52 protein-coding genes and 1 riboswitch (1 of these 53 running past the window's edge) are annotated in these 56,369 nt (G+C 71.1%); of the genes, 16 read left to right on the forward strand and 36 right to left on the reverse strand.

Translation table 11 applies throughout. The features are described from left to right. Positions 1–35 precede the first annotated feature (35 nt). Genes BV453_RS05620 through BV453_RS05630 form a run of 3 tightly spaced genes read left to right on the forward strand, consistent with a single transcriptional unit; the run spans position 36 to position 3,217 of the window. Complete coding sequence (locus BV453_RS05620; protein WP_025105359.1) at positions 36–1,349, forward strand: sugar ABC transporter substrate-binding protein; 1,314 nt, start codon at positions 36–38, stop codon at positions 1,347–1,349. Positions 1,350–1,352: 3 nt separating this feature from the next. Continuing rightward, positions 1,353–2,300, forward strand: coding sequence for a carbohydrate ABC transporter permease (locus BV453_RS05625; protein WP_249521077.1), 948 nt, complete (start codon positions 1,353–1,355; stop codon positions 2,298–2,300). Then, positions 2,297–3,217, forward strand: a complete 921-nt coding sequence (locus tag BV453_RS05630) for a carbohydrate ABC transporter permease (protein WP_025105357.1) — start codon at positions 2,297–2,299, stop codon at positions 3,215–3,217. Before BV453_RS05625 ends, BV453_RS05630 begins: the two co-directional genes overlap by 4 nt. 66 nt (positions 3,218–3,283) lie before the next feature. Here the strand turns inward: BV453_RS05630 and BV453_RS05635 are convergent, their stop codons facing one another. From BV453_RS05635 to rlmN, 5 genes are all read right to left on the reverse strand, one after another. Beyond that, entirely contained in the window at positions 3,284–4,297 is a 1,014-nt protein-coding gene (locus tag BV453_RS05635; protein WP_025104844.1) for an aldo/keto reductase family protein, read from the reverse strand. Positions 4,298–4,350: 53 nt separating this feature from the next. After that, the gene (locus BV453_RS05640) at positions 4,351–4,848 is read right to left on the reverse strand and encodes a hypothetical protein (protein WP_126894158.1); all 498 of its coding nucleotides are present in this window, start codon (positions 4,846–4,848) and stop codon (positions 4,351–4,353) included. 9 nt (positions 4,849–4,857) lie between these two features. Then, entirely contained in the window at positions 4,858–6,351 is a 1,494-nt protein-coding gene (locus BV453_RS05645) for a PLP-dependent aminotransferase family protein (protein WP_249521078.1), read from the reverse strand. Between the two features lie 321 nt (positions 6,352–6,672). After that, on the reverse strand, positions 6,673–8,163 hold the full coding sequence (locus BV453_RS05650; protein ID WP_249521079.1) for a DUF4407 domain-containing protein: 1,491 nt from the start codon (positions 8,161–8,163) through the stop codon (positions 6,673–6,675). Positions 8,164–8,285: 122 nt separating this feature from the next. Beyond that, positions 8,286–9,575 (reverse strand): 23S rRNA (adenine(2503)-C(2))-methyltransferase RlmN, encoded by a 1,290-nt coding sequence (gene rlmN / locus BV453_RS05655; RefSeq protein WP_249521080.1) that lies wholly within the window; start codon positions 9,573–9,575, stop codon positions 8,286–8,288. A 132-nt stretch (positions 9,576–9,707) separates the two neighbouring features. On the opposite strand from rlmN, the gene BV453_RS05660 reads away from it, so the two are divergent. The 3 genes from BV453_RS05660 to BV453_RS05670 are packed head-to-tail and all read left to right on the forward strand — an operon-like array spanning position 9,708 to position 11,831. Next, positions 9,708–10,346, forward strand: a complete 639-nt coding sequence (locus tag BV453_RS05660) for a bifunctional 4-hydroxy-2-oxoglutarate aldolase/2-dehydro-3-deoxy-phosphogluconate aldolase (RefSeq protein ID WP_249521081.1) — start codon at positions 9,708–9,710, stop codon at positions 10,344–10,346. Between the two features lie 37 nt (positions 10,347–10,383). After that, positions 10,384–11,085: an ankyrin repeat domain-containing protein gene (locus tag BV453_RS05665; RefSeq protein WP_249521082.1), complete on the forward strand. Its 702-nt coding sequence runs from the start codon at positions 10,384–10,386 to the stop codon at positions 11,083–11,085. Beyond that, on the forward strand, positions 11,082–11,831 hold the full coding sequence (locus tag BV453_RS05670) for a sulfite exporter TauE/SafE family protein (RefSeq protein ID WP_060923668.1): 750 nt from the start codon (positions 11,082–11,084) through the stop codon (positions 11,829–11,831). Before BV453_RS05665 ends, BV453_RS05670 begins: the two co-directional genes overlap by 4 nt. Before the next feature lie 114 nt (positions 11,832–11,945). Here BV453_RS05670 and BV453_RS05675 read toward each other — a convergent pair whose 3' ends face one another. Together BV453_RS05675 and BV453_RS05680 are read right to left on the reverse strand one after the other, a co-directional pair. Further along, entirely contained in the window at positions 11,946–12,779 is an 834-nt protein-coding gene (locus BV453_RS05675) for an NAD(P)-dependent oxidoreductase (RefSeq protein WP_249521083.1), read from the reverse strand. A 79-nt stretch (positions 12,780–12,858) separates the two neighbouring features. Continuing rightward, on the reverse strand, positions 12,859–13,617 hold the full coding sequence (locus BV453_RS05680; RefSeq protein WP_062637106.1) for an SDR family NAD(P)-dependent oxidoreductase: 759 nt from the start codon (positions 13,615–13,617) through the stop codon (positions 12,859–12,861). Between the two features lie 133 nt (positions 13,618–13,750). Here BV453_RS05680 and BV453_RS05685 point away from each other — a divergent pair, with 133 nt between their 5' ends. Continuing rightward, the gene (locus BV453_RS05685) at positions 13,751–14,476 is read left to right on the forward strand and encodes an aminoglycoside 3'-phosphotransferase (protein WP_249521084.1); all 726 of its coding nucleotides are present in this window, start codon (positions 13,751–13,753) and stop codon (positions 14,474–14,476) included. Positions 14,477–14,483: 7 nt separating this feature from the next. Here BV453_RS05685 and BV453_RS05690 read toward each other — a convergent pair whose 3' ends face one another. The 5 genes from BV453_RS05690 to BV453_RS05710 form a co-directional block, all read right to left on the reverse strand. Continuing rightward, positions 14,484–15,956, reverse strand: coding sequence for an amino acid permease (locus BV453_RS05690; RefSeq protein WP_249521085.1), 1,473 nt, complete (start codon positions 15,954–15,956; stop codon positions 14,484–14,486). Between the two features lie 9 nt (positions 15,957–15,965). Next, complete coding sequence (locus BV453_RS05695) at positions 15,966–17,336, reverse strand: glutamate decarboxylase (protein WP_249521086.1); 1,371 nt, start codon at positions 17,334–17,336, stop codon at positions 15,966–15,968. Positions 17,337–17,436: 100 nt separating this feature from the next. After that, entirely contained in the window at positions 17,437–18,228 is a 792-nt protein-coding gene (locus tag BV453_RS05700) for an energy-coupling factor transporter transmembrane protein EcfT (protein ID WP_025104858.1), read from the reverse strand. Next, positions 18,225–19,682, reverse strand: a complete 1,458-nt coding sequence (locus tag BV453_RS05705) for an ABC transporter ATP-binding protein (RefSeq protein ID WP_249521087.1) — start codon at positions 19,680–19,682, stop codon at positions 18,225–18,227. The genes BV453_RS05700 and BV453_RS05705 overlap by 4 nt, the downstream gene beginning before the upstream one ends. Continuing rightward, entirely contained in the window at positions 19,682–20,323 is a 642-nt protein-coding gene (locus BV453_RS05710; protein ID WP_025104860.1) for an ECF transporter S component, read from the reverse strand. Before BV453_RS05710 ends, BV453_RS05705 begins: the two co-directional genes overlap by 1 nt. Next, positions 20,316–20,425: riboswitch (TPP riboswitch) on the reverse strand. (Overlaps the previous gene by 8 nt.) 77 nt (positions 20,426–20,502) lie before the next feature. On the opposite strand from BV453_RS05710, the gene BV453_RS05715 reads away from it, so the two are divergent. Then, a complete protein-coding gene (locus tag BV453_RS05715) occupies positions 20,503–21,993 on the forward strand; it encodes a D-alanyl-D-alanine carboxypeptidase (RefSeq protein WP_249521088.1) in 1,491 nt (496 codons plus the stop codon). Between the two features lie 50 nt (positions 21,994–22,043). Here the strand turns inward: BV453_RS05715 and BV453_RS05720 are convergent, their stop codons facing one another. The 3 genes from BV453_RS05720 to BV453_RS05730 form a co-directional block, all read right to left on the reverse strand. Next, a complete protein-coding gene (locus BV453_RS05720; RefSeq protein ID WP_249521089.1) occupies positions 22,044–24,320 on the reverse strand; it encodes an ABC transporter ATP-binding protein in 2,277 nt (758 codons plus the stop codon). After that, positions 24,317–26,044 (reverse strand): ABC transporter ATP-binding protein, encoded by a 1,728-nt coding sequence (locus BV453_RS05725; protein WP_025104863.1) that lies wholly within the window; start codon positions 26,042–26,044, stop codon positions 24,317–24,319. Before BV453_RS05725 ends, BV453_RS05720 begins: the two co-directional genes overlap by 4 nt. A gap of 208 nt (positions 26,045–26,252) precedes the next feature. Further along, positions 26,253–27,314 (reverse strand): enoyl-CoA hydratase/isomerase family protein, encoded by a 1,062-nt coding sequence (locus BV453_RS05730; protein WP_249521090.1) that lies wholly within the window; start codon positions 27,312–27,314, stop codon positions 26,253–26,255. Positions 27,315–27,424: 110 nt separating this feature from the next. On the opposite strand from BV453_RS05730, the gene BV453_RS05735 reads away from it, so the two are divergent. After that, entirely contained in the window at positions 27,425–29,368 is a 1,944-nt protein-coding gene (locus BV453_RS05735) for an ATP-binding cassette domain-containing protein (protein WP_249521091.1), read from the forward strand. A gap of 55 nt (positions 29,369–29,423) precedes the next feature. On the opposite strand, the gene BV453_RS05740 is transcribed toward BV453_RS05735, so the two are convergent. The 11 genes from BV453_RS05740 to BV453_RS05790 all read right to left on the reverse strand — a co-directional run bounded on the left by BV453_RS05740 (position 29,424) and on the right by BV453_RS05790 (position 38,283). Further along, positions 29,424–29,873: a hypothetical protein gene (locus tag BV453_RS05740; RefSeq protein WP_025104866.1), complete on the reverse strand. Its 450-nt coding sequence runs from the start codon at positions 29,871–29,873 to the stop codon at positions 29,424–29,426. Between the two features lie 300 nt (positions 29,874–30,173). Continuing rightward, positions 30,174–31,496, reverse strand: coding sequence for a glutamate-1-semialdehyde 2,1-aminomutase (locus BV453_RS05745; protein WP_249521092.1), 1,323 nt, complete (start codon positions 31,494–31,496; stop codon positions 30,174–30,176). 90 nt (positions 31,497–31,586) lie between these two features. Further along, a complete protein-coding gene (gene hemB, locus BV453_RS05750; RefSeq protein ID WP_126894230.1) occupies positions 31,587–32,564 on the reverse strand; it encodes a porphobilinogen synthase in 978 nt (325 codons plus the stop codon). Further along, positions 32,561–33,358 carry a uroporphyrinogen-III synthase gene (locus BV453_RS05755; RefSeq protein WP_025104869.1) on the reverse strand — a complete coding sequence of 266 codons (798 nt, stop codon included), beginning with the start codon at positions 33,356–33,358 and terminating at the stop codon, positions 32,561–32,563. Before BV453_RS05755 ends, hemB begins: the two co-directional genes overlap by 4 nt. After that, the gene (gene hemC, locus BV453_RS05760) at positions 33,355–34,356 is read right to left on the reverse strand and encodes a hydroxymethylbilane synthase (RefSeq protein WP_249521093.1); all 1,002 of its coding nucleotides are present in this window, start codon (positions 34,354–34,356) and stop codon (positions 33,355–33,357) included. The genes BV453_RS05755 and hemC overlap by 4 nt, the downstream gene beginning before the upstream one ends. Positions 34,357–34,361: 5 nt before the next feature. After that, complete coding sequence (hemQ, locus tag BV453_RS05765) at positions 34,362–35,039, reverse strand: hydrogen peroxide-dependent heme synthase (RefSeq protein WP_174235391.1); 678 nt, start codon at positions 35,037–35,039, stop codon at positions 34,362–34,364. Between the two features lie 80 nt (positions 35,040–35,119). Next, a complete protein-coding gene (locus BV453_RS05770) occupies positions 35,120–35,392 on the reverse strand; it encodes a hypothetical protein (protein ID WP_025104872.1) in 273 nt (90 codons plus the stop codon). After that, a complete protein-coding gene (locus BV453_RS05775) occupies positions 35,379–35,786 on the reverse strand; it encodes a phage holin family protein (protein WP_025104873.1) in 408 nt (135 codons plus the stop codon). The genes BV453_RS05770 and BV453_RS05775 overlap by 14 nt, the downstream gene beginning before the upstream one ends. Position 35,787: 1 nt before the next feature. Further along, positions 35,788–36,201, reverse strand: coding sequence for a hypothetical protein (locus tag BV453_RS05780; RefSeq protein WP_249521094.1), 414 nt, complete (start codon positions 36,199–36,201; stop codon positions 35,788–35,790). Positions 36,202–36,370: 169 nt separating this feature from the next. Next, complete coding sequence (locus tag BV453_RS05785) at positions 36,371–37,879, reverse strand: NAD(P)/FAD-dependent oxidoreductase (protein ID WP_249521095.1); 1,509 nt, start codon at positions 37,877–37,879, stop codon at positions 36,371–36,373. Between the two features lie 92 nt (positions 37,880–37,971). Then, positions 37,972–38,283, reverse strand: coding sequence for a metalloregulator ArsR/SmtB family transcription factor (locus BV453_RS05790; protein WP_029989796.1), 312 nt, complete (start codon positions 38,281–38,283; stop codon positions 37,972–37,974). A gap of 66 nt (positions 38,284–38,349) precedes the next feature. Between BV453_RS05790 and BV453_RS05795 the strand changes: the two genes are divergently transcribed. Then, entirely contained in the window at positions 38,350–39,243 is an 894-nt protein-coding gene (locus BV453_RS05795) for an NAD(P)H-binding protein (protein ID WP_249521096.1), read from the forward strand. A 51-nt stretch (positions 39,244–39,294) separates the two neighbouring features. On the opposite strand, the gene hemE is transcribed toward BV453_RS05795, so the two are convergent. Continuing rightward, on the reverse strand, positions 39,295–40,317 hold the full coding sequence (gene hemE, locus BV453_RS05800) for a uroporphyrinogen decarboxylase (RefSeq protein WP_249521097.1): 1,023 nt from the start codon (positions 40,315–40,317) through the stop codon (positions 39,295–39,297). A 72-nt stretch (positions 40,318–40,389) separates the two neighbouring features. On the opposite strand from hemE, the gene BV453_RS05805 reads away from it, so the two are divergent. Genes BV453_RS05805 through BV453_RS05815 form a run of 3 tightly spaced genes read left to right on the forward strand, consistent with a single transcriptional unit; the run spans position 40,390 to position 42,747 of the window. Next, entirely contained in the window at positions 40,390–41,706 is a 1,317-nt protein-coding gene (locus tag BV453_RS05805; protein ID WP_249521098.1) for a glutamyl-tRNA reductase, read from the forward strand. 25 nt (positions 41,707–41,731) lie between these two features. Beyond that, positions 41,732–42,322, forward strand: coding sequence for an HhH-GPD-type base excision DNA repair protein (locus BV453_RS05810; protein WP_249521099.1), 591 nt, complete (start codon positions 41,732–41,734; stop codon positions 42,320–42,322). Next, a complete protein-coding gene (locus BV453_RS05815) occupies positions 42,322–42,747 on the forward strand; it encodes a DUF1801 domain-containing protein (RefSeq protein ID WP_249521100.1) in 426 nt (141 codons plus the stop codon). The genes BV453_RS05810 and BV453_RS05815 overlap by 1 nt, the downstream gene beginning before the upstream one ends. A gap of 90 nt (positions 42,748–42,837) precedes the next feature. Here BV453_RS05815 and BV453_RS05820 read toward each other — a convergent pair whose 3' ends face one another. The 3 genes from BV453_RS05820 to BV453_RS05830 all read right to left on the reverse strand — a co-directional run bounded on the left by BV453_RS05820 (position 42,838) and on the right by BV453_RS05830 (position 46,926). After that, positions 42,838–44,517 carry an ABC-F family ATP-binding cassette domain-containing protein gene (locus BV453_RS05820; protein WP_249521101.1) on the reverse strand — a complete coding sequence of 560 codons (1,680 nt, stop codon included), beginning with the start codon at positions 44,515–44,517 and terminating at the stop codon, positions 42,838–42,840. 278 nt (positions 44,518–44,795) lie between these two features. Then, a complete protein-coding gene (locus BV453_RS05825) occupies positions 44,796–45,494 on the reverse strand; it encodes a hypothetical protein (RefSeq protein WP_249521102.1) in 699 nt (232 codons plus the stop codon). A 46-nt stretch (positions 45,495–45,540) separates the two neighbouring features. After that, entirely contained in the window at positions 45,541–46,926 is a 1,386-nt protein-coding gene (locus tag BV453_RS05830) for a glycine--tRNA ligase (RefSeq protein ID WP_025104883.1), read from the reverse strand. Between the two features lie 116 nt (positions 46,927–47,042). Here BV453_RS05830 and BV453_RS05835 point away from each other — a divergent pair, with 116 nt between their 5' ends. Then, positions 47,043–48,512, forward strand: a complete 1,470-nt coding sequence (locus BV453_RS05835; protein WP_025104884.1) for a peptide MFS transporter — start codon at positions 47,043–47,045, stop codon at positions 48,510–48,512. Between the two features lie 12 nt (positions 48,513–48,524). On the opposite strand, the gene BV453_RS05840 is transcribed toward BV453_RS05835, so the two are convergent. Next, complete coding sequence (locus tag BV453_RS05840) at positions 48,525–49,214, reverse strand: GNAT family N-acetyltransferase (protein ID WP_025104885.1); 690 nt, start codon at positions 49,212–49,214, stop codon at positions 48,525–48,527. 48 nt (positions 49,215–49,262) lie between these two features. Beyond that, positions 49,263–49,883 (reverse strand): hypothetical protein, encoded by a 621-nt coding sequence (locus BV453_RS05845; protein WP_249521103.1) that lies wholly within the window; start codon positions 49,881–49,883, stop codon positions 49,263–49,265. Between the two features lie 56 nt (positions 49,884–49,939). On the opposite strand from BV453_RS05845, the gene BV453_RS05850 reads away from it, so the two are divergent. Further along, positions 49,940–51,379: an MFS transporter gene (locus BV453_RS05850; RefSeq protein WP_249521104.1), complete on the forward strand. Its 1,440-nt coding sequence runs from the start codon at positions 49,940–49,942 to the stop codon at positions 51,377–51,379. Between the two features lie 90 nt (positions 51,380–51,469). On the opposite strand, the gene BV453_RS05855 is transcribed toward BV453_RS05850, so the two are convergent. The 4 genes from BV453_RS05855 to BV453_RS05870 all read right to left on the reverse strand — a co-directional run bounded on the left by BV453_RS05855 (position 51,470) and on the right by BV453_RS05870 (position 55,744). Then, positions 51,470–51,868, reverse strand: a complete 399-nt coding sequence (locus BV453_RS05855) for a hypothetical protein (protein ID WP_249521105.1) — start codon at positions 51,866–51,868, stop codon at positions 51,470–51,472. Between the two features lie 222 nt (positions 51,869–52,090). After that, positions 52,091–53,056, reverse strand: coding sequence for a serine hydrolase (locus BV453_RS05860; protein ID WP_025104889.1), 966 nt, complete (start codon positions 53,054–53,056; stop codon positions 52,091–52,093). A 111-nt stretch (positions 53,057–53,167) separates the two neighbouring features. Further along, entirely contained in the window at positions 53,168–55,153 is a 1,986-nt protein-coding gene (locus tag BV453_RS05865; protein ID WP_025104890.1) for a M13 family metallopeptidase, read from the reverse strand. 45 nt (positions 55,154–55,198) lie between these two features. Continuing rightward, positions 55,199–55,744, reverse strand: coding sequence for a DUF1992 domain-containing protein (locus tag BV453_RS05870; protein ID WP_249521106.1), 546 nt, complete (start codon positions 55,742–55,744; stop codon positions 55,199–55,201). 94 nt (positions 55,745–55,838) lie between these two features. Between BV453_RS05870 and BV453_RS05875 the strand changes: the two genes are divergently transcribed. Continuing rightward, positions 55,839–56,369 carry the 5' portion of an MATE family efflux transporter gene (locus BV453_RS05875; protein WP_249521107.1) on the forward strand. The gene runs 792 nt beyond the window's last position, so 531 of the gene's 1,323 nt are visible here — the first part of the coding sequence; it begins with the start codon at positions 55,839–55,841; its stop codon lies beyond the right edge, outside the window.

A 56,369-nucleotide genomic window follows, 5' to 3' on the forward strand; every position in this document is an offset into this window, starting at 1 on the left:
CCCGAACACCACCCACCCCCACCGAGAGGCACATCGTGAAGAACAAGATCTTGACGACCGCAGCCGGAGTCGGCACCGTCGCCGTCCTCGCACTCACCGGCTGCTCCGGAGGCTCCGGCTCGTCCGGCGGCGACGGCAGCGTCACCCTCCAGATGGTCGAGAGCCTGACGAACCCGGCGCGCACGGAGCTCCTCCGCGGACTGCTCGACGAGTTCGAGAAGGACAACCCCGACATCACCGTCACCCTCGTCTCCCCGCCCACCGAGCAGGCCGACCAGAAGATCCAGCAGATGCTGCAGTCCGGCAAGGGCGTCGATGTGCTCGAGGTGCGCGACATCACCGTCGGGCCGTTCGCGAACAACGGCTGGCTCTACGACCTCGGTCCCGATCTGAAGAAGTGGGACGGCTGGGACGCCCTGACCGAGAACGCGCAGTCGGCCTCGGTCGCGGAAGACGGCAAGAGCTACTTCGTCCCCTACGGCTTCTACGGCCTGTCGCTGTTCTACCGCACCGACCTCGTCGAGCAGGCCGGCTTCGACGGCCCGCCGCACAGCTGGAAGGACCTGCTGGAGCAGGCGTCGGCGATCCAGGACCCGTCGAACAACATCTACGGGTACGCGTTCCGTGGCGGTCAGAACGCGAACAGCAACGTCGTCGCCGCGATCGAGGCCTACACGATCGACGGCCTCGACACGGAGGACGCGTTCCTCATGGAGGACGGCTCGACGATCTTCGCCGCCCCCGAAGCGCAGGAGGCCGTCGACGACTACTTCGACCTGTTCAAGGAAGCCTCGCCGCCGTCCGCCGTCTCGTGGGGCTACCCCGAGATGGTCGCCGGGTTCACCAACGGCACCACGGCCTTCCTCCTGCAGGACCCGGAGGTCATCGCGACGGTGCAGGACTCCTCGCTGACCGAGGACCAGTGGGATACCGCGCCGCTGCTCGTCGGCCCGTCCGGCAAGGCCGCACAGCCCCTCGCCGTCGCCGGCTGGGGTGTCGCGGAGAACAGCGAGCACAAGGAGGCCGCGGTGAAGCTCGTCGAGTTCCTGTCGTCCGCCGAGCCCGCCACCGAGTTCGCGCAGGCGAACAGCCTCGTCCCGATCATCGCGGCCGCCGCGGACGACGAGTTCTACTCCACCGGCCCCTGGACCAGCTACGTCACCATGACCGAGGACCCGGAGACCTACGTCAACGTGCGTCAGCCGCGCGGGGTGAGCTGGTGGACCGAGTGGATCCAGAAGTCCGACCAGGACGTGCAGAGCGTGCTGCTGGGCAACATGTCCACGAAGGACCTCCTCGCCTCGTGGGACGCGTTCTGGACCGAGAAGTACGCCGCGGAGAAGGGTTGATCCGTGGCCCGCACCATCCGTGAAGGGGGCTCCGTCGGCACCGCCGGCGGGGCCTCCCCGGCATCGCGTCGACGCCCGTTCCGGGGGCGCACCGCGCTCACGCTGCTGGCCTTCCTCGCGCCGGCGATCGTCTTCGTCTGCTGGTTCACCTACTGGCCGATGCTGCAGGGCGCCCGCATGGCCTTCCACGACTGGAACCTGTGGGATCTCACGTCGACGCCGTTCGTGGGCTTCGACAACTTCCTCGCCGTCTTCCGCGACCCGGCGTTTCCGACCGTGGCCTGGAACTCCGTGCTCTGGGTGGTCGGCTCGCTCGTGCCGCAGCTTGTGATCGGGTTCCTCATCGCGCTCGCCCTGCGCAAGCGGTTCCGCTTCCGCGGCCTCTACCAGGCGCTGGTGTTCTTCCCGTGGGCGGTGTCCGGCTTCCTCATCGGCATGCTGTTCCGCTGGATGTTCAACGCCGAATTCGGCGTCGTCAACGACCTGCTCATGAAGGCCGGTCTGATCGACGCCCCGCTGCCGTGGCTGGCCGACCCGAAGCTCGCGATGTTCGCCGTGATCGTCGCGAACATCTGGTACGGCGTGACCTTCTTCGCGATCATGATCCTTGCCGCTCTCCAGTCGGTGCCGGACGAGATGCTGGAGGCGGCGAGCCTCGACGGCGCCGGCAAAGTGCGGCAGCTGTTCTCCATCATCATCCCGTACATCTCGATGACGCTGCTGCTGACGATCCTGCTGCGCGTGATCTGGATCTTCAACTTCCCCGACATCATCTACGCGATGACGAACGGCGGCCCGGCCAACCAGACCCACATCATCACGACGTGGATGATCAGCTACACGCAGCAGGGCAACTACGGCATCGCGAGCGCCATCGGGCTCATCGTCGTGGCGTTCCTCATGGTGTTTTGCGCGTTCTACCTGATGGCGATGCGGAGAGTGCAGCGATGACCATCACCTCATCCGTCCGGACCGGCTCCTCGGTCACCGAGACCCGTCGCATCACGGTGCCCGACCCGAAGGCCGCCCCGCGCCCCAAGCCCCGCGTCACGGTGGGCGGCGTGGTGCGTCTCGTCGGCCTGGGCCTGTGGCTGCTCATCACGCTGTTCCCGCTGTACTGGATCACGCTCACCGCGTTCAAGTCGCCGGGGACCATCAACCGCTTCCCGATCGAGTACTGGCCGAGCGAGCCCTCGCTGGACAACTTCACGAGCCTGTTCGAGAAGAGCTCGTTCGGGACGTTCCTGGCGAACTCGGCCATCGTGGCGGTGTCGGCCGGCGCGGTGGCGACGCTCATCGCCCTGCTCAGCGCCTACGTGCTGGCACGGTTCGAGTTCCGCGGCAAAGGCACGGTGCTCATCGCGTTCCTGTTGACGCAGATGATCCCGGCGTTCATCGCCCTCGGACCGCTGTACTCGATGATGACCGACCTGGGACTCGTCGACACCAAGCCCGGTCTCATCCTCGTCTACATCGCGATCTGCATCCCGTTCTCCACGGTCATGCTGCGGGGCTTCTTCGAGAACGTCCCCGACGCGCTGGAGGAGGCGGCGATGATCGACGGCTGCTCGCGGCTGGGCGCGCTGTTCCGGGTGCTCGTGCCCGTGATGACGCCCGGCATCATCGCCGCGTTCATCTTCAACTTCGTGAACTGCTGGAACGAGCTGTTCCTGTCGGTCGTGCTGATGAACACCGATGCGAACCGCACCGTGCCCTCGGCGCTCAACGGCTTCATCTCCACGTTCAACATCGACTGGGGCTCCATGAGCGCCGCGGCCGTGCTGACGATCCTCCCGACGATGGTGATGTTCGCCCTCGCCAGCCGCTGGATCGTCCAGGGCCTCACGGCCGGGGCTGTCAAGGAGTAACCCGCCCGAATCGCGCAAATGGTCCCATTCCTTGACGGAATGGGACCATTTGCGCGATTCGAAGGCCTAGACGAGCCGGGACTTCGGCGACACGGAGTACGTGTGCTCGGCGTCGCGGTTGACCGTGTCACCGAGGGCCTCGTCGATCGCGGTCATGGTGTCGGCGTCGAGCGTCACGCCGGAGGCCTTGACCGTGTCGGCGAGCTGCTCCGGACGGGAGGCGCCGACGAGGGCCGCCGCGACGTTCGGGTTCTGCAGCACCCACGCGATCGCGAGCTGCGGCATCGACAGCCCCGCCTGCTCCGCGATCGGCTTGAGGCGCTGCACCGCGGTGAGGATCTCGTCCTGCAGGAAGCTCTTGATGAAGCCCGCGCCCGAATTCTGATCCGTCGCCCGCGACCCCTCCGGCACCGGCTGGCCAGGGAGGTACTTCCCGCTCAGCACGCCCTGCGCCATCGGCGACCAGACGATCTGCGAGATGCCGAGCTCCTCCGACGCGGGGACCACCTTGCCCTCGATGACCCGCCACAGCATGGAGTACTGGGGCTGGTTGGAGATGAGCTGGATGCCGAGCTGCTTCGCCAGCGCGTGTCCTTCGCGGAGCTGCTCCGCGGTCCACTCCGAGACGCCGATGTAGAGCGCCTTGCCCTGACGGACCACGTCGGCGAAGGCCTGGAACGTCTCCTCCAGCGGGGTCTCGTAGTCGAAGCGGTGTGCCTGGTAGAGATCGACGTAGTCGGTGCCGAGGCGCTGCAGCGAGCCGTTGATCGACTCCATGATGTGCTTCCGGCTCAGGCCGGTGTCGTTCGGACCCTTGGGGCCGGTCGGGAAGTAGACCTTCGTGAAGATCTCGAGGCTCTCGCGACGCTGGCCTTCGAGAGCCTTGCCGAGCACGACCTCGGCGGCCGTGTTGGCGTAGGTGTCCGCGGTGTCGAACGTGGTGATGCCGGCGTCCAGGGCGGCGTGCACGGTCTTGACCGCGGCGTCGTCCTCGACCTGCGAGGCGTGCGTGACCCAGTTGCCGTACGTGATCTCCGAGACCTTGAGACCGCTGTTGCCGAGATAGCGATAGTTGACCATGGACCAACGCTAGTCCCGCCAAGGGGAGCAGCGGGCCGGATCGGCCGCGATCGTCAGACGGTGGCGGGCGCCGGTCCGCGGCGGCGGGACGTGAGCGCGGCCCCGACCAGCACCCCGACCGCGGCGAGCGCGCTGACCGCGTACAGGGGCAGCGCCCACGGGGAGGCATCGGCGCCGCTGATGCCGAAGGTGTCGGCGAGCCCCATGCCCGGGCCGAACGACGCGACGAAGTAGGCCGGAGCCCCGCCCATGAGCAGCGCGAGGAACGTCATGCCGGCCACCACCGCCGGAGCCCGCGTGAGGAGGCAGACGACGGCCGTCCCGACTCCCAGGCACACGCCCGCGCCGAGGATCCCGAGGACGGTCGGAGCCATGAGGCTCTCCCCGGCGTTCGACATCGCGGCCCGGACCTCGTCGAGCGAGAGGTCGCCCGGAGCCGCGGCGAGCGGATTCAGCACGAGGATCTGCACCGCGGCGAGGGCGGCGTACGCGGTGACGGCGAGCACGCCCGCGACGCAGATCCAGAGGGTGGGACGCGGCACCGGTGTCATGCGGTCACCCTAGGCAGGGCTGCTGAGAGTCTCCCGGTACTCGCGCCAGGCGTCGCCCAAGCGGCGCACCCCCTCGGTGAGCACGTCGTCCGGCGCGGTGAACGGCAGGCGCACGTGGTCGTCCGGCGCGGCGGCCGAGACCGCGAAGGCCCCGGTGCCCGCGATCGAGACGCCATGCGCCGCGGCGACCCGCGCGAGAGCCGATGCGGAGCCCCGAGGCAGCGCCGCCCACAGCGCGAGTCCGCCCCGAGGGGCGTCGGAGGTCCAGTCGGGGAGGTGCGCGGCCATCAGTTCGTGCAGCAGGAGGAGCCGCTGCTGGTGCACGCGGCTGTTGGCGCGGCGGAGCTCCGTCGCGTGCGCGATGAGGTCGAGTGCGAGGAGCTGGCCGGGCACGCTCGTGGACTGGTCGGCGAGCTGCCGGGCGCCGCGGAGCCGCCGGACCAGCACCGGGTCGGCCCGCAGCCACCCGATCCGCAGCCCGGCCCAGGCCCACTTCGACACGGATTCGACGACGAGCACCGGGGCGTCCGGCCGCTCCGAGGCGAGCGTGGGCGGCACGACCCCGTCGAACGAGATACCGGCGACGACGCGATCCTCGATCACGGGGACCCCGTACTGCGCGGCGAGCTCGGCCACGCGGTGGCGCGCCGCCGCGGGAAGTCGCGTCCCCGTCGGGTTCTGGTGGTGCGGGTTGAGCGCGACGAGCACGGGACGCAGCCGGGCCATCGCCTGCTCCAGCGCGTCGACGTCGAGGCCGTCCGCGCCCATCGGCACGCCGTGCACGGTGCCGCCGCGCAGCCCCACGGAGTCGGTCACGCCCGGCCAGGTGATCTCCTCCGCGAGCACGACGTCGCCGGGCTCCACGAGCGCGTTGACGACGAGGCTGATGGCCTGCTGCGCGCCGTGGGTCACGAGGATCTGCTCGGGCGTGGTCGGCGTCCCCTCGGCGCGGTACATGTCGGCGATGAGTTCGCGGAGCGCCGGGAGCCCCGCGGGGTCGGTCTCCGGGAGCAGGGCGAGGTCGAGCCGCGGCTGGTGGTCGCGGATGAGCTGCACACCGAGGTCCGGGATCTGCGGCACCGTGCGGAGCAGGTCGATCGCGTTGGGGAGAGCCGAGAACAGGGCCTCGCCGCGGCCGGGACGGCGGTCCGCCGCGGGGGTCGTCCTCGCCCCCGCGACCGTGGTCCCGCTCCCCTGCCGGCGCTCGACGAGGCCCTGCTCGGCGAGGGACGCATAGGCCGACACGACCGTGCCCCGCGAGACCGCGACCGCCGCGGAGAGGGCGCGTTCGGCAGGCAGGCGGTCGGCGGGACGCAGCTCACCCCCGCCGATCAGGGCGGCGATCGCCGCGGCGAGGCGGGTGGAGAGGGTGCCGTCGCCGTGGGCCCAGCGGCCGAGGCGGGCGGCGAGAGCGCCCGCGGCGACCTCACCGCCCTGCACGAGGGGGCCGGGGGCCGATCCGTGGGCCACCGGCGTCGCATTGGCCCTGTCGAGGGTGTCCATGAGAGCCGATTCTGGACCAATGACAGCTTCGACGACCAGCTTCGGCATCGATCTCGGTCCAATTCAGCAGGATTGGACCATCGGCGAGCTTCTCGCATGGCTCCAGGACGACAGCCGCACGCACGACCCATCCCTCCGTGAGCCGCTCGCCCGCATCGAAGCCGCCGTGACCGGCACCCCGTGGCCGAGGTCCCCGTCCGCGGTGGCCTTGATCCGTTCTCTCGCGGCGGCGTCTCGGGCCGGAGGCCTCTCCCGTGTTCGAATCGCCCACTTTGCTCCGAATCCGGCCGGGATGGAGCACAGTGCGCGATTCGAAACGAGTCAGGTGGCCTGAGCCCCGGCGCCGGAGGCGGGAGTGGTGACGATGTCGGCGCGGTCGCGGAAGCCCTCCGCCGTGACCCTGTCCAGCGCGACCTGCTTGCGGATGGCCAGCGCCTTCTCATAGAGGCTCGGGTCGCCGTAGCTCGTGAGCACCTTCACCAGTACCGGCAGCAGCTCGATCATGAAGAACAGCGCCGCGATGAGGATGTGCGCCCAGAGGATCGCGGGCTCCTTCTCGCTCAGGCGGTTGAGGCCGCTGATCTGGCTCAGCAGCCCCACCGCCCCGGCGTTGCCCTGCGCCACGGAGTCCGCGCGGGCGTTGTAGGCCGCGAGCGCCTGCTCGTACGTGTCACGCGCGGCGGGGAGTTCATCCTTCGCCTGCTGACGGTTCTGTGACTCCGAGGCCGTGGTGTTCTCCTTGGCGGCGCTTCCGGCAGCGGCGAGCTCCTCGTTCGCGGTGCGGAGCTGGGCCGCGAGCGCGTCGTAGGTCTGCTGGGCCTCGGCGAGCTGGGCCTGGGCGGCCTGAGAGCTCGCGCCCTCGCCGTTCACGCCGGTGCAGCCGGGGACGGTGCCCGCACCCTCGCCCGTGAGCTCGCACTGGTACAGCGTCCGCGCCTGGTCGATCACGGCCTGCTGCTCCGTGAGCTTGGCCGTCAGGTCGTCGACCGTGGACTGGGCGGCGGATTCGGTCGCCGACGACGATTCGGTCCCCGCGACGATGCCCGTCGCCGCCTGGTTCTCGAGCGCCGCGACACGCTCGGACGCCGCATCCAGCGCCTTCTTCTCCGGACCGGTCTCGAGCGCCTCCTGGTCGGCCTGCGCCTGGACGATGTTGGTCGCGGCGACCTCCCGCGAGATGTCGTTGTGGAAGATCTGCAGAACGAGTGGCTCCGCGACGACGAAACCGATGATCGCGGCCATGATGACGCGGGGGATCGCGAGACCGATGAGCTTCCAGACGTTGCGGGTCGACGTCATGGTCGAGGTCAGGAAGCGGTCGAGGTTGAAGATGATGAGCGCCCACACGATCGCGAGCGGGATGGCGAGCCAGACCGCCGCGCGCACGCCCGTCGTGAGGGCGAAGAGCATGGAGATCGCGCTCACGAGGGCGGTGCCGGCGAGCACGAAGAACATCTGCACGAAACGCGGGGTCTCGCCGGGGACACGGTCGAGGATCTCGCCCTCGGCCCCGCCGAGGATCGCGAGAGCACGGAGGCGCTCGGCGGCGGTGCGACGACGACGCGGCTTCCGGACGCGCGGCGGACGCGCCTTCCGCGCGGGGACGGGCTCCGCGTCGACCGGGGCGTCGGGCGCCGTCACCGGCTCGGGCGTCGGGCCGTCGGACGCGACGTCGGACTGCGCGGACGTGTCGCCGGTCGGCTCGTACTCGCGCAGGAAGTCGAGGTCATCCGTCTCGGCGTTCGGGTCGCCGTCGAGGATGATCCGACCCTGCGAGTCGAAGCGACCCGGGCGGTGGGCGGAATAGGGCATCCCGATAATCTACGAAACTCCGCCTGTGCATACCGTGGAAGATCCCTTGGACGGGCCTTCGAGTCGCGCGAATGGCGGCATCCGGGCCGGGTTTGGAGCCAGGTGAGCGATTCGAACCGGGGTCAGGCCATCGCCGCGGCGGCAGCCTCGTCCTCGGTCGTCGCGACGAGCTGTCCGCAGGCGCCGTCGATCTCCTTGCCGCGGGTGTCGCGGAGGGTCGTCGGGATGCCGGCGTCGTTCAGCCGTCGCACGAACTCGTCCGTGACGTCCTTCTCCGACGAGGTCCAGATCGAGCCCGGCGTCGGGTTCAGCGGGATCGGGTTCACGTGCACCCATCCGCGACCGCGCTGGTTCAGCTTCTCCGCCAACAGGTCGGCCCGCCAGGCGTGGTCGTTCATGTCCTTGATGAGGGCGTACTCGATGGACACGCGGCGCCCGGTCTTGGCGTAGTAGTCGTAGGCCGCGTCGAGCGCCTCGTCGACCTTCCACCGCGAGTTCACGGGGATGAGCTCGTCGCGCAGGTGGTCGTCGGGGGCGTGCAGCGATAGGGCGAACGTGACGGGGATGTTCTCGTCGGCGAGCTTCCTGATCGCGGGCACGAGCCCCACCGTCGACACCGTGATTCCGCGGGCGCTCATGCCGAGACCGTCGGGCTGCGGGGTGACCATGGTGCGCACCGCATCCATGACGCGCTTGTAGTTGGCCAGCGGCTCCCCCATGCCCATGAAGACGATGTTCGAGACGCGCTCCATGCTGTGATCGTCGCGCTTCTTGCCGCCCAGCTCGCCGTTCGCGATGGCCCGGTTGGCCCGGACGATCTGCTCGATGATCTCAGCGGTGGACATGTTGCGCGTCAGCCCCGCCTGACCCGTGGCACAGAACGGGCAGTTCATGCCGCAGCCGGCCTGGCTCGACACGCACAGCGTGATGCGGCCGGGGTAGCGCATGAGGACCGACTCGACGAGCGCGCCGTCGTGCAGGCGCCAGAGGAACTTGATGGTGTCGCCGCGGTCGGTCTCCAGCCGCCGCACCTCGGTCATGAGGGGCGGGAGCATGCCGGCGACGAGCTCGTCGCGGATACCGGCGGGGAGGTCCGTCATCTCCGCGGGGTCGGACGTGTAGTGGCGGAAGTAGTGCGTGGCGAGCTGCTTGGCGCGGAACCCGGGGAGTCCGAGCTCCTTCACCTTCTCGATGCGCTCGGCCGGGGTGAGGTCGGCGAGGTGGACCGGCGGCTTGCCGCGCTTCGGGCTCGCGAACTGCAGCAGGGGGCGCCCCTCGGCGTCCTTCTTCTGGGTCCAGCCCTCGGTCGCGGGGCGCACCTGCGGGGCGCGGGTCTCGCGGATCGCCCCCGAACGGGACGACGCGGGCGCAGTCGCGGGGCGCGTCTCGGGTGTGCGGGGGTTCTCGGCCATCCCTCCAGGGTACCGGGATGCGGGTGGGAGGCGGCTGGGCGCGATCCCTGTCGCGCGGGCGCTTCACGGCTACTTGTAATGACAAGTTGCGGTGCGGAAGAATGGGCGCATCCCCCTCGATCAAGGAGCAGCATGTCCGACCGTCTCGCCCGCGCCCGCACCACCGGCATCCTCGCTGTCCTCCGCGCCCCGTCGCCGGAGCTGGCTCTGGAGGCGTCCGAGGCGATCATCCGCGGCGGAGTCTCCGGTATCGAGGTGACCTTCTCGACCCCCGACGCGCCGGCCGTGATCCGCGAGCTCATCGCCCGCCACGGAGACGCCGCGTACATCGGCGCCGGCACCGTCACGACGGCGGAGCAGGCGACCCAGGCCGCCGACGCGGGTGCCGCGTTCCTCGTCAGCCCGGGCACCCTCCCCGACCTTACGCGCGCCATGCTCGACACCGGCCGCGTCGTGATGACCGGCGCGATGACCCCGACGGAGGTCATGGGCGCCCTCGAACTCGGGGTCGACGTCGTGAAGATCTTCCCCGCCTCCCTCGGCGGCCCCTCCTACCTCGGTGCGCTGCGCGGGCCCTTCCCCGACGCCCCGCTGATGCCCACGGGCGGCGTGAAGCCCGACAACCTCGCCGACTGGTTCGCGGCCGGCGCGGTCGCCGTGGGGGCCGGTGGCGACCTTGCGAACGGCACCGCGATCACGAACGGGGACTGGGCGGACATCGAGGAGCGGGCCGCGCGCTTCGCCGCCGCCCTCGCTGCCACGCGGAGCTGAGCCGCCGACCTCCGGGATCATTTGGTATACCGGATGCATGCGGATGCGACGGAGTGCGGCGGTCGGCGTGCTCGCGGGGGCACTGCTTCTCGCCCCAGCCTGCACCGCTGCACCCTCGTCGCCCCACACGGCACTGATCCCGGAGGTTCCCACGACCGACGCCACGTCCGACCTGCTCGCCGCGGCCGCCGCGGGGGACGCTGACGCCGTCCGCCGCGCGCTCGACGCGGGCGCCGACATCGAGGCCCGTGGCGACGGCGGCATGACCCCCCTGATCACGGCCACCAAGGCGAACCACGTCGACGCGGCACGGCTCCTGATCGAGGCCGGCGCCGACGTGAACGCGAAGGACGACATCCAGGACTCCGCCTACCTCTACGCCGGCGCCCGCGGGCATGACGGGATCCTGCGGATGACCCTGGCGCACGGAGCGGACCTCCGCAGCACGAACCGCTTCGGCGGCACCGCGCTGATCCCCGCGTCCGAGCGCGGCCTGCTGCCGACGGTGGAGATCCTGCTGGAGGCGGGGGTCGATCCGGATCACATCAACAACCTCGGCTGGACCGCCCTGCACGAGGCGATCGTGCTCGGCGACGGCTCCGCCCGCTACGTCGAGGTGGTGCGCGCTCTCCTCGACGGCGGGGCCGACGCGACCATCCGCGACGGCGACGGGGTGCTGCCGGTCGACCTCGCGACCGACCGCGGGTATGACGCCATCGCCGCCGAGCTCCGGCGGTGACAGCGCTCGATCCCTGGGCCTGGGCCGCGCTCGGCGTGGCCGCGGTCGTCATCGGGATCTCGAAGACCGCTCTTCCGGGCGGCAGCATCCTCGCGATCGCCCTGTTCGCCGCGGTCCTCCCCGCACGCACCTCCACGGCCGCGACGCTCCTGCTGCTGATGGTGGGCGACGTGTTCGCACTGCTGGCCTACCGACGGCACGCGCATTGGCCCACGCTGCTGCGCCTCGCACCGGCGGTGGTGGCCGGACTCCTCCTCGGCTTCGCCTTCCTCGCCCTGACCGGAGACGGGGTCGTCCGCCGCGCCATCGGCGTGATCCTGCTGCTCATGATCGCCGTGACGCTGTGGCGGCGATGGCGGCAGGCGCGGGCGGAGCAGGAGGCGGCGGCGCGGGGCGGCGCGCTGCTGGCCGGCGTCTACGGCACGCTCGGCGGCTTCACGACCATGGTGGCCAACGCGGGCGGGCCGGTCATGTCGATGTACTTCCTCGCCACGCGCACGCCCGTCCAGGTGTTCCTGGGCACCTCCGCCTGGTTCTTCGCGATCATCAACGTGATCAAGGTGCCGTTCCTCGCCGGCATCGGACTGTTCACCGGGCCCGTGCTGCTCACCGATGCGATCCTCGCGCCGCTCGTGGTGCTCGGCGCGCTGCTCGGGCTGCGGGTGGCGCGGCGCCTGGACCAGCGGCTCTTCGACCGCATCGTGATCGTGCTGACGATCCTCGGCGCCGTGTACCTGCTGCTCTAGCCCTTCGACAGCCTCAGGCCCTTCGACAGGCTCAGGGCCCTTCGACAGGCTCAGGGACCCACCCTTCGACAGGCTCAGGGACCCACCGTGGGTCGCTGAGCCTGTCGAAGCGCATCAGTCGAGGAAGATGTCCGGGAACAGCGCGCTGTCCGGAGTCCCCGGCACCGCGGCGTAGCCCGAGAAGTCGGTGACGCCGTTCGCCTCGAGCACGTCCTCCACGATCAGCGACTGTCCCGTGTAGGTGCGCGCCGGCTGGGTGAGCACGGCGTAGGCGGCGTCGGCGTAGATGTCGGCGGTCCTGCTCGCGGCCATCACCTTGTCGCCACCGAGGAGGTTCTGCACCGCGGCCGTCGCGATCGTCGTGCGCGGCCACAGCGTGTTGGCGGCGATGCCGTCGGCCGCGAACTCCGCCGCGAGTCCGAGCGTGACCATCGTCATCCCGTACTTCGCCAGCGTGTACCCGGTGTGCGCACCCAGCCACTTCGGGGTGGGGTTCAGGGGCGGCGAGAGCGAGAGGATGTGCGGGTTCTCGGCGTCCTTGAGGATGGGCACCGCGGCCCGGGAGAGCATGAAGGTGCCGCGGACGTTCACGTCCTGCATCAGGTCGTACTTCTTCGCGGAGAGGTCGAGCGACCGGGACAGGTCGATGACACTGGCGTTGTTGAGGACGATGTCGATCCCGCCGAACTCGCCCTGGGTCTTCATGACGGCCTCGGTGATGTGGTCGTCGTCCCGCACGTCGCCCACGATCGGCAGGGCCTGGCCGCCGGCGGCGCGGATCTGCTCGGCCGCGCTGTGCACGGTGCCCTCGAGCTTCGGGTGCGGGGAGTCGGTCTTGGCGAGCATCGCGATGTTCGCGCCGTCCGCGGCCGCGCGCAGGGCGATCGCGAGGCCGATCCCGCGGCTGCCGCCCGACATGAGGATGGTCTTTTCGGCGAGTGTGCTCATGGTTCTCGTTTCGAATCGCTTGATTGGCTGGATTTCCGGGTCGAATCGGGTCATTCAGGCGATTCGAAGCCGGGAGGGGTCACCGCGGGGCCATGCGGATGGCGCCGTCGAGGCGGATGGTCTCGCCGTTGAGGTAGCCGTTCTCGACGATCTGCTGCACGAGGGCGGCGTACTCGTCGGGGCGTCCGAGGCGAGCGGGGAACGGCACCTGCTGTCCGAGCGAGTCCTGCGCCTCCTGCGGCAGGCCCATGAGCATCGGGGTCTCCATGATGCCCGGGGCGATCGTGCACACGCGGATGGCGTGACGGGCGAGCTCGCGGGCGATCGGCAGGGTCATGGCGTGCACGCCGCCCTTGGACGCCGAGTACGCCGGCTGCCCGATCTGTCCGTCGAACGCGGCGACGCTCGCGGTGTTGACGATGACCCCCCGCTCCTCGTCGTGCAGCTCGTTCGCGGCGATGACGGCGGCGGCCTGGGAGATCACGTTGAATGTGCCGACGAGGTTGATGCGGACGATCCGCTCGAAGTCGGCGAGGACGGCGGGCGTGCCGTCCCGGTCGAGCACCTTGGCGGGCGGGGCGATGCCAGCGCAGTTCACGACCACCCGCAGCGGCGCGGCGGCCTGTGCCGCGGCGACGGCGGCCTTGACCTCGTCGACGCTCGTCACATCCGCGGGCACGAAGAGACCGCCGAGCTCTGCGGCGATCTCCTCCCCCTTCGACGAGGCGAGGTCGATGATCGTGACGTGCGCGCCTGCGGCCGTGAGCCGACGGGCGGTGGCCAGCCCGAGTCCGGAGGCGCCGCCGGTGACGAGGGCACCCTGTCCGCTGATCTGCATCTGATGTTCTCCTTCGAACGTCGTCGTGCGACATGCATGGAACGCAGTCCCAGCCTATGCGGTTCTTGGTGTCACCGCAGGCCCGCCGCGTCGACCCGAGCCTACGACACCGAGGTTCCGGCAGGATGGAGAGGTGAGCATCCCCGCCGCCTCCGTCGAGGTCCCCGCCCCGGTCCGCGAACTCGCCGCCGGGGCCGCGCTGACCCCCGCGTGGCGCAACGCGATCGGCGGCCTGACCTTCCGCACCGACGACGGCCGCTACATCAAATGGGGTCCCCACGATCCCGAGGCGAGCATGCGCGACGAGGCCGAGCGGATGCGCTGGGCCCGCACCTGGACCACCGTGCCCGAGGTGCTCTCCCAGGGCCAGGACGAGGCGCACGAATGGCTCGTGACGGCGGCCCTGCCCGGCAGCAGCGCCGTGGATCCGCGGTGGGCCGCCTCTCCCGAGTCCGCCGTGCGCGCGGTCGGGCTCGGCCTGCGCCTCCTGCACGATGCGCTCCCCGTCGCGGAGTGCCCGTGGACCTGGAGCCCTGAGGAGCGCATCGCGAACGCCGCCGCCCGTGGCACGCTGGTGCCGACGGACCTGCTCAAGCCGCCGTCGATCGACCGGCTCGTGGTCTGCCACGGCGACGCGTGCCTCCCCAACACCCTGTTCGACGACGACGGCCGTCCGGTGGCCCACGTCGACCTCGCCGCGCTCGGCGTCGCCGACCGGTGGGCCGACATCGCCGTGGCCGCCATGAGCACGCTGTGGAACTTCGGTCCCGGGTGGGAGGACACGCTCATCGCGGCCTACGGCGTCGACCCCGATCCCCCGAGACTGGAGTACTACCGACGGCTCTGGAACGAGACCTGAGCCGCGCTCACGCCTCGGGATGCGCGTCGCTGAGGAGACTCCCGTCGGGCGGCCGCCGATCCCACGACGGTTTGCGCAGCGCGTAGAACAGCAGCGGCGGCACGCCGAGCACGACGATCACCAGTCCGACGATCCACGGGTACGCGGCGGCCGGGAACGCGGTGAAGCCGTCGGGCGGGATGAAGGCGAGCACGAACGCGGCGAGGCAGGCGACGAAACCGACCCCGGCGACGAACGGGAGGGCCTTCACGCGATAGGCCCGGTGGACGTCGGGCGCCTTCCGCCGCAGCACCATCGCCGAGGCGAACATGAGCATGTACATGATGAGGTACAGCGCGGCGGCCATGTCGATGAGGGCGACGAAGGCCGCGCTGACGTTCGGCACGATGATGAAGATCGCCGCGAGGATCGTGACGATGGTGCCCTGGAGCATGAGGATGCCCGACTGGACCCCGGCCTTGTTGCGCTTCTGCAGCAGCGGCGGGAGCAGACCCGTCTCCGCCGCCGCCAGCACGCCCTTGGACGGACCGGCGACCCACGTCACGACTGAGGCGAGGGCCCCGGCGGCGATGAGCGCGGACACGACGGCCGTCGCCCAGCCCATGTCCCAGTGGTCGAAGTACTCCCCGAACGCGAGCATGATGCCGTTCGTCAGCCCGAGCTCCTTCTTGGGCACCGCGACCGCGATCGCGATGGTGGGCAGGATGAAGACGAGCAGGATGAGGCCGGCGGCGAGGAACACCGAGCGCGGGTAGCCCTTGCCGGGATCCTTCATCTGGTTCACGTGGACGGCGTTCACCTCCATACCGGCGTAGGCGAGCACGTTCGACACGATCAGCACGATGGAGGCCAGCCCCGTGAACGGCGGGATCATCGCCGAGGCATCCAGCGGCACCTGGCTCTTCTCTCCGCTGAACACCCACACCGCACCGAACACGATGAGCAGCACCGCCGGGAACAGCGTGCCGATGATGCCGCCCCAGGAGCCGAGCTTCGCGAACAGGTCGCCGCCGCGGAGGGTGACCAGGGTGGAGCCCCAGTAGAAGACGATGATGACGACCGCGGTGAAGAACCCGGAGCTGGACAGCGAGGGGTCGAGGAAGACGAAGGCGAGGGCGCCGGCCACGAATGCGAGCTGCGTCGGGAACCAGACCACGTTCTGGATCCACTGCAGCCACACCGCGGTGAATCCCCAGCGGTTGCCGAGGGCCTCGCGCACCCAGACGTACACGCCGCCCTTCCACCCCGTCGCGAGCTCGGCCGCGACGAGAGCCGTGGGGATGAGGAAGAGGATCGCCGGGATGATGTAGAGCGTGACGCTGCCGAGGCCGTAGATCGCCATCGCCGGCAGCGATCGCAGGCTCGCCACGACCACGAGGGTGAGCAGGGCGAGCTGCCCGACGCCGAGGACGGCGACGGCGGGACGGGAGATGCGCGGCGTGGAGGCGGCGCCGGCGGCACCGGACTGCGGGGCGGACATGTCGGCCCCCTAGTGGTGGAACGCCGAGTCGGGGTGGTCGGACGGCATGGGAGCCGTGAGCGCGTCGAGGTGGGCCACCTCGGCGGTGATGGCGTCGAGCAGTTCGGCGGCCAGGTCCATGCTGAGCCCGTTGCGCACGACGATCCGCTGCACGGTGAGGTCTTCGAGGTCCGCGGGCATGGGATAGGCGGGCACGAGCCAGCCGCGCATCCGGAGGCGGTCCTGGAGGTGGTAGAGCGTCCACTTGTCGGTGTGCCCGTCCTTCAGGCGCCAGGCGAAGACGGGGATGTCGCTGCCGTCGTTCCACAGCTCGAACGCATCGAGCTTCGCGATGCCCGCGGAGAGGAACCTCGCCACGTCCTGCGAGGCCTGCTGCACGGCCCGGTAGCCCTCGAACCCGAGGCGGAGGAACAGGTAGTACTGCAGCAGCACCTGAGCGCCAGGGCGGGAGAAGTTCAGGGCGAAGGTCGGCATCTCCCCGCCGAGATAGCTCACCTTGAACACCAGGTCCTCCGGCAGCCATTGCGCGTCGCGCCAGACCACCCACCCGAGACCCGGGTAGACGAGACCGTACTTGTGTCCCGAGGTGCTGATGGAATGCACGCGCTCCAGCCGGAAGTCCCAGACCAGGTCGGGCTGGAGGAACGGGGCGATCATCGCGCCCGAGGCGCCGTCCACGTGGATCGGGATGTCGAGACCCGTCTTCTCCTGGATCGCGTCGAGCGCCGCGGCGATCTCGGCCACCGGCTCGTACATGCCGGTGTAGGTGACGCCCATGATGGCGACCACCCCGATCGTGTTCTCGTCCACGTACTTCTCGAGGTCATGGCCGTCGAGCGTCTTGTGCGCCTCGCTGATGGGCACGTAGCGCGGTTCGACGTCGAAGTAGTTGCAGAACTTCTCCCAGCACACCTGCACCGCGCTCGACATCACGAGGTTCGGCGTGGAGGCGTCCTTGCCGGCGGCACGGCGGGCCTGCTGCCAGCGACGCTTGAACGCGAGACCGCCGAGCATGCACGCCTCGGAGGACCCGATGGTCGACGTGCCGATGCTGCGAGCGGCGTCCGGCGCCTTCCACAGGTTCGCGAGCATGTGCCAGCAGTTGTCCTCGATGGCGGCGGTCTGCGGATACTCGTCCTTGTCGATCATGTTCTTGTCGAAGGAGGCCATGTAGACCTGCTTCGCCTCGTCATCCATCCAGGTGCTGACGAAGGTGGCGAGGTTGAGGCGCGCGTTGCCGTCGAGGATGGTCTCGTCCTCGACGATCTGCTTCGCCGTCGCGGGAAGCGACTCGGAATCCGGGATGACGTGTCGCGGTGCGACGGTGGCCTCACCCGGCCGCGTGAAGAGCGGCTGGTCGTCGGCGGAGGAGATGCTCATGGGACGTCCCTTTCGGTCGGTGTCGATTGGCACTGTCTCCAGCGGACGCTAGACCGGCCGTCGAGTCACCTCCAGGGGCCCTCGTCCGAAAGGGGTGAGGTCAGGACGGCCCGAGGATGAAGTTCCACGCGCCGGTGGCGACCGCCGCGGCGATCGCGATCCCGGAGATCGCGGCCCCGACGGCCAGGAGGGCCCACTCGGGGGCACCGAAGCGGGACTCGCGCGCCCAGGTGCGGCGGCCGGGGGCACCGAAGCCCCGTGCCTCCATCGCGGTGGCGAGCTTCGCCCCGCGGCGGATGGACAGCACGAGCAAGGCGAAGGCCATCCCGAGGAAGCGCCGGATGCGGCCGCGGTCGGCCACGCCGCGGGCTCGACGCGCCAGTTCCAGAGCCCGCCAGTCGTCGAGGAACAGCCCGACCATGCGCAGTCCGGCGAGCGCGCCGAGCACGAATCGGGCGGGCAGGCGCAGGATCTGCCCGAGGCCGTCGGCGAGATCGGTCGGATCGACCGTGATGAAGAGCACCACCGAGGGCAGGGCGATCGCGAGCACCCGGAGCATCGTGGCGACGGCGAGCGCGAGCGACCCCTCGCTGATGCGCAGCACGAACCAGTCGACGTAGACCGTGCCGCTCGTCTCGCCGTAGAGGGCGATGGTGAGCCCTGTGAGCGGCGCCGCGAGCCAGACCGGCCAGGTGCGGACCCAGAACTCGCGCCACCCGATGCCGGCGAACAGGAACAGCACCGCTTCGAGCACCAGGGCGACCGCCGCCGACACGGGATCCAGTGTGAGGATCAAGGGCACGGCGATGAGGGCGCTCACGCCGAGCTTCGCGACCGGGTTGATCCGGGCCACGACGCCGGCGCGCGCGCGGGTGTCGGCGAGATCCGTCATGCCGGCGCCCCCAGGGCGAAGCGGGTGGCGTGCAGGGCGCGCGCCACGTCGAGGTCGTGCGTGACGGTGACGATCGCGGAGCCCTCGTCCCGGAGGGTGGCGAGCATCGCGACGAGCTCGGCCCAGGTGCGGGCGTCCTGTCCGAACGTCGGCTCGTCGAGGATCAGCACCCGGGGTCGCGTGGCGATCGCGGCCGCGACGGTGAGACGGCGCTTCTCCCCACCCGAGAGCGTGTACGGGTTCGCGGCTCCCAGCGCGGACAGGCGCAGGCGGGCGAGCAGCTCGTCGACGCGGGCCTCGACCTCCTCGTCCTCCGGGACGCCCAGCGCGCGCGGGCCGATGGCGAGCTCGTCGCGCACGGTGGTGGCGAGAAGCTGGTGCTCCGGCTCCTGGAAGACCATGCCGATCCGGGTGAGGAGGTCGCGGGACGCCCAGCGGATCGGCGCGGGATCGGCACCCTGCGCGAGCATCGGCGCCGCGATCACGGCCCCCTCCGCGGGCGGGAGCAGGCCCGCGAGGGTCAGGCCCAGCGTGGACTTGCCCGCGCCGTTCGGACCGGTGATCGCGAGGGCCTCTCCCGCCCGCACGTCGAGGTCGATGCCGCGGGCCACCGGACGCCCCTTCACCCGCGCCACGGCGAGTGCTCGGGCCGACAGCAGCACCTCGCCGGGCACCGTCCTCGGTGCCGGGGGCTCGACGGAAGGACGCCCGGGCACCCAGACGCCGTCCGCCGCCAGGCGCTCTCCCTGCGCACCGAGCACCGCGGCGGGAGGGCCGTCCGCGACCACCCCGCCGGCACCGAGCACGATGACCCGGGTGAGGAGCGGCAACCACACCTCGAGTCGATGCTCCACGACCACGAGGGTGGCGGGGTGCGCGGCGAGCATCCGCTCCACCGCCTCCCTGACCTCGCGCACCCCGTCCGGATCGAGGTTCGCCGTCGGCTCGTCGAGGAGGACGAGGCCGGGGCGCATCGCGAGCATGCCGGCGAGGGCGAGACGTTGCTTCTGGCCGCCCGACAGCGCCTTGGTCGGATGATCGAGCGGCACGTCGAGGCCGACGGCAGCGAGCGCCGCCTCGACACGCGGCCAGATCTCCGCACGCGGCACGCCGAGGTTCTCGCACCCGAACGCGACGTCGTCGCCTGCGCGGGCGAGGATCACCTGGGAATCGGGGTCCTGGAGGACCAGTCCGGCGCGCCCGCGAGTCGCCACCGCCGGAGCGTCGTCGACGAGGAGCTCCCCCGCGCTCTCGCCCTCCTCCTCGCCGCCGAGCACGCCCGCGAGGCCATGCAGCAGGGTCGACTTGCCCGCCCCGGACGCGCCGAGCACGAGAACCCGCTCGCCGGGCTCGATGCGGAACGAGACGTCGCGCAGCGCCCATGCCCGGCGGCTCGCATGCCGCCAGCCCCAGCCGCGCGCCTCGACGACCGCGGGAGCGACCTGCGCCGCCATCAGACGCGCACGCGCGCCTCGCGCCCGGAGCCGAAGCGGTCCAGCGCCCCCGTCGCCGCGATACCGCGGGCGAGCACCCACGACAGGGCACCGGCGATGACGGCGCCGGAGATCACCGTGCTCACGAGATAGATCACGGTGAACGCGGGACCGGAGCCGGCGTACCAGAGGATGAGGTTGTTGATGCCTCCCGCGAGCGCAGCGCCGGCACCGGCGAGGATCGCGACGGGCAGCGACCAGCGACGGTAGAAGAACAGCAGGAAGACGAGCTCGGCGCCGAGACCCTGCACGAGGCCCGCCTCGAGCGTGAGGAAGCCACCCCACTGGTTGCCGATGAGCGCCGAGACGACGGCGGCCAGCAGTTCGACGTAGATCGCCGCACCGGCCTTGCGGATGATGAGGCCGCCGAGCACTCCGGCGAACAGCCACGGTCCGTCCAGGAGCCCCTGGAGCCCGGGGAGCAGCGGCTCGAGCAGGGCCTTGGGGCCGAGGTACCCGACGTTCCAGGCCAGGAAGATCAGGCCGGCGGCGACGCCGAGCACGCTGGCGACGACGATGTCGACGATGCGCCACCGCAGATAGCTGCGCGCCGGAGCGCCGGTCGTCTTCGTGGACGAGGATGCGGACGTGGACGTACTCATGTGAACTCCTCCCTGCGCTGGCATGACCCAGATCAGGTTCGACGGTCGAAGCGCGATTCGCTCCCTCTCAGCCCGGCTCGCCGGACTCCCGTGGTTGTGCTGTCGATCCTAGCGTCTTCCGCCCGCGCGTCCCGAGCCGCGCACGGCGGATTCCTGGCGGCATTCGGTACCGTAAGCGAGTGACCGCTTCCGATCCCCCTGAAGAGGCGTCCGGCGGCGTCGGCGTCGACGCGCGGCCCGAGGACTCCACCCCCGCGTCCTCGCAGACCGTCGACACGCTGCCTGCGACCACGACGGAGACCGTCGCGTGGGCCGATGCCTCGACACCGGCGACCGCGCTGACGTGGGTCGACACGGACGTGGTCGAGTCCGGGTCGTCGACACCGGAGTTCGACGCCACCCCGGAAGCCGAGGCCGCCCCCGGCCTGCTGCGCGACGCGACGCTGCGTCCGGCGATCGCCGGCCCGGGCCTGCTCGTCCCGCTCGGGGTCCTCGCCGGGCTCGTCGCCTCCTACGCCGGAAGCACGCTGCTCTGGCCGTTGCACGAGGTCGCGCCCACCGTCCAGGCCGTGCAGGTCACCCCGGTGGCCGCCCCCACCGCCGCGCTCGCCTGGCCGGAGGTGGGCGACGGCGCCGTGGGCATCGCCGGGATGACCACGGCCGCGTCCACGACCGCCCCGGTCAGCATCGCGAGCATCACCAAGGTCGTCAGCACGCTCATGGTGCTCGACCGCCTGCCCCTCGCCCCCGGGGAGCAGGGCCCCGAGTTCTCCTTCACCTACGCCGACAGCATCCGGTACTGGGACTACCGGATCTCGAATCAGTCCGCGCTGGATGTCCCCGTGGGCGGGGTGCTGACCGAGTACCAGCTCCTGCAGGGCACCCTGCTCGGTTCGGCCAACAACTACATCGATCGGCTCGCCGCGGAGATCTGGGGCTCCGATCGGGAGTTCGCGGCCGCCGCCGAGGTCTGGCTCGGCGAGCGCGGGCTCTCCGGGATCACCGTGGTCACGCCGTCCGGATTCGACGCGCGCAACGTCGCCACCCCGGAGGCGCTCGTGGCTCTCGGCGAGCTCGCGATGCAGAATCCCGTGTTCGCGGAGATCGTGGGCACCCGGTCGGTCGAGCTGCCGGGGGCCGGCACGGTGGAGAACACGAACGGCATGCTCGCGGACCCGGGGGTCGTCGGCATCAAGACCGGCACACTCGTCGGCTGGAACCTGCTGACGGCGAAGGACGTCTCCGTGGGGGACTCGACGGTCCGCCTCTACGCCGCGGCGCTGAACCAGGAGGACGACGAGGCGCGTCTCGCCCTCACCCGAGCCCTCTTCGCGCAAACCGAGGCGGCGCTGCAGGCGCAGGGCCCCGCCGTTCCCGCCGGGACGGTGGTCGGACGCGTCCGCACCGCCTGGGGCGAGGAGGTCGACGTCGTGACCGGTGAGGACGCGGATGTGGTGCTGTGGAACGGGGCGAGCGCGACCGCGACGGCTGTGTTCGATCTCGGCGAGCAGCGCGAGGCGGACGGCGACGTCGGCACCCTCACCACGGCCGGCCCCATCGACACCACCGAGACCGCACTCGTCCTCGCCGAAGACATGGACGGCCCGAGCCCGTGGTGGCGCCTCACCCATCCCCTCGAGCTGTTCGGCATCGACGCGGACCGCTCCTGACGACTGACGCCCCGCTCCGAGTCCGGAGCGGGGCGTCAGGGCGATGACGATCAGGGACGAGGCGACGCGCCGTCCGCCCCGTCGTCGAGGAGCGCCTGCGCGGCGGCCGCCTCCGCTCCGGGAAGCTGGGCACCGACGGCGGCACCCGCCACGGCATCGGCCGCCTGCTCCTCCGCGCGGGCCTCGGCGTCGGCCTCTCCCGTCACCACGACCGGAGACGACCCGGTCAGGGCCGCTTCCGCGTCGAGGTCGGTCGCCGCCTGCTCGAACTGCGACTGGTACAGCCGCCAGTACGCGCCCTGCGCGGCGATGAGCTCGTCGTGCGTGCCCTTCTCGACGATGTCGCCATGCTCCATCACGAGGATGAGGTCCGCGTCGCGGATGGTCGACAGCCGGTGCGCGATGACGAACGAGGTGCGCCCCTGTCGGAGCGCGGCCATGGCGTTCTGCAGCAGCAGCTCGGTGCGGGTGTCGACCGCCGAGGTGGCCTCGTCAAGGATGAGGATCGACGGCTGCGCCACGAACGCCCGGGCGATCGTGATGAGCTGCCGCTCACCGGCCGAGACATTCGACGCGTCCTCGTCGAGCACGGTGTCGTACCCATCCGGAAGCGCGTGCACGAAGCGGTCGACGTAGGTCGCCCGCGCGGCGGCCAGCACCTCCTCGTCCGTCGCGGTCGAGCGTCCGTAGCGGATGTTCTCGCGGATGCTCCCGGCGAACAGCCAGGGGTCCTGGAGCACCATGCCGGTGCGGGACCGGAGGTCGTCACGCGTGATGGTCGAGATGTCCTGACCGTCCAGCGTGATCCGTCCGCCGCTGAGTTCGTAGAACCGCATGATGAGGTTCACGAGCGTCGTCTTGCCGGCACCCGTGGGTCCGACGATCGCGACGGTCTGCCCCGGCTCCACCCGGAACGACAGATCGGTGATGAGCGGACGCTCCGGCGAGTAGGAGAAGGAGACGTTCTCGAACTCGATCACGCCCTCCCCTTCGCGGAGAGCAGGGGCGTCGGGGGCGTCGGCCTCCTGCTCATCGGCGTCGAGCAGGTCGAACACCCGCTCCGCCGAGGCGGTGCCGGACTGCACGACGGCGGCCATGCCGCCCAGCTCGGACAGCGGCTGCGTGAACTGCTGCGAGTACTGAATGAACGCCTGCACGTCGCCGAGCCGCAGCTGCCCGCTCGCGACCATGAGCCCGCCGAGCACCGCGATGCCGACGTAGGTGAGGCTGCCGACGAAGGTCATCGCGGGCATGATGATGCCCGAGAGGAACTGCGCCTTGAAGCTCGCCTGGAAGAGCTCCTCGTTCTCGGCCTTGAACTTGTCCAGCGCGTCCTGCTCGCGGCCGAACACCTTGACCAGCGCGTGGCCGGAGAAGGCCTCCTCGACCCGCGCGTTGAGCCGGCCGACCTTGCGCCACTGCGTGCCGAAGGCCTTCTGCGACCGCGGTCCGATGACGCCGAAGATCACGCCCATGAGCGGAAGCGCCACGAGGGCGACGAGGGCGAGCTGCCACGAGATCGAGAACATCATCACGAGCACGCCGATCACCGTCAGCACGGCGGTCAGTGCTCCCGACAGCGACTGCTGCATGGTCTGGGTGATGTTGTCGATGTCGTTCGTCACCCGCGAGATCAGCTCGCCGCGCTGCACCTTGTCGAAGTACGCCAGCGGGAGCCGGTTGATCTTCGCCTCGACGGCCTCGCGCAGCCGCCACATGGTGCGCACCATGATGACGTTGATGACGTATCCCTGCAGCCAGCTGAGGAACGCGGCCACGACGTAGATCGCGAGAACCGCGGCGATCACCCAGCGCAGCGCGTCGAAGTCGATGCCGTCGCCGACCCGGAAGTCGCCGAGCGCGCCCACCTGGTTGGCGAAGTCGTTCTGCCCGGCGTCCCGCAGCGCGTCGACGACGACGTCCTGCGGGGTCCCGGCCGGGAAGCCGGGGAAGTCGCCGGTGGGCTGACCGAGCTGGATCGAGATGAAGCCGCGATAGACGATGTTCGTCGCCTCGGCGAGCACCTTCGGGGCGGCGACGGTCAGCACGACCCCGATCGCACCGAGGATCGACACGAAGACGAACCACACCGCGGAGGGCTTGAGCAGCCCGATCATCCGCGCGAAGCTCGGGCCGAAGTTGTCGGCCTTGCCCGGCGCGACGCTGTCCCAGTCGCCGGAGTTCTGCCGCGCCTGCTCGGCGAGCTCCGCCTCGTACTGCTCCTCGGCGGTGAGCTCCCGCTCGACCGTGGGCGCGGCGGCCGCGCCCCGTCCGCGACGGCGCCGACCCTGGTTCCCTGAGCGTGTCGAAGGGTCCTGCTCGCTCATGCGTCCACCCCCAGCTGCGACTCGACGATCTCGCGATAGGTCTCGCTGGTCTCCAGCAGCTCCTCATGGGTGCCGACGCCGACCATGGTGCCGCCCTCGAGGACCACGATGCGGTCCGCGTCGGTGATCGTGGAGACGCGCTGCGCGACCACGATCTTCGTCACGTGCGGGAGCTCGCGCCACAGCGCCTGCCGCAGCCGGGCATCCGTCGTGAGGTCGAGCGCGGAGAAGGAGTCGTCGAACACGAGCACCTGCGGCCGGTGCACGATGGCCCGCGCGATCGCCAGGCGCTGGCGCTGACCGCCGGACACGTTCGTGCCCCCCTGGGCGATGCGGGAGTCGAGGCCGTCCGGCATCTCCTCCACGAAGTCGCGACCCTGGGCGATCTCCAGCGCGTGCCAGAGCTCCTCGTCGGTGGCGTCCTCGCGGCCGTAGCGCAGGTTGGACGCGACGGTGCCGGTGAAGAGGAAGGGACGCTGCGGCACCAGGCCGATGCTGTCCCACAGCGCCTCGACGTCGGCCTCGCGGACGTCTACGCCGCCGACGTGCACGGACCCGCCGGACACGTCGAACAGGCGCGGGATGAGCGAGACGAGCGTGGTCTTGCCCGACCCGGTGGAGCCGACGATCGCGACGGTCTCGCCCGGCTCCGCGGCGAAGCTGATGCCGGTGAGGACGGGGGCGTCGGCGCCGGGGTACGTGAACTCCACGTCGTCGAACGCGACGGCACCCGGGGTCGGGAAGACGGTGACGCCGTCCACCGGGCGGGTCATCGTGGACTCCGTGTTCAGCACCTCGCCGATGCGCTCGGCGGAGACCGCGGCGCGCGGGATCATCATCGCCATGAAGCTGGCCATGATGACGCCGCCCATGATCTGGCCGATGTACTGCATGAAGGCGAACAAGGTGCCCACCTGCACGGTGCCGTTGTTGACCTCGATGCCGCCGAACCAGATGACGGCGACGACCGTCACGTTGAGGATGAGCATGAAGAGCGGGAACAGCAGCACGAACAGCGAGCCGACTTTGCGGCCGACGACCATGATGTCGGTGTTCGCGCCGCGGAAGCGCTCCTCCTCGATGCGCTCCCGGACGAAGGCCCGCACCACGCGGACGCCGGTGAGCTGCTCGCGCATGATGCGGTTCACGTTGTCGAGCTTGCCCTGGTAGCTGCGGAAGAGCGGGACCATCCGGCCGATGACGAGCGCCGCGAGGACGAGGAGCACGGGGACGGCGACGGCGATCAGCCAGCTCAGCTCGGCGCTGGTCCGCACGGCGAAGATGATGCCGCCGATCGCGAGCAGCGGGGCGGTGACGAGCATGGTCGCGCCCATCATCGCCAGCATCTGCACCTGCTGCACGTCGTTCGTGTTGCGGGTGATGAGGGATCCGGCACCGAACTGCGAGACCTCGCGCTCGGAGAAGCCGCTCACCTTGCCGAAGACGTCGGCGCGGATGTCACGGCCGGCGCCCATCGCGGCGCGGGCGGCGAAGAAGGTCGCGATGACCGAGGCCACGATCTGGCCGAATGACACGGCCAGCATGAACAGGCCGGTGCGCCAGATGTACGCGGTGTCGCCCTGCGCGACGCCCTTGTCGATGATGTCGGCGTTGAGGTACGGCAGGTAGAGGGTGGCGGCCGCGCTGGCGAACTGGAAGACCAGCACGGCGACGAGGAGCCACTTGTAGCGTGACAGATATCGGAGGAGGAGTTTTCCCAGCACAGGCGTACTTTCTCGGAAGGAGGAGGCGGCGGGTCTCCCGGCAGACGGATGCCGACCGACGACCGGCCATAGGACAGGGTGCCACGAAGCGGCGACATTCGGATCCCCCTCCGGGAGGACCTTCGCTCACAGCGAACCGGTGCCGTGTCACCCACGTCTTTCTGCACGCAGGCGATCAATGGCCGCCCCTAAAGAACTGTGGCGCGCGTCAGAACAGCGCGGGCTGCGGAACGTAGTCGCGGGCGGGCGCCCCGGCGTCGGGGCCGAGCTCGGCGAGGGAGGCCGGCTGCCACCGCGGGTTGCGATCCTTGTCGACGAGCTGCGCGCGGATGCCCTCCACCAGGTCGGGGTGTTCGTTCACGAACCAGAGCACCCGGCGGTACTCGCCCTCCAGCGCGGCGCGGAGCCCGGTCATCTCCCGGGCCTCCCGCACGGCGTCGAGCGTCACGACGAGGCCCGTCGGAGCCAGATCGTCGAGCAGGTCGGCGACGGCCGCCGCTTCCTCGGTGCCGAGCGCGCGGAGCCGCTCGAGGATCTCGGGCACGGTCGGGGCGGCGAACGCATCGTCGATCCACCCCCGCGCGGCGGGAAGCGAGGACGGCTCCGGCGTCTCGTCGAAGAGCAGGACGATCTCGCTGGGACTCGTCGGGTCGGCGCGGTAGGCCAGCGCCTCGCGCAGCGCGTCGAGGCGGTCGGAGGGGACGAAGTGATCCGCGAAGCCCGCGTATACGGCGTCGGCACCGTTCATCGTGGCCCCGGTGAGGCCGAGGTACTCGCCGAGCCGTCCCGGCGCCTGCCCCAGCAGCCAGGTGCCGCCGACGTCGGGCGTGAAGCCGATCCGGGTCTCCGGCATGGCGAGCTTCGAGCGTTCGGTGACCACGCGGATCGCGGCATGCCCTGCCAGACCGATACCGCCGCCCATCGTGATCCCGTCGGCGAGCGCGACCACGGGCTTCGGGTACTCCGCGATCATGGCGTTCATCGCGTACTCGCCTCGGAAGAACTCCGCAGACTGCTCCGGATGGCCGGACGTGATCTGGCCGTGCAGGCGACGCACGTCGCCGCCCGCGCACATGCCGCGCTCCCCCGCGCCGTCGATGAGGACGATCTGCACGTCGGAGTCGTCGCGCCAGGCCACCAGCGCCTCCGTGATGGTCGCGATCATGTCCTCATCGAGCGCATTGATCGCCTCGGGGCGGTTGAGCGTGAGCCGCCCGAGCGCTCCTTCGGTGCGGATGAGGACACGGGGCGCGGCGGGGGTATCGGTCACGGGTGCCAGGCTACCCCGTCGCGTGCGGCCGGATTCCGCACGAAATGCGGGTTCCGGGGCGGTTTTCCGGCAGGATAGGAGGAACTGTTCATCGCAACGAGAGGTCCCGGATGCCCGAAGGACAGGTGCTCGAGTTCACGAATGTGACGAAGCGCTTCAACGAGGTGACGGCCGTCTCGGATTTCTCCGCCCGTGTCGAGCCCGGCGCCGTCACCGCCTTCCTCGGCCCCAACGGTGCCGGCAAGACGACGACCCTGCGCATCCTGCTCGGCCAGGTGCGCGCCACGTCCGGCACCGCCACGATCGGCGGGGCCGCCTACGCGGAGCTGCGGCAGCCGCTGCGCACGATCGGCGCCGTGCTGGAGGAGACGGCCTATCGGCCGCGCCGCACGGCGAGCCGTCAGCTCACCATCGCCGCGAAGGCCAACGGCATCCGCCTGGCCCGCGTCGACGAGGTCATCTCCCTCGTCGACCTGGAGGGCGAGGCGGACACGCGCATCGGCGGGTTCTCGCTCGGCATGCGCCAGCGCCTCAGCGTCGCCCACGCGCTCCTCGGCGACCCCGGCGCCCTCGTCTTCGACGAGCCGGCGAACGGCCTCGACCCGGAGGGCATCCGCTGGATGCGGCTGCTGATGCGTCGCCTCGCCGACGAAGGGCGCACCGTGCTGGTTTCCTCCCACGTGCTCAGCGAGATCGAGCAGGTCGCCGACCACGTGCTCGTGCTCTCCAAGGGACGCCTCGTGCTGTCGAGCGGCATCGAGACGCTGGCCGATCCGGCCGGCGGCTCCGTGGTCGTCGACTCGGCCGATCGCCCCGGCCTCACGACCGCGCTGGTCGCCGCCGGGTTCGACATCGAGGTGCTCCGCTCCGGGCTGACCGTGCGCGGGACCGACGCCAGCCGCGTCGGCGCCGTCGCTGCGGACGCCGGTATCGCTCTCAGCACGCTCGTGCAGCGCGGCCCGACGCTGGAGGACGTCTTCATCGACCTCATGCGGGGCGGCCGCTTCGACACCGCCCCGGCGCTCGATCAGACGGAGGCTCCCGCCGAGGAGGATCCCGAGTCCGCGACCGCCGCTGAGGCTCCGGCAGAGGAGTCTCCGACGGACGGCCCGTCGACGGATGAAGCCGCAGGGACCGCCGCTGCGGCTCTCGCAGCCGGCGGCACCGCCGCGCTCGCCGACGACCTGACGCCTCAGGCCACGGGCCCTGTCACCGCCGAGACGATCGCCGACGACACCGCTCCGACCGACGAGGCGGATGCCACCGCGGACGAGGATGCGACCCGGGCCCTTCCCGTCGTCTCCGCCGACGACGACGCGACCCGGATCCTGCCCGTGGTCGACGCGACCGCAGACGCGCAGCCCGCGGATGCGGATACCGACGCGGAGGCCGAGAACTCGCCGTCGTTCGACGACATCCTCTTCGGTGCGCCCGCGCCCGTCGCCGAGTCTCCGCGGCGGTCCTTCGCCGCCCTGTTCGCAGCCGCGTCCGCAGACGCGGAGACCGAGTCATCCGCGCAGCCGGCGGCGAAGGACGCTCCCGGCGAGACCGAGGCCGAGTCCGAGCCCGAGCCCGCGTCCGAGTCGCCGTCGACGACCGACGAGCCCCCCGCCGAGGCCGTCGGCTCCGCTGCCGATGCACCGGCCGACAGCACGAGCACCGACGCGCCCGACAGCGCCTCCGGTGGCGAGGAGCCCGCGGGCGTGGAGTTCTTCACCGGTCTGGACGCCTCGTCGGCGGACGATGAGATCGCGCCGTCCGAGGACACCGCCGAGGCCGCAGCGCAGGGCGAGGACGCCTCTCCTGGGTCCGACGACGACCCGCGATCGGCCGCCGTGAGCTCGATGCTGGCCGCCGCCGCACGCGCCTACTACGAGGACGAGCCGCGCGACTACCCGCTCGCTCCGGCGGAGGAGACGTCGTCCGGCGACGGGGCTCCGCAGGACGAGATCGCGAGCGACGAGTCCGCAGTCGATACGGAGACCCCGGCGGAGCAGCACGCCCCCGCGGACGACCGTGGCGACGAGCACCACGACGACGAGCACCACGGCTGAGCCCCCGCAGCAGAACGCCCTCCCGGTCGACCGGGAGGGCGTTCTGCATCCGGGATCAGGCCGGACGTGGTCGGATGACCGGGCGCCGACTGCCCTTCGACACCGGGGTCGGAGCCGTGGCGACGATCTCCTCGACCGTCGTGGGCTCCTCGGACACCGGGAGGCGCAGCGCCTGCGTCAGCGCCAGGCCGTGCCGTGTGGTCAGGATCAGACGGTTGTACTGCGGATCGCCCTCGAGATCGACGACCACGCTCGGACGTCGACGGCGGATCAGCACGAAGTCGAGGCTCCCCGCGGCCTTCCAGCTTCCGGCGGCCAGCACGCCCGGGATGTGGGTACCCGGATTCGGGACGCCGCGGAGCCAGGTCCAGGCGTCGTCTGTCAGCTGGACCTTGGTGATCGTGTCGCGCACGATGCGGACGTTCTCGCGGTGGAAGGTGGCGGCACGTTCGATGGGCGAGAGCACGACCTCGAGTTGCGTCTGGTCCAGCAACAACGTCACCATGCCCCCAGTCTGCCAGCGCCGTCCTCCCGGTTGGCTGGAAGTTGCTCACAGGAACGCAACGATCCCTTGTCGGAATCCCTCAGTCCTGCCCTCACGACTCCTTCGCGAGGACAGGCTCCCACGCACGAACAGGCGCTGCCGCGGGCGTAAGCCTGGCTCCGCGCGAAGGCCTGATGCCGAAGGGCTTCGGGCCTGCAGGCGTTCGCGGGAGATCAGGCAACGGTGTCCAAGGGTGCCTGCCCCCGCGCGGCTGCCTGTTCTCACGCGAACGAGTCACGCGAACGAGCAGCGGGGCAGCGATCAGGGGCGCGCGGTCTGGGCGGCCTGAGCGGCGTGCGGCAGGGCTTCCTCGATCCGCTCGAGCTCGTCCTCGCCGTGCGCGGCGGTGAGGAACCAGGCCTCGAAGACGCTCGGCGGCAGCGCGACGCCGTGCTCGCGCATCGCGTGGAAGAACGCCGCGTACCGGAACGACTCCTGCGCCTGCGCCTCGGCGTAGTCGCGCGGGGCGGAGGCGCGGAACGAGGCGCTGAAGAGGTTGCCGGCGGAGGCGAGGGCGTGGGTCACTCCGGCCTCGGCGAGCGCGCGGTCGAGAGCCGACGAGACCCGAGCGGCTGCGGCGTCGACGGTCGCGTAGACCTCCGGCGTCGCGAGGCGGAGCGTGGCCAGGCCCGCGGCCACGGACAGCGGATTCCCGGAGAGCGTCCCCGCCTGGTAGACGGGGCCGACGGGCGCCAGGAGGTCCATGACCTCGGCACGGCCACCGAGAGCCGCCAGCGGCATACCGCCGCCGACGACTTTCCCGAAGGTGAGGATGTCGGGCAGGTAGTCCTCTCCGGCCTGCGCCTGGAGGCCCCAGAAGCCGGCCGGGTGCACCCGGAAGCCGGTGAGGACCTCGTCGAGGATCATCAGAGCACCGTGGGCGTGCGCGGTCTCCGCGATGAGGCGGTTGAATCCCGGGAGCGGGGGCACCACGCCCATGTTCGCGGCCGAGGCCTCCACGATGACGGCCGCGATGCGGGGACCGTGCTCGGCGAAGACGGCGGCGAGCGCCTCGGGGTCGTTGTAGCGGATCACGAGCGTCTGCGCGGCGATCGGCGCGGGCACGCCGGCCGAACCGGGAAGCGCGAGCGTGGCGACCCCGGAGCCCGCCTCGGCGAGCAGGCCGTCGGAGTGGCCGTGATAGTGGCCGGCGAACTTCACGAGCAGATCGCGGCCGGTCGCACCGCGGGCGAGGCGGATCGCGGTCATGGTGGCCTCGGTGCCCGTCGAGACGAGACGGACACGCTCCACGGGACGGATCTCGCCGAAGCGGACGCGGTCGGCGATGAGCGCGGCGAGCTCGACCTCCCCCTCGGTCGGAGCGCCGAAGGAGAGCCCGCGGGTGGCGGCCTCCTGCACGGCGGCGACGACCTCGGGCTGCGCGTGTCCGAGCAGTGCGGGACCCCAGGACGCGACGAGGTCGACGTACTCGCGACCCGCGGCGTCGGTCACGGTGGCGCCGCGCGCCGAGGCAAGGAACCGCGGCGTCCCGCCGACCGACCCGTAGGCCCGCACCGGAGAGTTCACCCCGCCGGGGATCACCGCACGGGCGGCAGAGAAAAGGTCGTCATTGCGGTCGGTCATCGAGGCTCCTCCGTGATGCACGGCGCTCTCCCGGCATCCCTTCCAGGCTAACCCGCCGCCTGCCCTTCCGAGGCCGCGGCCGACGAAGGGTCAGCCGCGCAACCAGCGGGCCGCTTCGGTGGCCCAGTACGTGAGCACCGCGTCGGCGCCTGCCCGGCGGATCGACAGCAGCGACTCGAGGACCGCGGCGCGCCGATCGATCCACCCGTTCGCGGCGGCGGCCTCGATCATCGCGTACTCGCCCGACACCTGGTACGCCCAGACCGGGACGGTCACGGCGTCGCGGACCTCGCGCAGCACGTCGAGGAAGGCCATCGCCGGCTTCACCATGACGATGTCCGCGCCCTCGTCCTCGTCGACCAGCGCCTCCCGCACGCCCTCGCGACGGTTGCCGGGGTCGAGCTGATACGTGCGGCGGTCTCCCTGGAGCTGCGAGTCCACGGCTTCGCGGAACGGGCCGTAGAACGCGCTCGCGTACTTCGCGGCATACGCCAGGATCAGGGTGTCGGTGAAGCCCTCGGCGTCGAGCGCCTGACGGATCACGGCGACCTGGCCGTCCATCATCCCGGACAGCCCCAGCAGCTGCGATCCCGCGCGCGCCTGGGCGAGGGCCATCGAGGCGTATCGCTCCAGGGTCGCGTCGTTGTCCACCGAGCCGTCGGCGGCGAGGACGCCGCAGTGCCCGTGATCGGTGAACTCGTCGAGGCAGAGGTCGGTCTGCACGACGAGCGCGTCGCCGACCTCGGCCGCCAGCGCCTCGGTGGCGACGTTCAGGATGCCCTGCGGGTCGTCCGCGCCGGAGCCCCGGGCGTCGCGCACGGCGGGAACGCCGAACAGCATGACCCCGCCGATCCCGGCCTCCGCGGCCTCCACGGCCGCGGAACGCAGCGAGTCGATCGAGTGCTGGGCGACGCCGGGCATCGACCCGATGGCGACCGGCTCGCTGATCCCTTCGCGGACGAAGAGCGGGAGCACGAGCTGACGCGGCTCGAGAGAGGTCTCGCGCACGAGGTCGCGGACGGCGCGCGACTGACGCAGTCGGCGCAGGCGGATGTCGGGGAAGCTCACGGCGCGAACTCGTCTGCCGCATGCGGAAGGGTGAACTGCGACACGGCCTCGATCAGCGCATCGATGGTCTGCCGATCGGCGACCACCGAGACGGGCAGGCCGGCGCGCTCGGCGTCCTTCGCCGTCCGCGGGCCGATCGCCGCGAGCAGCGTCTCGTCCGGGATCTCGGGGAACTGCTCCCGCACCTGCTCGGCCACCGAACCGCTGGTGATGAGGATCGCGTTGATCCGGCCGTTCTCGACGTCGCGCCGGATGCGCTCCGTCACCGGAACGCCGACCGTGCGATAGGCGACGACGCCGTGCACGTCGTGTCCCGCTTCGGACAGCAGGATGCTGAGGACGGGCTTGGCGATCTCGCTGCGCAGCGCCAGGATGCGGCGCGGCTCGTGCTCCAGAGCGATGAGCTGCTGCGCCATGCCCTGCGCGGAGTTGTCCTGTTCGGGAACCAGGGCCACCTCGTAGCCCACGGCCTGCAGCGCCGCGGCCGTCGTCTCCCCCACGGCCGCGATCTTCGTGGTCTTCGGCACGACGGCGCGGTGGGCGAACAGCACGTCCACCGTGGTCGCGCTCGTGACGGTCAGCCAGTCGAACTCGCCGGCCGCGAGCTGCTCCAGCGCACGGTCGAGGGTCGCCTGATCCGTGGTCGGAGCGAAGTTGATGAGCGGGGCGACGACGGGGACGGCGCCGAGAGCGCGGAGGCTCGCGGCGACGCTGTCGCCCCAGGGGCCGCCACGGGGCACGAGGATGCGCCAGCCGTCCAGCGGTCGGTCCTGCTTGCTTTCAGAAGTGGTCATGACAATTCGGATTGCTCTTGAGGGACGAGGTCGGCCGCCCCTTGATCGAGCAGCCGACGGGCAACAGCGAGCCCGAGCTCACGCGCTGCGTGCATCGGGTCTGCACCATCGGCAGCATCCGCACCATTGCCACTGCCGTTCCGATGAATATACTCCCCGTTCAGGGCTTCCGTGACGTCCAGACCGATCCGCCGACCGCCGTCCGGGGCGTAGACGACCGTCCTGACGCGGATCTCGGAGTCTTGGACGACGGCGTGCGCCGCCATGGGGGCTTGACAACCGGCATCCAGTCCCTCCAGGATGGCGCGCTCGACGGTGATCGCGAGCCGCGTCTCCCGATGATCCAGCGCCGACAGCGCCGTGCGCAGCTCCTCCGGCGCGTCCGCCCGTGTCTCGACCGCCAGGGATCCCTGGCCGGGAGCGGTCGGCCATTCCGCGAGGCCGAGCTCCTCCCGATGCAGCGGCGAATCCGTGCCGAGTCGCGAGAGGCCGGCGGCGGCGAGGATCACGGCGTCCAGCTCTCCGGAGGCGACGCGCGCGAGGCGGGAGTCGACGTTGCCGCGGATGTCCACGACGTGGGCGCGAGGCGCACGGCGGTGGACCTGAGCGATACGTCGCGGCGACCCGGTACCCACGGCGCTCCCCGCCGGGAGCTCGTGCAGCGGGATGCCGTGTCGGGTGAGCACGACGTCGCGGGCATCCTCCCGTCGGGGCGTCGCGGCGATGACGAGCGACTCCGGCACCGCGGTGGGGAGGTCCTTGAGGGAGTGCACGAGGAAGTCGCACTCGCCGTCGAGGAGGGCCTCACGGAGACGGGTGGCGAAGATGCCGAGGCCGCCGATCTCCGACAGCGAGGCGCGATTGGTGTCGCCCTCGCTGGTGATCGGGACGAGCTCGACGCGGCGGCCGGTGACCTTCTCGAGCGCGGCGGCGACGTGACCCGACTGCGCCTGCGCGAGCGCGCTGCGGCGGGTGCCGAGACGGATGGGGGTGCTCATGGCGCTTACTGCAGCACGTCCGCGATCTCGTCGAAGCGCAGGCGGCGCCCCGTGTAGAAGGGCACCTCCTCCTTCACGAACATGCGGGCGTCGGTGTAGCGGAGGTCGCGCATCATGTCGACGAGGTCGGTCAGCTCGTCGGCTTCCAGCGGCAGCAGCCACTCGTAGTCGCCGAGGGCGAAGGAGGCCACCGTGTTCGCGATGACGCCGGTGAACGCCGCACCCTTGCGTCCGTGATCAGCGAGCATCGCGCGACGCTCGCTCTCCGGCGCGAGATACCACTCCGGCGTGCGGACGAACGGGTAGAGGCAGAGCCAGTCCTTGGGCTCGATGCCGCGGAGGAAGCCGGGGACGTGCGCGCGGTTGAACTCCGCGTCACGGTGGACACCCATGACGTTCCACACCGGGAGGAGCGAGCGCAGCATCTCGGTGCGGCGCAGGCGGCGGAGAGCCTTCTGCAGCTCCTCGGCGGTGGCGCCGTGCAGCCACACCATGAGGTCGGCGTCGGCCTTGAGCCCGGAGACGTCGTAGAAGCCGCGGACGGTGACGCCGGAGTCCTCGACGTGCGAGACGATCGACTCGAGCTCGGTCGCATCGTTCTCGGTGACGGGGGCGTCAGGATTGCGTCGCCAGACGGCCCAGAGGGTGTAACCGGACGGGTTCTCTTCGCGCAGGTCGGACATGATCCCAGTCTGCCCCCTTTGCGGAGGCGCCGCTAATCAGGGGAATACTGCCCCCGCCCGAGGGCGGTGCGGGGGGTGGCTCAGCGCGCGATGGCGCGGGCGATGGCCCACACGGCCCCGCCGACGGCGGCGGCGATCCCGACCGTCGCGGCGATCGCGGCAGCCGGATTGCGGTCCGCGAACGCACGCGCCTTGACGGCGGCGCGCGCCGACGCCTTCTCGACGCGCCGCGGGATGTTCCCCTTGACCTCGATGGCGGCGAGGGCCGCCTTCAGCTCGGCGCGCGCGGAGGCGACGGGATCGACGATTCCCGCGGGGACCGCGGTGCGCGGCAGCGACTCAGGGGTGCTCATCGCCGGCCTCCTTCACGATTCGGATGTCTTCGGCCACGGCTTGTGCGGGGTTCTGGCGACGGAGCACCTTGCGGAACTTCAGGATGCCGAGCAGTGCGAACAGCAGCACGGCGATGATGAGGATGCCGAACACCGCCAGCGCGGACAGCCACACCGGCCACCACGACGACAGTCCCGCGATCGCGAAGACGAGGATCACGGGCACGGCCCAGAACAGGAAGAACAGCGCGACGAGGAACCAGACGGAGCCGACCCCCGCGTCCTTCGCGGTGCGCGACACCCACGCCTTGGCCGCGTCGATCTCGGCCTTGACCAGATTCGTGACGAGCTCCGGCAGGTCGCCGAGCAGCGTCAGCAGGCTGTCGTCGGCGCGATCCCGATATCCGCGGGGCATGTCAGTCGCCGGACTTCCGCGGGGCGGGCTTCTTCGCGGCCGGCTTCGAGGCAGACGGCTTCTGGGCGTCGACGGCGCGCTCCTTGACCTCGTCGACCGCGTCCTCCGCGGCGTCCGAGATCTCCTCGGCCGCGTCCTTGCCGGAGGCGATGACGGCATCGAGCTTCTGCCCGGGCGTGCCGTCCCCGGTGACCGACTTCACGATCTTCACGGCACCGGTCCAGACGGCTCCCGGGACCGCGGCGGCCTTGTCGCCGACGAAGCCCTTGACCTTGTCGACGCGCTCCTGCACGGGGTCGGTGTTCCAGACCTTCAGCCACTGCGTCTTGATCTGCTCGTAGCGCTCGCGTCCTGCGCGGGTGCCGAGCACATAGCCGACGCCGAGTCCGACGACGAGTCCGATCTTCCCCTTCATGGGGTCTCCTCACGTTGTTCCGGCTGTGGTCCGTCCCGGGGGACGCCGATCGCCCGCGTCTCCACCGCGATCAGGTACCCAGCGTAACGCCGTATGCCGATTTCGGCATCAATCGATCAGAGGGTTGACACAGAGGCGTCGAGCGCACTCGCGCGTGCTCGGCGGACGCTCAGTCCCAGAGGAGAGCGCGGCGCAGGCGGTCCGCCTCCTCCGCAGCGTCGGGCACGACCTGCGCGAGTCCCGTGCCCGCGAGCCAGGCGCCCACAGCAGCCAGTCCTGGCACGCCCCGCACGGCCTGACGCGCTGCGGCACGCCGCTCCCCCGAGCCGATGATCGACGCGGGCTGCGCCTGCACGAAGCGCCCACGGTGACCCGCCACGACCTGGGCGGGCGACAGCGGGACCCCCAGGAGCGCCGAGGCCTCCCGGCGGGCGAGGTCGATCGCGGCCCCGTCATCCAGCGCCGCGGTGGCCGCCGGTTCCCCCTGCGCACCGAAGGAGACGCGGACCACCTCGCGGTCGCCCGCGGCCTCCCGCACCCACGACCACTTCGCCGTGGAGTGCGTGAGCGCCTTCGCCGTGTGGCTGTGCGGAACGGTGAGCACGCCGGTGCCGCGGGGCGGGGTGCGCAGCGCGGGCGCGTCGAGCAGCAGACTGATGATCTCGATCTCGGGGGCGGGCGCGGCGTCGGCGGCCGCGAGGGCGGGTACGGCGCCCGCGAGCAGCTCCCGCGCGCCGTGCTCGGAGGTCGCGACGATCACGGCGTCGGCGACGAGCTCCGCCTCCTGGGTCGCCTCCTCCCCCTCGATCGGCTGGTCCGCGGCGGGCTCCTCGACCACGACGCGCCAGGTGGTGCCGTCGGTGGTGAGGCGACGGGCCCGGACGCGAGTACGGACGGTCGCACCGAGTTCGTCGAGGTCGGCCGCGAGGGCGTCGACGAGCACGCTCATGCCGCCGACGAGCCCCTCGACGGCGGCACCGGGTGTCTTCGCGCCGCGCGACGCACCCTCTCCGCGGAGGGCCAGCACCGCACCGGACAGGGAGCCGACGCGGGTGAGGGCGGCGTTGAGCCCGTGGGCGGCGACATCGATGTCCACGTCCTCCGGGGATGCCGAGTAGACGCCCGTGGTGACGGGGGCGACGAGGCGGTCGCGCACCTTCTCCCCCATACGCGAGGCGACGAGGCGGCCGAGGCTCAGCTGGTGCCCGATCGTGAGCGGCGGGCGCACCCGGTCGAGATAGGCCCGCCAGGCGCCGGACCAGCCGATGATGCGGCGGACGTCGTCCTGGAACGGGTTGCCGGGGATGCCGAGTATGCCGCCGGCTGGAAGCGGAGCCGCGCCGCCGCCGGGGAGCCCGGCGAGCCACGCCCCTCCCGCCTGCGGCGTCACGACGCGGTCGGAGAGGCCGAGGTCGTCCACGAGGGCGCGGACATGCCCGCCCTTCGTCGCGTAGCTCTCCGCCCCGGCGTCGACGACGACCCCGTCCAGGGCGACCCTGCGGATCACGCCGCCCAGGGCCTCGGACCCCTCGAGCAGCGTCACCCGCATGCCGACCTTCGCGCACTCACGGGCGGCCACCAGTCCGCCGACGCCGCCTCCCACCACGACGACGTGCTTCTGTGCGGCACGGGCGGCCAGGTCGGCCGGTTCGGCGGGTGCGGGGCGCTCAGGGCTCATGCCTCCATCCTTTCACCGCCCCTGTGCTTCGAATCGCCCGATTGGCCGGATAATCGCCGCGGATGCAGCCAGGTGCGCGATTCGAACGGAGGTCAGGCCCGACTGCGCTTGCGGACCTCGCGGAGGACGATCTGCTCGGGGCAGACGGTGGAGAGGAAGTCGCCGACGGAGAGGGCCAGGCGTTCGCCGACGAGCGAGTAGAAGATGCGGTTGGCGTCGCGACGCTCGGAGACGAGGCCCGCCTGCCGCAGCACGCTCAGGTGCCGGGAGATGGTCGGTCCGCTCGCGGAGAACCGCGACGCGATCTCCCCGGCGGCGAGCTCCCCCTCCTTGAGGTCCTGCAGGATCTGCCGCCGGGTGGGATGGGCGAGCGCCGCGAAGATGTCGGATGCGCTGTCGGCCATGCTTGCAATATAGCACCTTCGCTAGATACCGTTTCGCCAGATAGCTAATTAGCGAAGGAGAACACCATGAAGGTCGCCATCACCGGAGGCAGTGGATTCGTCGGCCGCGCCCTCGCCGATCGCCTGGAGGAGCCCGTGGTGATCTCCCGACGCTCCGGCGCGGACATCACGGACGTCGATGCGCTGACCGCAGCGTTCGCCGGGTGCGACGCCGTGGCCCACTGCGCCGGGATCAACCGGGAGATCGGCGACCAGACCTTCCGCCGCGTGCACGTGGAGGGGACGGCCGCCGTCGTCGAAGCCGCCCGCCGCGCCGGTGTCCGACGCCTCGTCATGGTGAGCTTCCTCCGCGCCCGTCCCGACTGCGGCTCCGGCTACCACGAGTCGAAGTGGGAGGCCGAGGAGATCGTCCGCGGCTCCGTGCTGCCGCACACGATCCTGAAGTCCGGGATGATCTACGGCCCCGGCGATCACATGGTCGATCACGTGACCCGCGCCGTCCGCACCCTCCCCTTCTTCTGGACGGTCGGCTACCGCGAACGCACCGCCCGCCCGGTCCCGGTCGAGGATGCCGCGGACGTGCTGGTGGCCGCGCTGGAGGGGCGGATCCCGGAGCGGACGGTCGCGGTGATGGGGGCGGACGAGGTGACGCTCGGAGAGGCCATCCGCCGGATCGCCCGTGTCGCCGGACGCCGCCCCGCCTTCCTCCCGGTGCCGACCTGGGCCCTACGGGTGCTCGCGCAGCTCACGGAGTGGACCATGGTCGTGCCCCTGGTGGCGAAGGCGCAGGCGCGGATGCTCGCGGAGGGTGTGAGCGAGCCGGCACCGTGGGCGCCGGAGCCGCCGGAGGGCATCCGCCCCTCACGACCGTTCGACGACGACAGCATCCGCGCGGCACTGCCCACCGGGCGCTTCGGCCTGTCGGACCTGCGGCTGGCGCGCGCGCTTCGAATCGCGTGAATGGCTGCATCTGGGCCGCAGATGCCGCAAAGCAGGCGATTCGAACGGAGGTCAGCCGGCGTGCACGAGCTCGACGATGCGCGTGAGCTGGTCGGGGTCGGTCTCCGGGGGCACGCCGTGGCCGAGGTTAAGGATGTGCCCGCGGGCCGCGCGACCGCGCTCGAGCACGTCGCGGACATGCGCCTCGAGCACCGGCCACGGCGCGCCGAGGAACGCGGGGTCGATGTTGCCCTGCACCGACACGTCGGGGCCGAGGATCGCGGCGGCCTCGTCGAGGGGCAGCCGCCAGTCGACCCCCACGCCGTCCGCGATGCCGTCGAGCCGCATGTCGCCGAGGAAGGGCCCGGTGCCGACGCCGAAGTGGATGGTCGGGACGCCGATGCCGTCCAGAGCCGTGCGGGAGTGCGGCGCCACGAAGGTGCGGTAGTCGGCGGGGCTGAGGGAGCCCGCCCAGCTGTCGAAGAGCTGCACGACCGCGGCGCCGGCATCGCGCTGCGTCTCCAGGAACCGCCGCGAGATCTGCGCCAGCCAGCCCGCGAGACGGTGCCAGGCCTCGGGCTCCGCATGCATCATGCCGCGGGCGCGCAGGTGCTCCTTGGACGGACCGCCCTCGACGAGGTACGCGGCGAGGGTGAAGGGCGCCCCCGCGAAGCCGATGACCGGAGTGTCGCCGAGCTCCGCGACGACGATGCCGACGGCCTCCGCGATGGCGCTGCCGTCCAGGCTCTCCGGGTCGATGGCCGTGATGCGGTCGACGTCCGCGACCGTCCGCGCCGGGTTCGCGAAGACGGGGCCGCGGCCGGGCTCGATCTCGACCTCCACGCCGGCGAGACGCAGCGGGATGACGATATCGCTGAAGAACACCGCCGCGTCGACGCCGTGCCGTCGCACCGGCTGGAGGGTGATCTCGGCGGCGAGGTCGGGGGTGAGGCAGGCGTCGAGCATCCTCGTGCCGACCCGCAGCTCCCGGTACTCGGGCAGGGAGCGGCCGGCCTGGCGCATGAACCAGACCGGAGCGGTGGCGGGGCGGTCGCCGGTGAGGGCGCGCAGCAGCGGGGCGTCGGAGAGTGCCATGCCCCCATCCTCCCATCCGGCGTATAGGGAGCAGCCGAGTCCCGGCTTCGGATGCTCGGGTACAATCGAAGGGTGCTGCTGTGTGTGACGGCGAGTCACAAGACCGCCTCCTTCGAACTGCTCGAACGCCTGAGCCGCACCCCCGACGACGTCGCTCCCACCATCGTGGGCATGGCGCCGTGCGTGCAGGGTGCCGTGGTCCTGGCGACGTGCAACCGCTTCGAGGCGTACGTGGAGATGGACGAGCCGGTGACCGCGGCCGGCGCCATCGGCGTGGAAGCCGTCATCGAGGCGGTCGAGTCCGCGACCGGAATCCCCGCTGCCGATCTCGACGGCGCCTACGCCGTGCACTCCGGTCGCCGCGTTGCCGAGCACCTCTTCTCCGTCGCCTCCGGCCTCGAGTCGGTCGTCTCCGGTGAGGGTGAGATCGCCGGCCAGGTCCGTCGGGCGCTGAAGTCGGCCCGCAAGGACGGCACCACCTCCCCCGAGCTCGAGCGGCTGTTCCAGCGCGCGAGCCAGGCGCAGCGCAAGGTCAAGAACGTCACCGCTCTGGGCCGCGCCGGTCGCTCGCTCGTGCGTCTCGCACTGGAGCTCGCTGATAGCCGCATCGCCGACTGGTCCGCCGAGCGCGTGCTGCTGGTCGGCACGGGCGCCTACGCGGCCGTCACCCTCGCGACCCTGCGCGAGCGCGGCGCCGTCGACATCTCCGTCTACTCTCCCTCCGGCCGCGCCGAGATCTTCGCAGCCAAGCACGACATCCGCCCGGTGCCGGCCGAGGAGTACGCGCGCACGGCGGCGCACTCCACGTTGCTGATCACCTGCACCACCGCGACCGAGCCCGTGCTCGGCCCGGAGCACCTGCAGCTGCCGGTCGGCCTCGCCGCCGCGGGCTGCCCCGTCGCCGCGACCAGCGGCACCACCGGGGTCCCGAGCCGGCTGGTGGTCGACCTCGGCATGCCGCGGAACGTCGACCCGGCCGTGGCTGCGCTGGAGGGCGTCGCGCTGCTCGACCTGGAGACCATCCGCCTGCACGCCCCGCTGGAGGAGCTGCAGGCGACGGATGCCGCCCGGAGCGTCGTCCGCGAAGCCGCGGAGACCTTCCACGTGGTCGGTGCCCGCCAGAGCGTGACCCCGTCGGTCGTCGCCTTCCGCTCGCACATCTTCGAGCTGCTGGAGCGCGAGATCGACCGCGCCCGTGCCCGTGGCGACGAGGACGGCAAGGTCGAGCAGGCGCTGCGGCACCTCTCGGGCGTGCTGTTGCACACGCCGACCGTGCGGGCTCATGAGCTCGCCGCCGCCGGTCGCGCGGACGAGTTCGCCGCCGCGCTGTCGACGCTGTACGGGATCACCCCTGCCGCGGACACGGTCGAAGACGCCGCCACAGCCTGATCCGGCGGGGTGGGAGACTGGAGGCATGGCCCTTCACATCACCGGAGACACCGCCGCCGACGCCCTGCTGACCGAGAACCCGACGGCTCTGCTGATCGGCATGCTGCTGGACCAGCAGATCCCCATGGAGACCGCGTTCACCGGACCGCTCAAGATCGAGCAGCGGACGGGAGCCGCGGATGCTGCGGCGATCGCGGGCATGGCACCCGAGGAGTTCCTGGAGGCCTTCCGCCAGACCCCCGCGGTGCACCGGTTCCCCGGCTCCATGGCGACGCGGGTGCAGACCCTGTGCCAGGCGCTCGTCGACGACTGGGACGGGGATGCCGCGGCCCTGTGGACGCGCCCGTCGACAGGCTCAGGGACCCAGCCGAGCGGCGTCGAGGTGCTCAAGCGGCTCAAGGCCCTTCCCGGCTTCGGTGAGCAGAAGGCGAAGATCTTCCTCGCCCTCCTCGGCAAGCAGTACGGGTTCACCGGCGAGGGCTGGCGGGAGGCTTCGGCGCCCTACGGCGAGGACGGGTCGTACCGCAGCGTCGCCGACATCGTGTCGCCGGAGTCGCTGACGAAGGTGCGCGAGTACAAGAAGGCGATGAAGGCCGCGGCGAAGGCGGCGAAGTAGTGCAGCCGACCGGGGACGACGTCGCGGACCTGATCGCCCGCTCCTCCCCGGCCGTGCGTCGCCGTGATGCGGAGACGCTGACCGCTCTCCTGCAGGACATCACCGGGCGCGAGCCGCAGACCTGGGGGTCGATCATCGGGTTCGGCTCCTGCCACTACCGCTACCCCACCGGGACGGAGGGCGACAGCGGCATTCTGAGCTTCGCCCCCCGGAAGGCCGCGACCACGATCTACCTCCTCGACGGGGTGGACGCCCACGCGGAGGCTCTCGGCGCGCTCGGCCCGCACACGACGGGGGTGGGCTGCCTCTACCTCAAGGACCTCGACGAGGTCGACCTCGTCGTGCTGCGCGGAATCCTCGAGCGTTCGCGCGCCTGGGTGGAGTCCGGCGGCGATGCGCACATGCAGCTGACCGTCACGTCGTAGCTCTCGTCTTGTCGCCGAGACCCCGGGTTCCCGCCGAAACCCCGGGGGGCGGACGTGCGGAGCCCGGGGTTTCGGCGGGAAGGCGGGGTCTCAGGTGGTAGCCACCCCCTCGTCAACCTGCACGCGCTGTGCGTCCGCCGCGTGACGACGCCACCGCCGATCGTGCGTCACCGTGACGACGGCGGCGGGGTGGTCCGCGAGAGCGTGCTCGAGCTGCTCCACGAGCTCGGGATCGAGATGGTTCGTCGGCTCATCGAGCAGCAGCAGATCGAATGGCGACGACAGGGCGACCGCGAGATCCAGCCGCCGACGCTGCCCGACGGAGAGAGCCCGCACGTCGCGGTCCACCTCCGACCCGCGGAAGAGTCCATGAGCCAGGAGAGCGTCCTGCGCGTCCGCCGGCGGCGTCCCGGTCCGAGCTGCGAAGACCTCGACGGCGGAACCCCGCAGGCGCGTGTCGACCTCCTGCCGGAGGAACGCGATCCGCGTCCGGTCCCCGCGGACGAGCGTCCCGGATGCGGGGAGGAGCTCGCCGGCGAGGAGACGGAGGAGTGTCGTCTTCCCGGCTCCGTTCGGCCCGGTCACGAGCCACCGCGAACCGGCCTCGATCGTCCACGGCGACACGGCGAGCCGTCGTCCCGGTTCGCGGACGGAGACGGCATCGAGCGTCAGGAGCGGCCCGCCGAGCGACTCCGGACCCTCTGCCGCGACCGTGAATCGCAGGGGCTCGGGCGGCGCCGGGCACGGGTTCTCCCGCAGCCGCGACAGCCTCTCCTTCGCCATGCGGATGCGCCCGACGGCACCGTGGTCGCGGCTCCGCGCCCGGAACGCGCCGTGACCGAAACCGTCGAGTTCGAGCTTCCGCGGGATCGCCTGCAGCCGGAACGCGTTGGCGGCGAGCAGGGCCTCGGTGCGTGCGACCTCGGCCTTCCACTCCTCGTGGCGCGCGACCGCCGCCCGGCGTTCGGCCTCGCGCGCCCGCAGGAACCCGGCGTAACCATCGCCGTAGCGACGGATCCGACCGTCCTCCACCTGCACGACGGCCGTCGCGAAACGGTCCAGGAAGTCACGGTCGTGCGTCACGACCACCAGCGCTCCCCGATGCGCCGCGAGACGGTCCTCGAGCCAGGTCAGCGCCCGGTCGTCGAGGTCGTTCGTGGGCTCGTCGAGGAGCAGGAGCTCGGCTCCGGAAGAGAGGGCGACCGCGAGAGCGAGCCGCGCCCGCTCTCCGCCCGACAGCGCGGCCACCGATCGCCCGCGGTCCAGCCCGCCCACCCCGAGCTGTTCGAGGGCGGTGTCGATGCGACGGTCCACCTCGTATCCGCCGCGGGACTCGAAACGGTCCTGCAACAGGGCCACGGCGGCCATCTGCTGCGCACGCTCGGAAGGGGTCGCGGCGGCGAGGAGGTCGTACGCACGGGCGAGGTCGTGCTCCAGCGCGCGGAGGTCGCCGAGGAGCTCGTCGATGGCGTCAGTCACCGTCGCTCCGTCCGCGAACACCGGGTTCTGCCGGGCATGCGCGATCCCGCCGGGAAGGTCGAGCCGCACCTCCCCGGCCGTCGGCGCGAGAACACCGGCGAGCAGATCGAGCAGCGTCGACTTCCCGGCGCCGTTGTCCCCGATGACGGCGAGGCGGTCGGCGGGGCCGACGACGAGGTCGATCCGGTCCAGCACGAGTCGGTCGGCGAATCGGACGGAGGCGGCCTGTAGCGCGCACTCGCGATGAGCGCGGGCCGAGGAGTCGGAAGGGGTCGAGAGTACAGGGAACATGAGGGATCCTCTCCAGCGGCGCACGCGCACCGCCGGGATCTGCGTCGATGACGCGGGGAACAGGAACCTCGACCGCACCCGGAGTCGGGCGCGTTCGCTCAGGACCCACCGCGGAGAAGAGCTCTCGACGCGGCGTCCCGATCTAGCGAATCAGAGTACCCACGAGGAGCGACCATAGCAGGGTCACTCCACGCCCGCCAGACCCCGCCTTCCCGGCGAGACCCCGACGTACCCCCGCCCGCGCCCCGGGGTCTCGGCGAGAACCCGGGGTCTCGGCGTCAACGGCGACTGCGAGGGAGGGAGGAGAGTGAGGAGAGGCTGGAGTGGGCGGCGGGGAGGGCGAAGAGGAGGACGATCGCGAGGACGATGCCGCGGACGATCCAGAGGCCGGGCTCCCAGATCACCTCGTAGTTCCCAGGGAGGCCGAGGAACGCGGCGATGATCGATCCCCACGACGCGCGGCCGCTGCTGTCCGTGTCGATCGAGAGTCCGCCCACGATGCTCAGCACGCCGAGGCTCAGCAGCACGATCGGCATGATGAGGGCGCCGGGCTTCGCCTCCCCGCGCGCGATCAGGCGGATCACCGTCACGAGCGAGACGAGCGGGAACACGAAGAAGAACCAGACGAGGGCGCCGAGCAGCAGCCCCACGACGATGAAGACCGGCACCCAGAGGAGCATCCAGGGGCCTTCGTCGGCGACGAAGTAGCCCGGGTCGCGGAGGATCGCGACGACGAAGCCCGCCAGGGTCCCCAGCGGGAGCACCGCGAGCACCCACCAGAACACGGCCTTCGGCACGCGTTTCCGGTCCCCCAGCCGCGTCATCACGATCTGGATGATGACCGCGGCGGCGAGCGCCGGGAGGCCGAACATCGCGATGATGGGCCCGGCGCCGTCGTTCTCCCGCAGGTCGAGCACCGTGAGGATCATCCACGACACCGCGAGCGCCCCGAGCACGATGGCCGCGACCGGACGCACGGGCGAGGCTTCTCCCCGTGCGCCGGCTCCCCCCGGTGCCGTCACGTCAGGCGCCGCGGAGGCGCTCCGCCAGGTAGGCGTGCAGCTCATCGATCGGGACGCGCTCCTGCGCCATCGTGTCGCGGTCGCGCACGGTCACGGCACGGTCGTCGAGCGAGTCGAAGTCGACCGTGACGCAGAACGGCGTGCCGATCTCGTCCTGGCGGCGGTAGCGACGACCGATCGCACCGGCGTCGTCGAAGTCGACGGCCCACGAACCGCGGAGTGTGTCGGCCACCTCGCGGGCGAGCGGCGACAGGTTCTCGTTGCGCGACAGCGGGAGCACCGCCGCCTTGACCGGAGCCAGGCGCGGGTCGAGCTTGAGCACGGTGCGGGTGTCGGTGCCGCCCTTGGCGTTGGGCACCTGCTCCTCGACGTACGCGTCGACGAGGAAGGCCATCATCGCGCGGGTGAGTCCGAACGACGGCTCGATCACGTACGGCGTGTAGCGCTCGCCCGTGGCCTGGTCGAAGTACGTCAGGCTCTGGCCGGAGGCCTCGCTGTGGCTGGAGAGGTCGTAGTCGGTGCGGTTGGCGACGCCCATGAGCTCGCCCCACTCCTTGCCCGCGAAGCCGAAGCGGTACTCGACGTCGATGGTGCCGGCCGAGTAGTGCGCGCGGTCCTCCTCCGGCACGTCGAACTGCCGCATGTTCTCCGGGTCGATGCCGAGGTCGATGAACCAGTTCCAGCACGCCTCGACCCAGTGGTCGAACCACTGCGGCGCCTCGGCGGGCGGCGTGAAGAACTCGATCTCCATCTGCTCGAACTCGCGGGTGCGGAAGATGAAGTTGCCGGGGGTGATCTCGTTGCGGAACGCCTTGCCGACCTGGCCGATGCCGAACGGCGGCTTCTTGCGGCTCGCGGTGAGCACGTTCGAGAAGTTCACGAAGATGCCCTGCGCGGTCTCGGGGCGCAGGTAGTAGAGGCCGGACTCGTCGTCGACGACGCCGAGGTAGGTCTTCACCAGACCGGAGAAGGCCTTCGGCTCGGTGTACTGCCCCTTGGTGCCGCAGTTCGGGCAGGGGATGTCGGCGAGACCGTTCTCGGCCTTGCGACCCTTGCGCGCCTCGAAGTCCTCGATGAGGTTGTCGGCACGGAAGCGCTTGTGGCACTGCAGGCACTCGACGAGCGGGTCGGTGAAGGTCGCGACGTGGCCCGAGGCCTCCCACACGCGCTTCGGCAGGATGATGCTGGAGTCGAGGCCGACCATGTCGCCGCGGCCGCGCACGAAGGTCTGCCACCACTGCCGCCGGATGTTCTCCTTCAGCTCGGTGCCGAGGGGTCCGTAGTCCCAGGCCGACCGGGAACCGCCGTAGATCTCACCCGCCTGGAACACGAAACCGCGGTGGCGGGCGAGGGCGATGACCTTGTCGAGGCGGGACTGTTCGGCCACGGTGGCTCCAATGGTCGGATGCGGAGAATGCCCGTGAGCACGGGCACCCCCATTCTATCCGGGGCCGGAGCGCAACCCCTGGCCGCGGGACCCGCGGGAGGAGTACCGTCCCACGCATGAGCACCACCGCGCAGCCGCCCGCCTCCCGCGACGAGGACACCCGCTTCTTCGGACAGCCGTGGTCGCTCGTGCACATCTTCGGCGTGGAGATGTGGGAGCGCTTCAGCTTCTACGGCATGCAGGGCATCCTGCTCATCTACCTGTACTTCTCGGTGGCCGATGGCGGTCTCGGCCTTCCGGAGGCGGTGGCGGGCGGGATCGTCGGCGCGTACGGCGGCTCGGTGTACCTGTCCACCATCCTCGGGGCCTGGCTCGCCGATCGGCTGTTCGGCTCCGAGCGGGTGCTGTTCGTCAGCGCCATCGTCATCGTCTCGGGCCACCTCGCCCTCGCCCTCCTGCCGGGGTTCGTCGGCGTGGGGGTCGGACTCGTGCTCGTGGCCCTCGGCTCGGGAGGCCTGAAGGCGAACGCGACGTCGGTCGTGGGGACGCTGTACCGTCCGGACGACGTGCGGCGCGACGCCGGGTTCTCGCTGTTCTACCTCGGCATCAACCTGGGCGCGTTCCTCGGTCCGATCCTCACCGGGCTGCTGCAGTCGACCCTGGGCTTCCACTGGGGATTCGGCCTCGCCGCCCTCGGCATGACCCTGGGTCTCGTGCAGTACTCGTTCGGCCGCCGCGGCCTGCCCGCCTCCGCGCGCGCGGTGCCGAACCCGCTCCCCCGCTCGCGCTATCCGCTGGTCGCCGGCATCGCCGTCGGGGCGGTCGTCGTCATCGCGGTGCTCGTGCTGACCGGGGTCATCCAGGCCGACAACCTCGCCACCATCGTGATCGTGGTCACGGTGGTCGCCGCCGTCGCCTACTTCGCGGTGATCCTCGGCAGTCGCCGTATCGACGCCACCGAGCGCTCGCGTGTCTGGGGCTTCCTGCCGCTGTTCCTCACCAGCGTCGCGTTCTGGTCGCTGTACCAGCAACAGTTCACGGTGCTGACGATCTACTCCGACAAGCGCCTCGACCGCGATCTGTTCGGGTGGGAGATGCCGGTGTCGTGGGTGCAGTCGATCAACCCGGTGTTCATCATCATCCTGTCCGGGGTCTTCGCGGCCATCTGGACGAAGCTGGGGACGCGCCAGCCGTCGACCCCCGTCAAGTTCGGGCTGGCCGCGATCATCATGGGCTCCGCGTTCCTGCTGTTCCTGCCGTTCTCCGGCGGCGGTGCGAACTCGACGCCGCTGCTCGCGATCGTCGGCATCCTCTTCGTGTTCACGGTGGCCGAGCTGTTGCTCTCGCCCGTGGGGCTGTCGGTGACGACGAAGCTCGCCCCGGCCGTGTTCCACACGCAGATGGTCGCGCTGTTCTTCCTGTCGATCGCCCTCGGCACCGCCATCTCGGGCGAGCTCGTGAAGTTCTACGATCCGGAGAACGAGGTGCCGTACTTCTCGATCCTCGGTGGCATCGCGATCCTCGTCGGCATCGGCCTGCTGCTGAGCGTGAAGCCCGTGCTGCGGCTCATGCGGGGCGTGCGGTGACGGCCCCGGCGATCACGCGGTGAAGAGGTAGCCCCGGCCGGTCTCGAAGCCCGCGATGTGGAGGCCGCTGCCGAGCAGCCCCTCCATCTGCGCGCGCAGCCGCAGCCGCCACTCGTGCGCGGCCGCCGGGTCGGACTCCCGCATGCCCTCGATGTCGTCCGGGATCTCCAGCGTCTCGACGACGGCGTCCTCCGCCGGGGGCTTGGCGATGTCCGCAAGCGCCCACTCGACGTCGAGGCGGTCGCTCTCGTCGCCCGCGTCGCCGCCGCCGAAGATGCCGTACCGGTTCACCGAGTAGCCCGTGGCGCGCGCGCCGAGGACGGTGAGGAAGAAGTGCGCGTTCCGGGCGACCAGCGGGTCGAAGGTCCAGGTGATGCGGCCGACGTCGCGGGAGAACGCCCACTGCCGCTGGTGCTCCTTGAGTTCACGGCCCCATCCGCGCCCCCGGTACTCGGGCAGCAGAGCCGTGATGTGCGAGTGCATGGCGCGGCGGGCCGGTTCGCCGAAGAAGGCGATCGAGGCGCCGACCATGCGCTCCTCGTCGCCCTCGCCGTCGAAGAAGCCGACGACGTAGTTGCCCGACTGCTGCAGGGCACGGAGGGTCCCGGCGTCCACCACGCGCTGCGGGCCCCGGATGGAGTCGAGCAGGCTCTGGGCGTCGAGGATGAGTTCAACGGTGTCGAGATCGCGGATGGTTCGCACGATCCCAGTCTGCCCCTCCTCCGCCCGTTCGCGGAAACCGACTCCGGCTCACCGGTACGGGAAGGCCTCGCCCCCGCCCGCGGCGAGCGCCTCCGCGACGATGCGGAGGTGGTCCTCGGCCATGTCCGCCGGCAGCGGCGGCAGGATCCCGTCCCAGAACGCGAGCACCGCGCCGCGTCCCTGCATCATCCCGGCCGGTCGGGCCAGCGCCCACATGTGCATGTGCGCGGAGCCGTCGTTCCAGCGCCCGAAGTGACAGCGGGCGACGCCGGGGATGCTCTTCACCGCCTCGGACACGCGCTGCATCAGCGGCCCGAGGGCGGCGAGCACGTCCTGCGGCGCGTTCTCCAGGAGCCAGTGCTCGCGCGGCGCGACCCCGCCGATGAAGGGCAGACCGCCGACGTCCCACCCGGCACGCACCTGCAAGAGGTCGTCGTGCCAGATGGTGTGCACGCTCGGACCGCAGTGGCCGCATGCGGCCGGGTCGTGCTCGCCGGCGCGGGGCTTCTCCGGCACGAGCATCGGCTCGAGCGGCCGCATCGTGACACTCTCGAACGCCCAGGGCAGCCCCTCCGCGAGCGCCGAGGCGTCGAGCACCTCGCCGATCGGGAGCCGGCGGTGGTACGCGGAGTCGGCGGGGTGCTGCGCGGGCGCGGAGTCGTCGGTCATCCGGCCATGCAACCACATCGGCCCCTCCCCTCCGGGAACGCCGATAGCCTGAGCCGGTGGGTGCGAACGACGACAGAGCCAGGAAACGCCTCTCCCGTACCCCTCCGCGGTGGGCGATCATCGCGGTGCTGGCGTTCGCGGGCCTGTGCTCCTCGTTCATGTTCACCCTCGTCGTGCCGCTGCAGGCCGAGCTGCCGCAGCTGCTGAACTCCTCGCGCGAGGACACCACCTGGGTGGTGACGATCACCCTGCTCGTGGCCGCCGTCGCGACCCCGATCTCCGGCCGTCTCGGCGACATGTACGGCAAACGCCGGGTGGTCATCGCGCTCCTCGCGATCCTCATCGTGGGATCGGTCATCGCCGCGCTCTCCGGATCGATCGTCGGCGTCATCATCGGCCGCGCCCTCCAGGGGGCCGTGACCGGCGTCGTGCCCCTCGGCATCGCCATCATGCGCGACGTGCTGCCGCCCGAGCGCCTCGGCACCGCGGTGGCCCTGATGAGCGCCACCATGGGCGTCGCCGGGGCGATCGGCATGCCCGTCGCCGCGCTGCTCGCCGAGAACGCCGACTGGCACATGCTGTTCTGGCTCGCCGCCGCCCTCGGAGTCCTCGGGCTGCTGCTGGTGCTCGCCGTGGTGCCGGAGGACGTGCTCCGCTCCCCCGGGCGCCTCGACGTGCTCGGGGCCATCGGACTCGCCATCGGCCTCACCGGCCTGCTGCTGTTCGTGTCGCGCGGCGCCGAGTGGGGCTGGACGGCGCCGCTGACCCTCGTCTGCGTGATCGGCGGCGTGGCGGTGCTGCTGCTGTGGGGCTGGTACCAGCTGCGCACGGACGATCCGCTGCTCGACCTCCGGGTCGCGGCCCGGCCCGCCGTGCTCTTCACGAACATCGCCGCCATCGGCATGGGCTTCGCCCTGTTCGCCTCGAATGTCACGTTCCCGCAGATGCTGGAGATGCCGGCGGTGGGCGGCGCCGGCTTCGGGCTCGACATGGTGGCCGCGTCGCTCGTGATCATGCCGGCGGGTCTGGTCATGATGGTGATCTCCCCGCTGTCCGGGTGGCTGGAGCGCACCGTGGGGCCGCGCCCGCTCTTCACCGTCGGGGCCATCGCGATCGTGCTCGCCTACGTCTTCGTACTGCTGTGGTCGACCGAGGTGTGGCACATCTTCGTCGCCAACATCTTCATCGGCGTCGGCATCGGGTTCACCTTCGCCGCGATGCCCATGATCATCATGCGGTCCGTGCCCGCGAACGAGACCGGGGCGTCGAACGGCCTCAACGCGCTGTTCCGCTCCGTGGGCACCTCGACGGCCTCGGCCGTGATGGGCGGGGTGCTCGCGGCGATGAGCGTGGACGTCGGCGGGGTGGCCGTGCCGACACGGGCCGCGTTCGAGGTCTGCTTCTGGCTCGCGATCGCCGCCGGCATCCTGGCCGTGGTCCTGTCGCTGTTCATCCCGCGACGGCGCGCCGAGGAGCCGCACCCCTCCCTGCGCTAACCCGTTCGGCGGTCGTTGATTTGCATCGAGATCGCAGAGATTCCCGCAGAACGTGCGACCTACGGCGGATCTGCGACCTGCGGCGGAGGGTCAGCGGGAGATCGTGCGCGGATCCGGGTCGTCGGCACGCGGTGGCCGCAGCCGGGCGGGAAGCGGCCACGGCAGGGTGAACTGCGCGGTCGCGGGACGGGTCATGTCCCCGAAGTCGTCGACCTTCACGACGATGCGCCCCGGCGTGCCCTCGTCGTCCGGCGTCACTTCGAGGATGCGCACCCGCAGCGGGCGGTCACCCTCCCCCTCGAGCATCCACGGATCGGCGAGCCAGGCGATGCCGTGGTCCTCCAGCGCGGCCTCCGCGTCGAGCCACTCGCCCGGGCCGAAGACCCTGCGCCCGAGGACATCGACGGCGATCCAGTCCTCGCCCTCCGGATGGATCCAGCCGAGCAGCTCGCCGTCGTCGCGGCGGTGCGGGGTCCAGGCATGAGGCATGCCCCGATGCTAGCCGCCCGTGGCCTCGACCAGGCGCTCGCGCGACATCAGGCCGGGTGCGACCCCGACGCCTGATGCCACGCGGATGCCTGCGCTCGCGTGTGGGATTCCGGGGACGTGGGAGAAGGGGAACACGCGAGGTCAGGCGACCGCGGGAGGTCAGGCTCGTTGTCACTCTGGAAGCCTGATGCGGCGCGGATGCCTGCGCGGGGTCAGGCGGGGTCAGTGCGTGTACTCCATGAGCTCGACGCCGAGCACGCGGAAGGCGTCGTGCGCGCGGAGGCGGTGGCTGATCGACAGGTCGTCGAAGCACACGATCATCGAGTAGGCGACACCGGCCCGCGGCCCCGCGAGCACGCCCGCCTCAGCGCGCACTCCCCGGTCGCGGCCGGTCTTGTTCACGAACAGCAGGCCGTGCGCGTCGTGCTCGTGTGCGAAGGGGTCGAGCCCGGTCGAGGCGGCCACGAGACTGAGGTCCTGGTTGAGGCTGAGCCACTCCGACACCTGGGCGCTGACGGCGGCATCCACGACCTGGGAGTTCACGAGCGCGGAGAACAGCCCGGCCAGCTCGCGCGCCGACCCCACCGCGACCTGCGGGGCGTCGTCCGGACCGCGGCGGTCGCGGAACCGGTCGAGCAGGGCGGTGCGACGCAGGCCCAAGCCCTCGATGCGCTCGCGCACCCGGTCGTGCCCCACCTTCTCCAGCAGGATGTTCACGGCGATCGGATCGCCGGCGGTCGCGGCCAGTACGGCGAGATCTTCCAACGGCAGGGCCGGGGCCCGCAGGTGCCGCCACAGTCCGGAGCTCTCCACGGCCTCGACGCTCGTGCGCTCCACGATCTCGAGAGGGTCGAGGGCGCCGGACTCGAACGCGGCCGCGACCTCGATGAGCAGCGGGACCACACCGAGCCCGGCGACGGGCATGGTGACGTGGTCGTCTCCCGCCAGCACGTGCACATGGGAGTCGAGGTCGACCACATGCACCGACACCTGCGCCCCGGAGTTCGCGAGGCCCTCGAGGGCCTTCAGCGTCGACGTGAACGACCGCCGGCCGACGGCCACGCGGCGCGGCAGCCGACGGGCTCCCGGCCGCTGCGAACGGCGACCGCTGGACGACTCGGGCGCGCTCCCGGACGCTCCGGGAGCCGAGGGGTTCCGGAACGCGTCACCAGGGTCGGTCGCACCCACGCGTGGTCCTTCAGGAGGGGGAGGGATACTGCACATCCGGGAAGGGGCGCCCGGCGGCAGGGCTATCGTAACCCCACCGCCGGAGCGTGCCTCACAGAGTCCGGAGGTTCGTCACCAGATGGTCACACGGGACGACTCCGGCAGCCAGAGGGCATCCTTCTCGGTGACGCCGAAGGCGTCGTAGAACGCATCGATGTTGCGGACGATCTGGTTGCACCGGAACTCGTTGGGCGAGTGCGGGTCGATCGTCAGCAGGCGCAGCGTCTCGGCCTCGCGGCTCTTCTGCTGCCACACCTGCGCCCAGGACAGGAGCAGCCGCTGCACACCGGTGTAGCCGTCGATGACCGGCCCTTCGACGGGCTCCGGCACCGACGGATCGGCCCGCAGCGACAGCTCGTACGCCTTCAGCGCGATCCCGAGGCCGCCGAGATCGCCGATGTTCTCACCGATGGTGAGGGCGCCATTCACGTGATGCTCGGCGTCCAGTCCCTCCGGCACGAGGGCGTCGTACTGCGCGATGAGCGCCTTCGTGCGCTCCTCGAAGGCCGCGCGATCCGCGTCGGTCCACCAGTCCTGCAGGCGCCCCTCGCCGTCGTATCGGCTGCCCTGATCGTCGAAACCGTGGCCGATCTCATGCCCGATGACCGCGCCGATCCCGCCGTAGTTCGCGGCCGCGTCCCGTCCGGCGTCGAAGAACGGGTACTGGAGGATGGCCGCGGGGAAGACGATCTCGTTCATCGAGGGGTTGTAGTACGCGTTCACCATCTGCGGCGGCATGTGCCACTCAGTGCGGTCGATCGGCTTCCCGACCTTGTCGATGTTGCGGTCGTGCTCGAAGATCGCCGCGCGGCGCACGTTGCCGAGGAGATCGGTCCGGTCGATCACGAGGGCCGAGTAGTCACGCCACACCTCGGGGTGGCCGATCTTCGGGGTGAACGCGTCCAGCTTCGCCAGCGCCCGCTGCCGGGTCTCCGCGGTCATCCACTCCAGGGTCTCGATGCTCTGCCGATAGGCCTCGACGAGGTTCGCGACGAGCTCGTCCATGGCCGCCTTCGCCGTCGGCGGGTAGTGCCGCTCGACGTAGACCTTGCCGATCGCCTCGCCCAGGGCCCCTTCGGTGACGGAGACGCCGCGCTTCCAGCGTTCGCGGATCGTGGGGACGCCGGTGAGCTGGGTGCCGTAGAACGAGAAGTTCTCCTGCACGAGCTCGTCGGTGAGGTAGGGCGCAGCCGCGTGCACGACCTTCGCACGCAGCCAGGCCTTCCAGTCGTCCAGCCGCTCGGGAGTGAGCAGAGCGCCCAGCCCCTCGAAGAAGCTCGGCTGCGCGACGACGACCTCGTCGAACGCCTGCGGGTTCGTCGGCGTCACGGCTTCGCGCCACGGACTGAGGTCGACGCCGGCGAGCTCCTGCAGCTCGTCCCACGTCTTGAGGTTGTAGGTCGCCACCGCGTCACGGCTGCGCACGTTGTCCCAGTGGTGTCCGGCGAGCTCGGTCTCCAGCGCGATGGAGCGCTCGGCCTGCGCCGCGGCATCGGTCACGCCGGCGAGCGAGAGCAGGCGCTCCAGGTGCTCCCGGTACGCCGCGCGGGTCTCCGCGAAGGTGTCGAGACGGAAGTAGCTCTCGTCCGGCAGCGAGAGCCCGGCCTGCACGAGCACCGGGAGGTAGCGCTCCGGGTTCCCGGGGTCGCCGTCGACGTAGAGGCCGATCACCGCCGCCCGGCCCTCCCGGTCGTAGGTGCCCACGGTGCGCAGGAAGGCCGGGATGCCGTCGATCGCGTCGATCTCGGCGAACGTCTCGGCCAGCGGGGTCACGCCGGCGGCGGCGATGCGGTCGGTGTCCATGAAGCTCGCGAAGAGGTCGCCGATCTTGCGGGCGAGGGTGCCCTCCTCCGCCTCCTGCGACTCCTCGACGATCGCACGGACGTCCTTCTCGGCCTGCTCGGCCAGCAGATGGAAGGAGCCCCAGCGCGCCTTGTCCCCGGGGATCTCGGTGCGAGCGATCCAGGCGCCGTTCACGTGGCGATACAGGTCGTCCTGCGGGCGGATGTCGGGGCTGAGGTCGTCGAGCGCGAGGCCCGCGGGAAGCACGTCGGTCATGCGCTCCAGCCTATGGCCGGGGTCCCCCACGGTGTCCAGAAGACCTCAGTCCCGGCGTCGGCGCCCGAAGCGTCGGCGCCGCGGCGACGTCTCGGGCAGCGGTGTCCGCGCGGCCCGGCGTTCCGCCCACGCGACGACCTCGGCGTCGACGTCGCGCAGCGGGGTCACGACGGGAGGTCCGCCCTGGAGCTGGCGTCGGGCCTCGCGCACACGCCGGTTGAAGTCCTCGAGCACCTCGCGCACGTCGGACTCGCGACCGAGGAGGTCGAGCTGCCCGTCGAGCTCGCGGTCCTCCGTGCGCAGGAGGATGGCGGGAGGGCCGAGCCCGGTCAGGCCCTCGGTCTCGATCTTCCGGCGGATCCACCAGTCCGGGTCGTGGTGGTCGCCGAGACCTTCGAGCGGCTTCCCGGCTCCCGGCAGATCGTCGAAGTCGCCGCGACGGATGGCGACCTGGATGGCGGATTCGACGAAGGCGGCTCTATCGACCGCCGCCGCCGCGGACGGGGTGCCGGTTTCGCTGTCGTCTTCAACACTGCCGCCCTGCTGCTGCCGCGCTCGATAGCGCGCGGCCGCCTCCCGGGGATCCGTCATGGTGCGCCTCCGTCCGCTCGGAGCTCCTCCTTCACCCTAGGTCCGGTCGAGGCCGGAGGTCTCGGGTGTCGACGACAGGTCATAGGCTCGGAGGATGGCCGCCCGCACCTCCCTGAACCGCGAGATCCTGCGCCTGGCGGTCCCCGCGCTCGGTGCGCTCATCGCGGAGCCGGCCTTCCTCATCGTCGACGCCGCCCTCGTCGGCCATCTCGGCACCGTCCCCCTCGCCGGGCTCGGCATCGCCGGAGCCGTGCTGCAGACGATCGTCGGCCTCATGGTGTTCCTCGCGTACTCCACGACCCCGGCGGTCGCGCGTCGGTTCGGGTCCGGGCGTCCGGGAGAGGCGGTCTCGGTCGGGATCAACGGCATGTGGCTCGCGCTCGGCCTTGGTGCCGTGCTCGCCGTCGTCGGCGCCGTCTCGTCGCCCTGGCTCGTCTCCCTGTTCGGCGCGAGCGCGGAGGTCGCGGCACAGGCGAACGAGTACCTCGTGATCTCAATGTGGGGGCTCCCGGCGATGCTCATCGTGTTCGCCGCCACCGGGCTGCTGCGCGGGATGCAGGACACCATGACCCCACTGTGGATCGCGGGGCTCGGCTTCGCGGCGAACGCCCTGCTGAACTGGCTC

The organism is Microbacterium sp. ER1 (assembly GCF_023383675.1).
Lineage (GTDB): Bacteria > Actinomycetota > Actinomycetes > Actinomycetales > Microbacteriaceae > Microbacterium.

Bases quoted from the DNA above. Each gene is read 5' to 3' on its own strand.
- BV453_RS05820 (WP_249521101.1), bottom strand. From the start codon at position 44,517: ATGTTCCCTGTACTCTCGACCCCTTCCGACTCCTCGGCCCGCGCTCAT.
- BV453_RS05735 (WP_249521091.1), top strand. From the start codon at position 27,425: ATGCCCGAAGGACAGGTGCTCGAGTTCACGAATGTGACGAAGCGCTTC.
- BV453_RS05770 (WP_025104872.1), bottom strand. From the start codon at position 35,392: ATGAGCACCCCTGAGTCGCTGCCGCGCACCGCGGTCCCCGCGGGAATC.
- BV453_RS05700 (WP_025104858.1), bottom strand. From the start codon at position 18,228: ATGACGGATCTCGCCGACACCCGCGCGCGCGCCGGCGTCGTGGCCCGG.
- BV453_RS05675 (WP_249521083.1), bottom strand. From the start codon at position 12,779: ATGAGCACACTCGCCGAAAAGACCATCCTCATGTCGGGCGGCAGCCGC.
- BV453_RS05870 (WP_249521106.1), bottom strand. From the start codon at position 55,744: ATGACGGATCCCCGGGAGGCGGCCGCGCGCTATCGAGCGCGGCAGCAG.
- BV453_RS05720 (WP_249521089.1), bottom strand. From the start codon at position 24,320: ATGAGCGAGCAGGACCCTTCGACACGCTCAGGGAACCAGGGTCGGCGC.
- BV453_RS05680 (WP_062637106.1), bottom strand. From the start codon at position 13,617: ATGCAGATCAGCGGACAGGGTGCCCTCGTCACCGGCGGCGCCTCCGGA.
- BV453_RS05775 (WP_025104873.1), bottom strand. From the start codon at position 35,786: ATGCCCCGCGGATATCGGGATCGCGCCGACGACAGCCTGCTGACGCTG.
- BV453_RS05710 (WP_025104860.1), bottom strand. From the start codon at position 20,323: ATGAGTACGTCCACGTCCGCATCCTCGTCCACGAAGACGACCGGCGCT.
- hemE (WP_249521097.1), bottom strand. From the start codon at position 40,317: ATGGCACTCTCCGACGCCCCGCTGCTGCGCGCCCTCACCGGCGACCGC.
- hemC (WP_249521093.1), bottom strand. From the start codon at position 34,356: ATGAGCACCCCCATCCGTCTCGGCACCCGCCGCAGCGCGCTCGCGCAG.
- BV453_RS05785 (WP_249521095.1), bottom strand. From the start codon at position 37,879: ATGAGCCCTGAGCGCCCCGCACCCGCCGAACCGGCCGACCTGGCCGCC.
- BV453_RS05855 (WP_249521105.1), bottom strand. From the start codon at position 51,868: ATGCCTCATGCCTGGACCCCGCACCGCCGCGACGACGGCGAGCTGCTC.
- BV453_RS05745 (WP_249521092.1), bottom strand. From the start codon at position 31,496: ATGACCGACCGCAATGACGACCTTTTCTCTGCCGCCCGTGCGGTGATC.
- BV453_RS05790 (WP_029989796.1), bottom strand. From the start codon at position 38,283: ATGGCCGACAGCGCATCCGACATCTTCGCGGCGCTCGCCCATCCCACC.
- BV453_RS05695 (WP_249521086.1), bottom strand. From the start codon at position 17,336: ATGAGCATCTCCTCCGCCGACGACCAGCCGCTCTTCACGCGGCCGGGT.
- BV453_RS05865 (WP_025104890.1), bottom strand. From the start codon at position 55,153: ATGACCGACGTGCTTCCCGCGGGCCTCGCGCTCGACGACCTCAGCCCC.
- BV453_RS05845 (WP_249521103.1), bottom strand. From the start codon at position 49,883: ATGACCGACGACTCCGCGCCCGCGCAGCACCCCGCCGACTCCGCGTAC.
- BV453_RS05740 (WP_025104866.1), bottom strand. From the start codon at position 29,873: ATGGTGACGTTGTTGCTGGACCAGACGCAACTCGAGGTCGTGCTCTCG.
- BV453_RS05645 (WP_249521078.1), bottom strand. From the start codon at position 6,351: ATGGACACCCTCGACAGGGCCAATGCGACGCCGGTGGCCCACGGATCG.
- BV453_RS05665 (WP_249521082.1), top strand. From the start codon at position 10,384: ATGCGGATGCGACGGAGTGCGGCGGTCGGCGTGCTCGCGGGGGCACTG.
- hemQ (WP_174235391.1), bottom strand. From the start codon at position 35,039: ATGTCCGACCTGCGCGAAGAGAACCCGTCCGGTTACACCCTCTGGGCC.
- BV453_RS05705 (WP_249521087.1), bottom strand. From the start codon at position 19,682: ATGGCGGCGCAGGTCGCTCCCGCGGTCGTCGAGGCGCGCGGCTGGGGC.
- BV453_RS05660 (WP_249521081.1), top strand. From the start codon at position 9,708: ATGTCCGACCGTCTCGCCCGCGCCCGCACCACCGGCATCCTCGCTGTC.
- BV453_RS05690 (WP_249521085.1), bottom strand. From the start codon at position 15,956: ATGTCCGCCCCGCAGTCCGGTGCCGCCGGCGCCGCCTCCACGCCGCGC.
- BV453_RS05650 (WP_249521079.1), bottom strand. From the start codon at position 8,163: ATGCCCTATTCCGCCCACCGCCCGGGTCGCTTCGACTCGCAGGGTCGG.
- BV453_RS05795 (WP_249521096.1), top strand. From the start codon at position 38,350: ATGAAGGTCGCCATCACCGGAGGCAGTGGATTCGTCGGCCGCGCCCTC.
- BV453_RS05640 (WP_126894158.1), bottom strand. From the start codon at position 4,848: ATGACACCGGTGCCGCGTCCCACCCTCTGGATCTGCGTCGCGGGCGTG.
- BV453_RS05835 (WP_025104884.1), top strand. From the start codon at position 47,043: ATGAGCACCACCGCGCAGCCGCCCGCCTCCCGCGACGAGGACACCCGC.
- BV453_RS05755 (WP_025104869.1), bottom strand. From the start codon at position 33,358: ATGACCACTTCTGAAAGCAAGCAGGACCGACCGCTGGACGGCTGGCGC.
- BV453_RS05630 (WP_025105357.1), top strand. From the start codon at position 2,297: ATGACCATCACCTCATCCGTCCGGACCGGCTCCTCGGTCACCGAGACC.
- rlmN (WP_249521080.1), bottom strand. From the start codon at position 9,575: ATGGCCGAGAACCCCCGCACACCCGAGACGCGCCCCGCGACTGCGCCC.
- BV453_RS05810 (WP_249521099.1), top strand. From the start codon at position 41,732: ATGGCCCTTCACATCACCGGAGACACCGCCGCCGACGCCCTGCTGACC.
- BV453_RS05635 (WP_025104844.1), bottom strand. From the start codon at position 4,297: ATGGTCAACTATCGCTATCTCGGCAACAGCGGTCTCAAGGTCTCGGAG.
- BV453_RS05780 (WP_249521094.1), bottom strand. From the start codon at position 36,201: ATGAAGGGGAAGATCGGACTCGTCGTCGGACTCGGCGTCGGCTATGTG.